The sequence below is a fragment of the Iningainema tapete BLCC-T55 genome, from assembly GCF_014698965.1.
Taxonomy (GTDB): Bacteria; Cyanobacteriota; Cyanobacteriia; order Cyanobacteriales; family Nostocaceae; genus Iningainema; species Iningainema tapete.
On sequence record NZ_JACXAE010000074.1, the window covers coordinates 56943 to 105084 of the forward strand.

General features: G+C 42.7%; 43 protein-coding genes (1 of these 43 running past the window's edge). 29 read left to right on the forward strand and 14 right to left on the reverse strand.

Annotation, left to right across the window (positions count from 1 at the left end; translation table 11 throughout):
* Nucleotides 1-438: the 3' portion of a hypothetical protein gene (locus tag ICL16_RS23935; RefSeq protein ID WP_190832878.1), read on the forward strand. It extends 450 nt beyond the left edge of the window; 438 of the gene's 888 nt are visible here — the last part of the coding sequence; its start codon lies beyond the left edge, outside the window; its stop codon occupies nucleotides 436-438.
* Between the two features lie 240 nt (nucleotides 439-678).
* Nucleotides 679-1272: a Uma2 family endonuclease gene (locus ICL16_RS23940; protein ID WP_190832880.1), complete on the forward strand. Its 594-nt coding sequence runs from the start codon at nucleotides 679-681 to the stop codon at nucleotides 1270-1272.
* 52 nt (nucleotides 1273-1324) lie between these two features.
* Here ICL16_RS23940 and ICL16_RS23945 read toward each other — a convergent pair whose 3' ends face one another.
* The gene (locus ICL16_RS23945) at nucleotides 1325-1975 is read right to left on the reverse strand and encodes a hypothetical protein (RefSeq protein WP_337907110.1); all 651 of its coding nucleotides are present in this window, start codon (nucleotides 1973-1975) and stop codon (nucleotides 1325-1327) included.
* Nucleotides 1976-2340: 365 nt separating this feature from the next.
* Here ICL16_RS23945 and ICL16_RS23950 point away from each other — a divergent pair, with 365 nt between their 5' ends.
* Nucleotides 2341-2892, forward strand: a complete 552-nt coding sequence (locus ICL16_RS23950) for a Uma2 family endonuclease (protein ID WP_190832885.1) — start codon at nucleotides 2341-2343, stop codon at nucleotides 2890-2892.
* Between the two features lie 18 nt (nucleotides 2893-2910).
* Here ICL16_RS23950 and ICL16_RS23955 read toward each other — a convergent pair whose 3' ends face one another.
* Both ICL16_RS23955 and ICL16_RS23960 read right to left on the reverse strand, forming a co-directional pair.
* A complete protein-coding gene (locus ICL16_RS23955; RefSeq protein WP_190832887.1) occupies nucleotides 2911-3762 on the reverse strand; it encodes a 3'(2'),5'-bisphosphate nucleotidase CysQ family protein in 852 nt (283 codons plus the stop codon).
* On the reverse strand, nucleotides 3763-4710 hold the full coding sequence (locus tag ICL16_RS23960) for a sugar kinase (RefSeq protein WP_190832889.1): 948 nt from the start codon (nucleotides 4708-4710) through the stop codon (nucleotides 3763-3765).
* 74 nt (nucleotides 4711-4784) lie between these two features.
* Here ICL16_RS23960 and rsmI point away from each other — a divergent pair, with 74 nt between their 5' ends.
* Together rsmI and rpsU are read left to right on the forward strand one after the other, a co-directional pair.
* Nucleotides 4785-5660 carry a 16S rRNA (cytidine(1402)-2'-O)-methyltransferase gene (gene rsmI / locus ICL16_RS23965; RefSeq protein ID WP_190832891.1) on the forward strand — a complete coding sequence of 292 codons (876 nt, stop codon included), beginning with the start codon at nucleotides 4785-4787 and terminating at the stop codon, nucleotides 5658-5660.
* A 58-nt stretch (nucleotides 5661-5718) separates the two neighbouring features.
* On the forward strand, nucleotides 5719-5898 hold the full coding sequence (gene rpsU, locus ICL16_RS23970) for a 30S ribosomal protein S21 (protein ID WP_190832894.1): 180 nt from the start codon (nucleotides 5719-5721) through the stop codon (nucleotides 5896-5898).
* Nucleotides 5899-6027: 129 nt separating this feature from the next.
* Here rpsU and pth read toward each other — a convergent pair whose 3' ends face one another.
* From pth to psbH, 3 genes are all read right to left on the reverse strand, one after another.
* Nucleotides 6028-6660, reverse strand: coding sequence for an aminoacyl-tRNA hydrolase (gene pth / locus ICL16_RS23975; protein ID WP_190832896.1), 633 nt, complete (start codon nucleotides 6658-6660; stop codon nucleotides 6028-6030).
* 4 nt (nucleotides 6661-6664) lie between these two features.
* The gene (locus tag ICL16_RS23980; protein ID WP_190832898.1) at nucleotides 6665-6928 is read right to left on the reverse strand and encodes a TatA/E family twin arginine-targeting protein translocase; all 264 of its coding nucleotides are present in this window, start codon (nucleotides 6926-6928) and stop codon (nucleotides 6665-6667) included.
* A gap of 115 nt (nucleotides 6929-7043) precedes the next feature.
* The gene (gene psbH / locus ICL16_RS23985) at nucleotides 7044-7247 is read right to left on the reverse strand and encodes a photosystem II reaction center phosphoprotein PsbH (RefSeq protein WP_190832900.1); all 204 of its coding nucleotides are present in this window, start codon (nucleotides 7245-7247) and stop codon (nucleotides 7044-7046) included.
* Between the two features lie 83 nt (nucleotides 7248-7330).
* On the opposite strand from psbH, the gene psbN reads away from it, so the two are divergent.
* Nucleotides 7331-7462 (forward strand): photosystem II reaction center protein PsbN, encoded by a 132-nt coding sequence (gene psbN, locus ICL16_RS23990; RefSeq protein ID WP_190832902.1) that lies wholly within the window; start codon nucleotides 7331-7333, stop codon nucleotides 7460-7462.
* 60 nt (nucleotides 7463-7522) lie between these two features.
* On the opposite strand, the gene ICL16_RS23995 is transcribed toward psbN, so the two are convergent.
* Both ICL16_RS23995 and ICL16_RS24000 read right to left on the reverse strand, forming a co-directional pair.
* The gene (locus tag ICL16_RS23995) at nucleotides 7523-8188 is read right to left on the reverse strand and encodes a PEP-CTERM sorting domain-containing protein (protein WP_190832904.1); all 666 of its coding nucleotides are present in this window, start codon (nucleotides 8186-8188) and stop codon (nucleotides 7523-7525) included.
* 304 nt (nucleotides 8189-8492) lie between these two features.
* The gene (locus ICL16_RS24000) at nucleotides 8493-11762 is read right to left on the reverse strand and encodes an alpha-mannosidase (protein ID WP_190832907.1); all 3270 of its coding nucleotides are present in this window, start codon (nucleotides 11760-11762) and stop codon (nucleotides 8493-8495) included.
* A gap of 30 nt (nucleotides 11763-11792) precedes the next feature.
* On the opposite strand from ICL16_RS24000, the gene ICL16_RS24005 reads away from it, so the two are divergent.
* Nucleotides 11793-12890 carry a hypothetical protein gene (locus tag ICL16_RS24005; protein WP_190832909.1) on the forward strand — a complete coding sequence of 366 codons (1098 nt, stop codon included), beginning with the start codon at nucleotides 11793-11795 and terminating at the stop codon, nucleotides 12888-12890.
* Nucleotides 12891-12903: 13 nt separating this feature from the next.
* On the opposite strand, the gene ICL16_RS24010 is transcribed toward ICL16_RS24005, so the two are convergent.
* The 6 genes from ICL16_RS24010 to ICL16_RS24035 form a co-directional block, all read right to left on the reverse strand.
* A complete protein-coding gene (locus ICL16_RS24010) occupies nucleotides 12904-13269 on the reverse strand; it encodes an aspartyl protease (RefSeq protein ID WP_190832911.1) in 366 nt (121 codons plus the stop codon).
* A 9-nt stretch (nucleotides 13270-13278) separates the two neighbouring features.
* Nucleotides 13279-13785 (reverse strand): FitA-like ribbon-helix-helix domain-containing protein, encoded by a 507-nt coding sequence (locus ICL16_RS45910; protein ID WP_238360928.1) that lies wholly within the window; start codon nucleotides 13783-13785, stop codon nucleotides 13279-13281.
* A gap of 49 nt (nucleotides 13786-13834) precedes the next feature.
* Nucleotides 13835-16312, reverse strand: coding sequence for a DUF3769 domain-containing protein (locus ICL16_RS24020; RefSeq protein ID WP_190832914.1), 2478 nt, complete (start codon nucleotides 16310-16312; stop codon nucleotides 13835-13837).
* 158 nt (nucleotides 16313-16470) lie between these two features.
* Nucleotides 16471-16587, reverse strand: coding sequence for a photosystem II reaction center protein I (locus tag ICL16_RS24025; protein ID WP_190832975.1), 117 nt, complete (start codon nucleotides 16585-16587; stop codon nucleotides 16471-16473).
* Nucleotides 16588-17000: 413 nt separating this feature from the next.
* Nucleotides 17001-17837 (reverse strand): response regulator transcription factor, encoded by an 837-nt coding sequence (locus tag ICL16_RS24030; protein ID WP_190832977.1) that lies wholly within the window; start codon nucleotides 17835-17837, stop codon nucleotides 17001-17003.
* Nucleotides 17838-17915: 78 nt separating this feature from the next.
* Nucleotides 17916-19925: a scytonemin biosynthesis sensor histidine kinase gene (locus tag ICL16_RS24035; RefSeq protein ID WP_238360929.1), complete on the reverse strand. Its 2010-nt coding sequence runs from the start codon at nucleotides 19923-19925 to the stop codon at nucleotides 17916-17918.
* 1079 nt (nucleotides 19926-21004) lie between these two features.
* Here ICL16_RS24035 and scyA point away from each other — a divergent pair.
* From scyA to ICL16_RS24145, 22 genes are all read left to right on the forward strand, one after another.
* A complete protein-coding gene (gene scyA, locus ICL16_RS24040) occupies nucleotides 21005-22879 on the forward strand; it encodes a scytonemin biosynthesis protein ScyA (RefSeq protein ID WP_190832921.1) in 1875 nt (624 codons plus the stop codon).
* A gap of 104 nt (nucleotides 22880-22983) precedes the next feature.
* Entirely contained in the window at nucleotides 22984-24042 is a 1059-nt protein-coding gene (gene scyB / locus ICL16_RS24045) for a tryptophan dehydrogenase ScyB (protein ID WP_190832927.1), read from the forward strand.
* A gap of 11 nt (nucleotides 24043-24053) precedes the next feature.
* Complete coding sequence (gene scyC / locus ICL16_RS24050) at nucleotides 24054-25013, forward strand: scytonemin biosynthesis cyclase/decarboxylase ScyC (protein WP_190832930.1); 960 nt, start codon at nucleotides 24054-24056, stop codon at nucleotides 25011-25013.
* Between the two features lie 76 nt (nucleotides 25014-25089).
* Nucleotides 25090-26223, forward strand: a complete 1134-nt coding sequence (locus tag ICL16_RS24055) for a ScyD/ScyE family protein (protein ID WP_190832932.1) — start codon at nucleotides 25090-25092, stop codon at nucleotides 26221-26223.
* Nucleotides 26224-26452: 229 nt separating this feature from the next.
* On the forward strand, nucleotides 26453-27832 hold the full coding sequence (locus ICL16_RS24060; RefSeq protein ID WP_190832934.1) for a ScyD/ScyE family protein: 1380 nt from the start codon (nucleotides 26453-26455) through the stop codon (nucleotides 27830-27832).
* A 22-nt stretch (nucleotides 27833-27854) separates the two neighbouring features.
* Nucleotides 27855-29147 (forward strand): scytonemin biosynthesis PEP-CTERM protein ScyF, encoded by a 1293-nt coding sequence (gene scyF / locus ICL16_RS24065; protein ID WP_337907111.1) that lies wholly within the window; start codon nucleotides 27855-27857, stop codon nucleotides 29145-29147.
* 181 nt (nucleotides 29148-29328) lie between these two features.
* Nucleotides 29329-30222 (forward strand): EboA family metabolite traffic protein, encoded by an 894-nt coding sequence (locus ICL16_RS24070; protein WP_190832937.1) that lies wholly within the window; start codon nucleotides 29329-29331, stop codon nucleotides 30220-30222.
* 61 nt (nucleotides 30223-30283) lie between these two features.
* The gene (locus ICL16_RS24075; RefSeq protein ID WP_238360930.1) at nucleotides 30284-31207 is read left to right on the forward strand and encodes a TatD family hydrolase; all 924 of its coding nucleotides are present in this window, start codon (nucleotides 30284-30286) and stop codon (nucleotides 31205-31207) included.
* A gap of 10 nt (nucleotides 31208-31217) precedes the next feature.
* Nucleotides 31218-32132, forward strand: a complete 915-nt coding sequence (gene eboC / locus ICL16_RS24080; RefSeq protein ID WP_190832939.1) for a UbiA-like protein EboC — start codon at nucleotides 31218-31220, stop codon at nucleotides 32130-32132.
* A 122-nt stretch (nucleotides 32133-32254) separates the two neighbouring features.
* Nucleotides 32255-33541 (forward strand): glycosyltransferase family 4 protein, encoded by a 1287-nt coding sequence (locus ICL16_RS24085; protein WP_190832942.1) that lies wholly within the window; start codon nucleotides 32255-32257, stop codon nucleotides 33539-33541.
* On the forward strand, nucleotides 33538-34452 hold the full coding sequence (gene tyrA, locus ICL16_RS24090; protein ID WP_190832944.1) for a bifunctional chorismate mutase/prephenate dehydrogenase: 915 nt from the start codon (nucleotides 33538-33540) through the stop codon (nucleotides 34450-34452). Before ICL16_RS24085 ends, tyrA begins: the two co-directional genes overlap by 4 nt.
* Entirely contained in the window at nucleotides 34400-35047 is a 648-nt protein-coding gene (locus ICL16_RS24095) for a DsbA family oxidoreductase (protein ID WP_190832947.1), read from the forward strand. The genes tyrA and ICL16_RS24095 overlap by 53 nt, the downstream gene beginning before the upstream one ends.
* Nucleotides 35041-36240 (forward strand): 3-dehydroquinate synthase, encoded by a 1200-nt coding sequence (locus ICL16_RS24100; protein ID WP_190832949.1) that lies wholly within the window; start codon nucleotides 35041-35043, stop codon nucleotides 36238-36240. Before ICL16_RS24095 ends, ICL16_RS24100 begins: the two co-directional genes overlap by 7 nt.
* A 128-nt stretch (nucleotides 36241-36368) precedes the next feature.
* Complete coding sequence (eboE, locus tag ICL16_RS24105; RefSeq protein WP_190832951.1) at nucleotides 36369-37610, forward strand: metabolite traffic protein EboE; 1242 nt, start codon at nucleotides 36369-36371, stop codon at nucleotides 37608-37610.
* 39 nt (nucleotides 37611-37649) lie between these two features.
* Nucleotides 37650-39023, forward strand: a complete 1374-nt coding sequence (locus ICL16_RS24110) for an alkaline phosphatase family protein (protein ID WP_190832953.1) — start codon at nucleotides 37650-37652, stop codon at nucleotides 39021-39023.
* A gap of 498 nt (nucleotides 39024-39521) precedes the next feature.
* The gene (locus ICL16_RS24115) at nucleotides 39522-41720 is read left to right on the forward strand and encodes an anthranilate synthase (protein ID WP_190832956.1); all 2199 of its coding nucleotides are present in this window, start codon (nucleotides 39522-39524) and stop codon (nucleotides 41718-41720) included.
* A 4-nt stretch (nucleotides 41721-41724) separates the two neighbouring features.
* Nucleotides 41725-42564: an indole-3-glycerol phosphate synthase TrpC gene (trpC, locus tag ICL16_RS24120; protein ID WP_190832958.1), complete on the forward strand. Its 840-nt coding sequence runs from the start codon at nucleotides 41725-41727 to the stop codon at nucleotides 42562-42564.
* 106 nt (nucleotides 42565-42670) lie between these two features.
* Entirely contained in the window at nucleotides 42671-43483 is an 813-nt protein-coding gene (gene trpA, locus ICL16_RS24125; RefSeq protein WP_190832960.1) for a tryptophan synthase subunit alpha, read from the forward strand.
* A 121-nt stretch (nucleotides 43484-43604) separates the two neighbouring features.
* Nucleotides 43605-44849, forward strand: a complete 1245-nt coding sequence (gene trpB, locus ICL16_RS24130) for a tryptophan synthase subunit beta (protein ID WP_190832962.1) — start codon at nucleotides 43605-43607, stop codon at nucleotides 44847-44849.
* Nucleotides 44850-45004: 155 nt separating this feature from the next.
* Entirely contained in the window at nucleotides 45005-46108 is a 1104-nt protein-coding gene (gene trpD / locus ICL16_RS24135; RefSeq protein WP_190832964.1) for an anthranilate phosphoribosyltransferase, read from the forward strand.
* A 90-nt stretch (nucleotides 46109-46198) separates the two neighbouring features.
* Entirely contained in the window at nucleotides 46199-47266 is a 1068-nt protein-coding gene (gene aroF / locus ICL16_RS24140; protein ID WP_190832967.1) for a 3-deoxy-7-phosphoheptulonate synthase, read from the forward strand.
* A gap of 460 nt (nucleotides 47267-47726) precedes the next feature.
* Nucleotides 47727-48142: hypothetical protein (locus ICL16_RS24145; protein WP_190832970.1), on the forward strand; the 416-nt coding region annotated here is incomplete at its 3' end.

A 48142-nucleotide genomic window follows, 5' to 3' on the forward strand; every position in this document is an offset into this window, starting at 1 on the left:
GCCTCTTTAGGTGAGTATAGCGGTGAGTCATTCATCCGCATGGCTGCTTTAGTTTGCTTTGATGGTTTGATACCGCTAGGTCCAGATTTTATCAGCAAAGCTTTATCTACAATTAATCAAACCAGCCCACAGGAGTTAGATCAAAACTCAACTTTCCAAAACATTAAAGACGCAATTCCTGGGCAAAATTCTAGTAGCAAACTCAACTTTATTGGTGAAAGCTTTGACTCAGTTAAAGGTTGGATGAGTGGGTTAGTTACTTCCAGAGGTTTAACGCCAGAAAAAGTCGCCGCCAACTTGCAAAGTTTTATTGACTTTAGCGGTGACAAGTTGGATTATCTTGCCGCTTTCCTTGATGTGTCAACAAATTACTACGAACACACAGGTACGCAAACCTTAGCGCGTCGCTTGATTGAACGAGCTTCTGCCGAAATTTAGATTGAGCGGTAATGGGTAATTAGTACTATTACCCATTACTGAATATTTTATAATTCTATATCAAAAAGTAGATATATTTAATTAGTAAATCAACCTGATGGGTGGTTTTACCCAATGGATAAATTACGTATATTAAGAGTGGTGATGTGCTTTTTCTCGTTCCGTAAAGGTGCGGCAACGCCGTACCCTTACCTTAACTAATTGTATACTGGAGATATTCAGATCGTAAATAGAAGCATCATGGTTGCTAGTCAAAACCAAATTTACATTTCTCCAGAGGAATATCTGCAACAAGAAGAGCAAAGTCCGGTTAAGCACGAGTACATTGATGGGCAGGTTTATGCAATGGCAGGCGCATCTGATCCTCATGTGACTATTGCCGGAAATTTATTCGCTTTACTCAGAAACCATCTGCGCGGAAAAGGTTGTCGGGTTTATATATCCGACATGAAAGCTCGTATAGAGTCTTTAAATAGATACTACTATCCTGATGTGATTGTAACTTGTGATGAGCGAGATAGAGAAACACCTACTTTTAAACGCTATCCCAGCTTAATTGTAGAAGTTTTGTCTAAGTCTACAGAAGCGTTTGACAGAGGAGATAAGTTTGCCGATTACCAAGAACTAGAAACCCTTCAGGAATATGTTTTGTTAAATACAAAGCGTCAAAGGGTTGACTGCTTTCGGCGCAACCCTGAAGGACTTTGGGTACTACACTCTTTTACTCAAGGGAGCAAAGTCTATTTAGCTAGTGTTGACTTTCACACTAGCATTGATGAACTTTATGAAGATGTGATATTAACAGGTGATGATGTAGAAAATGAGGACGGTTGAATGTATAAACGCGCGGCGTTCTACAAGGGTTTGAATTAAGGCATAATTATGTCTATTGGGGTAACTTTAAACCAGCCACAATCGTAGACAAATGCGGTTCAAAACGCTGAAAATTTTCTAGTGTATCAAACTTCCCGGTGACAGAAGATGGGTCAAATGCAGTAGTAATTACGTAAAGTGCTGTACCATCGAAAGCGACATAACCTAGATTTTGCTCTTGTACAGCGCCACCTTTTTGGTTAACACCTGCAAATCCATAGCGCATTCCCTGCAGTTTACCAAAGAATACCTTTTCTGGGGGCTGTGGTGAGAAAGAAATGCGATCGCCGTAACTCAGCAAACGATCTTTTGATACATCAGCGTAGTGTTGCGCAATCCAAGTTTTTAGTGCTGTTGATATCTGAGTTTGGTACTTAGGACTTTGGTAATCAACTTTTGCACCAGGCGTAATCCCAACTGCCTTCAGCATTTTTTGGAAATCGTATTGTTGTCCTAGCGGATAAAATCCCAATTCCACTGTACCTAAAATTTGTCCTTTAGTAGAAACACACAGTAAACTTCCTGTCTTTTCACAAGGGGTAACTCGCCACTCAGGGGGAGCAGTAGTTTTGCCCAAAATACTTTTCCAGATATTTCCTGAGTTAGGATTGGGCGCAACGGCTGTTTTAGGTGGAGGAGTATTTACGGCAGCTGGTTGTATCACTTGTTTTGAATCTGATTTGCTCGTTGAATCAAAGTGAGAGCGAGCCAATTGTACTCCTATGGGTGCTAAAGCCAACAAGATTAAACCGAGCAAAACATGATAAAGTCTCAACATTATGTTTAAAAATACAGGGTGAGAGATAGCAGAGTATATTTATTCTTTTTGATTTTAATCTTAGTTTCACCGTTTGCCCCTACTCACAACCTGGTGTTGCTGAATTCTAGTATGAATTATTTTTTCGCCTGAGATTTTTCTACTGTCACACCGCAAGACTACCTAACCTTCATTTTACCTGTCACTTAGGAATCGAATGGCACTATGAGTTTGTTAAAATCAACTCAGGAAAGTTTAAAGGAGTCATCACCGTGGTATTCACTATTACAGATGTAGAGCAAGTTCAGCGAGAACACCCCGATTGGCAAGTAGAGTTACAGGATGGGAAAATTGTAATTATGGGACCGTGTGATGATATATCTAGCGAGATTGGAGTTGAGTTTAGTCGGTTGCTTGCTAACTGGGTTAGACCCAAACGCTTAGGACGAGTGTATGATTCTAGTGGCGGGTTTATTTTACCCAATTCAGATTTAAGAGCACCTGATGTATCCTTTGTTAAAGCACAACGATTGCCGCGTAGTCGGCGCAATTTTGTCAACTTAGTGCCAGATTTAGCAGTTGAGATTAAATCAAAAACCGATCGCCTCAAACCACTAAAGGAAAAAATCAATCTATATTTAGAACTGGGAACACAGGTTGGGATCTTAATTGACCCAGATAAAGAAATGCTAACCGTCTACCGCACCGAGCAAGATCCAATTATATTACAAAATAATGATGTCTTGACATTGCCCGATCTTTTTCCCGGCTGGGAGTTGCCTATTGCTGAACTTTGGCCTCCAGTATTTGATGATGAAGAATAGAATTTAAGGAATGTGCATCTATTTTATTTTCTCATCCACCTCTGCTAAAATCCTTTCTGCTTCCTGACAAAGCATTTCATGAAACTGACCGTTGCTAGCAAGTATTCCACCCCACTGATTTACATCACCTGTGTTATACTGCAATGGCGTACCATCAAAGTGAGTGAACTTACCTCCTGCTTCTGTGAGAATTAGCTCTGGTGCTGCGATATCCCAATCTTTTGGGGCTGATTTGCCAGACAAAGAAATATACACATCTGCCTGCTTTTCTACAATTGTGGCAATTTTGCAGCCTACACTCCCCACAGCTTTCTGATTTTGACAAGGTAAGTGTTGCAGCAGATAATCTAATCTTTGATTGCGGTGGGAACGACTCACGACTAAGGTTAAATCTTCAACTGGTTTATGAGAAGATACCTGTAAAGAATTTATATTGCGATCGCGTGTTTCGACAAACGTACCACCGCCTTTGGTGGCGTAATACAACTTCTGTGCTTCAGGTACTGCTACTACTGCTAGCACTGGGCGTTTTTCTTTAACTAAAGCGATATGAATTGCATACTCCCCAGTTTTTTCGATAAAATCTCGCGTGCCATCTAAAGGATCAATTATCCACACCCATGTAGGTGCTGGATTTTGTGATGATGTGTAAGTTTCTTCGCTAATATAGCCAAAATCTTCATCTCCCAAAGCTGCTTGTAGCTTTTGCAAAATGAATTGACTTACAGCTAAATCTGCTGCGGTGACAGGATCGTTTTGTTTATACTGTATTTCTAGGTTTTGGTTACTATGGTGGTAGTAAGATTTTAGTAAATCTGCTGCTTCCCAACCGATGCTACGAGTTATTTCGAGTATTTCTGGTAATTGCATTTACTTAATTTTTATCTCCTTATTATCCATCCAGCGGCGTGTGCCAAAATATTGACAGGATAAACTTGCAATCTGCGCTGACAACGAGAGTGCAGTGGTAAAATTTTCCTGGAGAATATAGTGACAAAAAGCACCGTGAAATACATCTCCAGCCCCTAGTGTATCAACAGCTTGGACATTTGGCACATCTAAATAGCCATAGGTACTGCCTGTCAGGTATTGAATGGGTTTGTCTCCATGGGTAATTGCAATATGAGGGATATGTATATCTTTTAGATATGCAAGAACTTCTGATTCACTTTGACAGCCGGGAGGAGAAAAATTGGCAGAACAAATGGCATAATCGACAAAAGGTAAGATTTGCTCAAATCCAGGTTTCCAACTACCGCCATCAATGACAACTGGTATATTCTTCGCTTTAGCCATTTGGGCAATTACACTCCCAACACTCATCTGATGCCCATCAATTAATACTATATCTATATTTTCTAAAATCTCTGGTGTAATAGCTTCTCTACTTGCTTGTGTTTTGACAGCGTTAATGGAAATAACAGCTCGTTCACCTGTGGTTTGCGTCACAATAATAGATGATACAGGAGGTGGTTGAGTTGTGCTGTCGTTTAAGTCAGCGATCACCACTCCATATTTTATCAAATCTCCTTTGATTAATTGCGTCATGGGATGAGAACCCACCACACCCATCACGGTAGAGACAAGGGTTATCGCGTCTCTACGATTTAAATAGCTGAAAGTAACAGCAGCGTTTGTTGCTGGACCACCAGCCGCTACAGTATAGTCAGAAGCAACAATTTTTTGATTATTGCTGGGGGGATTATCGGCAAGGTAAATCAAATCCAAGGTTACTAAACCGACAAACAAACCGTGATATTTTGGATTTTGCCTCGTTCCCTGGCTCCTGCCTGGGAATGCGGATTTTGGATTTGTCATTTTTCGGCACAATCTTCCTCATCTTTTGTACAGACGCTCCGCTGGAGCGTCTCTACCCTAACATCCGAACGCATATGCAAACCGATCCCAAACCAGGAACACTTTACATCGTTGGTACACCAATTGGCAACTTGGAAGATATGACATTCCGGGCGGTGCGCATTTTGCAAACGGTGGATGTGATTGCTGCCGAAGACACTCGTCATACAGGTAAACTGCTACAACATTTTCAAATCAAGACAAACCAAACGAGTTATCATGAGCATAATCGTAGCAGTCGTATTCCGGAGTTATTACAACAGCTAGGTAATGGTAAAAGCATTGCTCTAGTTACTGATGCTGGGATGCCGGGAATTTCCGATCCCGGATATGAACTAATTAAAGTTTGTATAGCCGAGGGAATACCAGTAGTACCAATTCCTGGTGCAACTGCGGCAATTACAGCTTTGGTAGCAGCGGGATTACCAACAGATAAGTTTGTGTTTGAAGGTTTTCTCCCAGCGAAAACTAAAGCTAAGCGAGAACACTTAGAAACTCTCTCCTCTGAATCGCGCACATTAATTTTCTATGAATCTCCCCACCGCTTAATCGAAACTTTACAAAGTTTAGCAGAAGCTTTTACTCCAGAGCGGCAAATTGTGCTGGCACGAGAGTTAACTAAATTGTATGAGGAATTTTGGCGGGGAACGATCGCACAGGCAATAGCACATTATCGCGACAAAGAACCTCTTGGAGAATACACAATTATAGTCGCCGGAAGTCCACCCAATGCTGCCCAACTAAGCGAAGCAGAAATTGTGCGTGAATTAGAAACGATGATTAATCAGGGAATATCGCGATCGCAAGCTAGTCGGCAATTAGCCCAAGAAACAGCCCTGTCTCGCCGCCACATCTATAAATTAGCTCTTTTGATTAAAACACAAGATGAGGATGTAGAAGACGTGACTTAGGGTGCTTTCTTGTCGGCTTATTCTAGAATTATGGGGAATAACGAAGTGAGGAATAATAATGACCCAAGTGCTTCTAGGAGAAAATGAAGGAATAGATTCGGCTCTACGTCGGTTCAAACGCCAAGTTTCCAAAGCAGGGATTTTAGCCGATGTTAAGTATCATCGGCACTTTGAAACACCTTTGGAAAAGCGCAAACGCAAAGCAGTTGCAGCAAGACGCAAGCGGCGATTTAACTAAACATCTGTAATAATGGCATTACATAGCGTAGCTACGCTAATATATCATCGCAGTTAGGCTGTGATTGTTACAAAAATTCATTAAAATGATTAAGCACACCCCATTAAGGGGTGTGAATTGTTTTTAAGGCTAAGACTGAGGACTGTCAATAGTGCGGCTGTTGCAAACATTCATTGCTTTTTCGACTCCGCCTTGAAGAGAAAGTTCCACGCATTCAACAACAAACTGGAGTACAACAGACATTAATTGATTTTCCGCCGCAGAAAATTTTCCCAGTACATGAGACACAGTACTTGATCCAGTATTCTCATTTTTTGGTCTACCAATACCTATACGCAATCGGGGAAAATTTTGAGTACCAAGGTGTGCGATCGCACTTTTAATTCCATTATGTCCCCCTGCCGAACCAGATAAGCGCAGCCTAGTTTTTCCCATGGGCAGATCCATTTCATCATAAATCACCAGCACTGACTCTGGCGATAACTTATACCAACTAGTTACCGCTTGGATAGCTTGCCCAGAGAGATTCATATAAGTAAGTGGCTTCAGCAACCGGATTTTTTCACCACTAGGTGCTATTCCTTCGCCATACTCCCCCTGAAACTTACGATTTTCAGCCATTGGTATTTTCCAGGAACGTGCACAAGCATCTACTGCCGCAAAACCAATATTGTGGCGTGTTTGTTCGTACTTAGGTTCCGGATTCCCCAACCCGACAATTAGCTGGGGAATTACCAAATTCTTACTAACAACCTCTGTCACTCTATTATGTAGAACTGGTATTGTTATTTTGCATGGGAGCTGCTTCTAATTGCTTGGGTTCAATTTCGGCAGTAGTCTTCATCGCTTCTTCTATTTGCTCTGCTTCTTTTTGAAACTCATTTTGAAATTCCTTAGAAGCGTCTTGAAAACCGCGAATCGCTTTACCCATACTCCTACCAACCTCAGGTAGCTTTTTGGGGCCAAAGATTAACAGCGCCACTACCATAATTAAAGCCATTTCTGGCAAACCGATACCAAATATATTCATTTTTTTTTCGTTCTATACATCTGACTATCTCTTTCAAGTATAAAGCTCATGAAAATACCCGGACTAGTCCGGGTATGGGATTGTAACTTGTGCAAGATCGAGTGGGCTATACCTGTTATCTGCCCAAAGTCCGCCAATCAACAGTCACATCTTGAATCAAGAGCGATTTGTTATACAGTTGCAGAATAATCAGCAGAAAAACTAAAAATAACGCCATAAAAACACCCATGAGGGGGGTAGTACCCCATCCTGGCGCTACTTTACCATATTCCGAGTTCAAAGGTTTGAGGATGTCTCCCAACCGCGTCCTTTGTGCCATAGTTCACCTAATCTGAGTTGCCAAAGCTTTTTTTAATCTTCTGTAATATTCTATAAGAATACTACTCATAAACATAACTTGTTATGGAACCCGCAACAGTTCTTAGCATTTCCGTCGGTGCAGTTGTAATTATCATCACAGCTGTATCTATTTACACTGCTTTTGGTCCTCCTGGAAAACAGCTTTCTGATCCCTTTGAGGATCATGAAGACTAAAAAATTAAAGACGCGCTATAATAGCGCGTCTTTTTGTAGAGACGTTCCGGCGGAACGTCTCTACGCAATACCCTGTAGGCGGCGACGTAATACTAAACCACCACCAATTACACCTAACCCAATGAGGGAAGCATTTGTGCCTGGTTCTGGAACTGCACGAGGGACGCGCAGAGAGTATGATAATACAGCCTCACCTTGAGATGGCGCTCCAGGGGGAGCAAGTCTGTCCTCTTGGGTGAACGTGATTGTGCCTGTAGCACCTTGAAAAATACCAGTTCCATCAAAGATAGTTATCGTGCCACCACCCTTGATTGTGCCTGTCTCAAAGTTAATTTCAGCGCTGTCGTTAGCTTTACCAAATAACTCATTAGCACCGCCGTAATACCTGTCAAAAAATACTGGTTCACCAGTCAAGCCAAACGTTCCAGGATCTGAATTAAAGTTGTATTTGGCGATCGCTGGATTGGTAACAGGCTGAAGCAAACCGTAAGTATTGCTAGTAAAGAAATTCAACCCGTAAGGCGCATCACTATTCTCACCTGTAATGGTTGCCCTGACCATACCTTCCTGATTGAAAGGATTAATTTCGACTGCTGTTTTGTAGCTAGTCTTAAATTCAAAAGTCTCAAAGGCAGTCTGCGCGTTTGCTTTCGCAGTACCCCATCCAAGACTTACCACCACAGCAGCCAATGAAACTAGCCCTACCTTGTACAAGTGCAGAATCATATTCACTACCTTATGTTACAAAATGTGTATAATTTTCTAAGTGCTTAAATATTAGCAGAATACCTGTATAAATACGTAATAAATTGCCAACTCCCAAAAATTTGTCAAAGTAGTTATGTAAAGTTGCACTTTTTTTAGTTATGTTGTGTAAAAGTCAAAACCGCCACGCCTGCTAATTATAAGTAATATTTTATACTAAATGATACAAGTAGTAAGGTAAGCCAGAAGTCATCTAAACTCCTGACTCCTGAACGGCAGATGCTTCAATGGGAACCAGAGCAACGCACTGCTTCCTTCTGACTCCTTAACTCAAAACCTTAAAGCTAGTGATTTTCCACGGTTTAACAGTTAATATTTGTTGCGAGTATGAAAATTCTGGCGTAGCAGAAGAACGTTCCAACAAATCCACAGACTCTGTTAGCGTCAATCCCAAATCACTTTGAAAACGCAACTCTGCTGATGCTCCATGACACTCATAACAGCGAAGAATCCACTCTTGTTGATTATCTTCAGCTTGCTTAAACGCCATCAAAATTAAATTTTCCGCCCCTAAATCAAAGAAACTACCAACAGGCGACAAAAACTTATGATCCTGTTCTTGTTGTTGAGTAACCAACAGAACTTGTAGAGGAATATTTAACTCATAACCACGTCTAACCGTATGAGCAGATTCCCAACCACCAACATGAGAGTATAATGCATAAGTAAACTCATGAATGCCTCGATCTGCTTGTGGATCGGGCCAATTAGGACTGCGTAGTAAAGTCAAGCGTAATTGGTTAGGTTGACTATCATAACCATACTTACAATCATTAAGCAAACTAACACCGTACTGATGACCAGTCAAATCTGCCCAACGCAAAGCAGGAACTTCCCATTTTGCCTTTTCTCTGGGAGTTTGCGGTTGAGTAGGGCGACGAATAACACCACAAGGAATTTCATAGCTAGCAAACTCTGCCTCCACATTGAGAGGAAAAGCAGCTTTCACTAAAACCTGACGTTCTTGCCAATCAACTTTAGTGGCAATTTTCAGCAATTGCGATCGCGCTTGTAAAATGTAGTCTTGGCGAAACTCAGAATTACCTAATTGACGTACCACACGCACCCGACTTTGTACAAAACCTCTTTCCAACCACTCAATAGATTTAAGCCGAGTCGGCGGCAAAGGATGCTGAGCATAATTAGGATCAATATTCCAAGCATCCCAATATTGACCACAATCTTGCCAAGCTTGCAATTGATTACCAGCACCATTCAAAACTTCTCGTTGCTCCATCCGATCAAAAACACTTGACAAATCGCCTGTTTCCGCATCAACAACAACGCGCAGAAATTCATTCTCCATCACCCAATCATCGGTATACTGCTGGGGCGTCTCTACAGTCATCGTCTGTACCAACCAAAAAACACGGTAGCCAACAGCAGGAATATCGCTTGCCAAAAACAGCAAAATCGAATCATCAGCCAACACAGAAGGAACCTGCCCAGAGCCATCATAAACCTGCCAGTTGCGATCAGTTGAAGGTAAACTAACAGAAACCACCTCAGAACGCTGCCAATTAAGAGAATTAAACACCACAATTGGTAAACCATCAGTTGGTGGCGACTCTAGTAAATTTATTCTTGCTGCCAAAGCACTCAAAGAATGCTGCAAAATCTCATTACCAACCCTTTCCACCTCCTGCCAACTCAAAAGCGCATCCGTATAAACCTGAGTAATCGAAGAACCTGGTAAAATATCGTGAAACTGATTAAATAAAACCTTCTTCCAAGCAACTTCCAATTCAACCTTGGGATAATCCCTCCCACAGCTAATACTTGCCAAAGCCGCAAACAATTCCGCTTGATACAACAAACCTTCACAAAAACGATTCCAAAGTTTTTGCTCCGCGTGAGTAGTATAACAACCGCGATGAAATTCCAAATATAATTCATCCTCCCATGTAGGGAATTGGGTTAACTCCTGAACGCCAGGTTGCTCAACGGAGGAAACCTCCGCACGCAACTGGCTCCTCCTGACTCCTGACTCCTGACTCCTGAACGCCAGGTTGCTCAACGGAGGAAACCTCCGCACGCAACTGGCTCCTCCTGACTCCTGACTCCTGACTCCTGACAAATACTTCTGTGCAGTAGAAAATTCTAGCTGAGGAAAAAAAGGAGAATTTTGCCAACGCCGTGCCAACTCCAACATATCACGAGTAGGACCACCACCATGATCGCCAACACCAGGAAGCCAAAGCGCTGCTGAAATACCTGTTTGATTAAACCACTCACAAGAATAAGATGCCATTTTAACCGGATCAATACCCTCACCAATCAACGCAGACATCAAGCTAAAAACCTCACTACCATCAGCAGAACGCCACCAAAAAGCGCCATAATCAAACTGAGTAGTATCATTCCAACGCAACTTTTGCGTCACAAAAAACTCAATCCCAGCATCAACCAAAAACTGTGGCAAACTAGCACAAAAACCAAAACTATCCGGTACCCAAACCACACTACAAAACTTGCCAAACTTCTCCAACACATAGCGCTGCCCATACAAAAGCTGACGCACAATCGACTCACCAGCAATCAAAACTAAATCCGGCTCAACCCAAAAACCACCCACAACCTCCCAACGCCCCGCATCCACCGCCCGCCTAATCGCAGCAAACAAATCCGGACGATGTGAGTCAACCCAAGCATAAAGCGCCGGAGTAGAATGACAAAAAATCAACTCCTCAAACTCCTCCTGAAGCCCAAGCACCGACTCAAAAGTACTCTGCGCCACCTTCCACGTATCACCCACAGGCCATAACCATGCCAAATCCAAATGCGCATGACCCAAAAGATAGATTTTAGATTTTAAACCGCCCAGAGAAGAAAGCTCGTAACGCACGGCAAACAGAGACTTCTCAAACTCTTCCTTCGCGTTCTTCGCGTCTTCTCTTCGAGACGCTTCGCGAACGCGGTTCAATCCATCCCAATCAATCTCACCCACAGCCGCCGCCAAAACATCCAACTTCTCACTCTCCCCCTCCAAAAAACGCAACAACACAGCCAACTCATCAGCAACAAAACCCGGATCTAACCCCTCCCTAGACTCATAAACCAGCAGCGATTTTACCAAAGCACCATCGCAATGTCCCGGACTTACTAACCGCAAAGCAACATCAAACTCTTCCCCAGGCTGAACCTCTGCACTAATTAGCACACGTGGCGAACAATCAAACAAATCACCAGCCGCCACCAACTTACCATTCACAAAAACCTGAGCCGAATCTGCCCACCAATGAAGCGCCAATTTTAAAGATAAACCTTGTAAAGCGTAACCGTGTAAATCATGGGGAATTACCAATTTTTGCCCCAGCCACAGTACTTTTCGCCCCGCCTCCCAAGTAATCTGCACTTTGGCATTAACACAGGCAACTTCCCAACTTGATAAGGATGCCGTAACATCAGCTATGGACAAGTCACCAATATACAAAAGCCAAGAAGACTGAATATTAACCTGACATAAAGAGCGCAACCGCTCAATTGCTGCCACAATAGAATTAGTATGATTAGATTGGGTTACAGGAAAATTCATACGCCACGCTCGCAATTACAAGTTACTATCATGCATTCTGCCTCGAATGGTCGTTATCAAAGCAAACTGTTTAACTTTGTCCACAAACAGACTCGGCGCTTAAGCGAGCAGTTTGAGCGTACTATTAGACATGTGCAAGTTGCTACAACTTGGTCTTTAGAATCACTTTTATACCCGCTACATCTACTATTACAAAAAGCTAAAGAGTCAGCAGGTAAACAACTGCGCTCAGGTAAGCAACAACCAGCTCCACCCCCATCTCACGAAAATACTTTACCCGAAATTGACCGCTTGTTAGCAAAGTTGACTGGCGATGTGACAAATAATACGCCTACGTTTACTCAGGAAACAAATTTAGAAGCGGAAGATCTTTCTTTTCGTCCTTCCCCAGCACTGGTATTTATAGACTCAGCCGTTGCCAAGTTAGAATCGACGGCGGCAATTCCGGCTTTGATTTGGGCGGCGCTGAATTTCTTTTTTGGCGATGGCATCAACCCAAAATTGACGCAAAATACATCGGAAAATATTAAAGCCGAACGCCAGATAATTTCTGGGCAGACTTCAGACAAAAAACTGTCACAACGTCTTCCTATTGCTGTACTGGGTAGTTATACATGGCACGATAATTTAGCAGATCCTTGGTTAACTTACAGTGATTTGTTTGGTGATGAAGAGGAAGTAAGTGTAGAGCATCAAAATGTTACTTCCCCTACAAGCCCTGCTCTCACCAGCGCACCATCAGCCGATTATTCTCCTGACAATCGAGTTAACAATTTGTTCAAGTTTTTGCAACAACCAAAATCTGGTTCTGGGTTAGTGCAACACAAAAAATCAGTCCGTGACTTAACTACTACTCAGAAAAAATCTCAAGGAATTACCACTGCACAGCAAACTGCATCTGACATTACCAATTTTACCAGTGACAGTACAGACTTATCTCCACAGCAACGTCGCCATAGTAATGTTGAAGCAAAACCAGATTATATCGAAACAAAAGCTCATACTATTGGTTATCAAAAGCATCCTTTAGAACTAATTCTAGAATGGCTTGACCGCGCTATGCTCTGGCTAGAGGAGATATTGGTCAAAGTTTTTTACAGATTACAGCAACTTTGGCAAGGAAAGTAATTTATGTAATACATTAGCCTAGAGTCAAAAAATTTTCTGGAAAATCAACAACAAGCTTTCGCGTAAACAGCCAAGGTAAACCTAAAAGTACTTCAGTAATAGCATCTCCTCCAATAACAGGTATGTTGAACATCTGTCCATCTAAATTTACAGTCCCAGCGTAAATACTAAACTGTCCTTCACCAAGTGCTGTTAGCCTTGTTTCATCATTATTAACCAATTGCCATCCCAAACTTATAGCATCTTGTTTGTTAATCGCTAGCCAGTCAGTAAAACCAGTATCTAGCAGCGCATCAACTGTAATGATTAATCCATCTGACGCTACAAAGTCGATCTCAAAAAATAGTTCTCCTCTACTACTAAATTTTCCTTCTATCAACTCTTATAACTATCCTCCGTGTGTAGTTAATTGGAATGTACAAATTAGTTTTTTTGGATGTTTTTGACGCGCTTGTTGTTGGGCTAAAGCTTTATTGGTATTAAGGAAATAATCGCCGCTATCAGGTTCAATAGCAACATACCAACCAGTATAATCTAAGTCTATTTCTGAGCAAAGCTGCTCGTATATTTGGCGAGAACGCGCAATATATCCTGGATTAGCTAACTGGGGTGAGAATTTATCTGTGTATTGCCTAATGCCAACCCAAGAAGCTGATTCTCGTCGGAGTTCAGCACTGTCAGTATGGATACCACCAGCTAACTGTTGGCGTATTCGAGCAGCCGCAGCTCTTGCATACGCCATATCACCATTTGTACGATAATATAGTTTATTTTCAGCTACTTGCTGTAGGATATCTTTTAATTCCTCTTGCAAAGTTCGACCATGCTGTTGAGCAAGAATTTCTAGTTTTTCTAAGATAATAGGGTCTAAATTTTCAATTAATACAGCACTCATAATTGACTCCGAAATAGTTTGAAGGAGCTGTTGACATTATAGCCATATTTTAATAATCCTGTCGCACGCCACCTTCAACTGGCTTGACTTCGGAAGGATCGGAAATTGGATTGGTTCCGCCAGTCCAATTAAAGTCACTAATTCGGAAGCTGATTCCACCTAATGCTAAATCCGGGTTGTAACGCAAGGAGATTCCGTAAGTGCGACGGCTATATTCCAGAATGTAATCAGTGCTTAAGCTTTCTCCTTTATCTAAGTTGATCGATGTTTGAAAGCTCAGGCGGAAGGGACCGTATAATTGCTGTGTAATACCTGCACTCAGAATTTTGTTATCTACATAGCGATCAAACAAAAACGGAGATAAGCCGCTATTTATACCTTGAGAATAACTAATATTGAAGGCAGTGTAGTCTAGGAAGGGTCGAGAAAAGTTACCTAATTGCCCTTCTAAACCGATTGTACCAATCAAGGAGGATTGATTATCACCATTGCTGTAGTAACTGGTGGTACCGGTGACTCCGGCGATCGCTCGCAAGTAAGGAACCACTGGATTTGGTGTATATCGCAATCCTTCGGTAGCAGTGGGTGGTAGTGGTTTACCTTGCCACAACGTAACCCCACCGTCAATAGTTGCACTACCTTGAATCCGACTTAAAGAGATCCGACCATTATCGCTGCCTGCATCTAGTAGCAAATCGTTGCGATCTGTGTTAGCATTAATGAACTGCGCACCACCCTGATATCTCAGATTGAAACCTGTTGTTCCTAAAGGAATATTTGGAGAGGTCACCACACCACCCAAACTACTCTGCACTGTTTGATAACCAAGAGTACCATTGTAAAGGCGATCGCGATAACTATACTCTAATGTCGCAATATGGGGATTGACACCGCCTAAACTTTGGCGCAATCGCAAAGAAGCTCTTAAATTGTCTTCTATATCACCCAAGTCGAAACTAGTTAATAATCCAGAACCTTCTACTACAGTTTGTGGACTTAAAACTGCATTCAGTCTCGTTTTTAAACCAAATAGTGAGGGAAAATCATCAAAGTTGTCTACTGCTCTTTGGACAAAAAATTGGGGCGCGATACTCCAGCTGACATTTTCATTATTTAATATTTTAAAGCCGCGCTCAATATATAATCCTCCCCTTTGATCGCTATCATAACCGATGGAGGCGATTGGTGGACTGACTTCTCGCTCACGACGATCAATTGTCTGCTCATCTTTAGGTATTGGTACAGAAGTACTTTGGTCAAATACTAAACGCTGTCCTTCTGTTTTAATTCTGTCAACTAAAGGTGATTCTCTGGTTAAAGTTACTTTATTTGCACGTAACTCCAGTTCTGGAGGTGAAAAGGGATCATTAGTGATGCGTACATCTTGAGCTTGCCAACCACGTGGATAAAAATCAACTCTTGCCGCTTGAAAACGTAGCCGCCTCACTTGTCCTCCCGGTTGGGGATTGGGAACATTTCTCGCGTCTACTCTACCACCGATGAGAATGTTAACTCCTCCCGGACTGGTTGCTTGCCGGGGTTGATTGTTACGAACGCGATCGCTCAACGGACGTGCTTGTACTCCTCTGGTAGTGGCAGCATCTGTTGATTGTTGAAAAGACAAATCTCGCCCTGCGGTGGGGATGAATACATCACCACTACCGCTGAGTAGGTTACCATTATCTTGAAGAAAGTTGTAGGTAAAGCGTTGTCCGCGTAGAACTTGATCGCCTCTTGTTAAGGCGACATTTCCCTCGCCCACAGCAATTAAGTTATCTAAATTTACTTGTAAGCGATCGGCATCCACTACCGAGCCATCAAATCGCACTACCACATTCCCGGATGCTGTTACAGTCCGGCGCTGTTCGTCATATTCTTGCCGATCTGCAACTACTTCTATTACTCTTCTTGTTTCTTGGGGGTTATTTGCTGGTTGATTTTGTGGCTGTGTTGTGTTTTCTGGGGTTGCTGGTTGATTTTGTGGCTGTATGGTGTTATCTGGCGTTACTGGTTGACTTTGTTGCTCTGTTGTGGTATTGCTTGGTACTGGTTGATCTTGAGTGCGAGATTTAAATTCGATTGTAGAAGGTACTGGCTGTTGTGTCTGTTGTTGAGCGTCGAAGTCTATTTTAATTGGTTGTTGCGTGAGTTCAAATGTAGCTGATTTTTCTGTTTCAGTATCACTTGGCTGTAGAGGTGCATCAAATAAACTTTGTGCTTTTTGTTGAGATAACTCTTTGCCCCGAGCGATCGCATCGTTAAGCGCTTTTTTTTGTTCAATATTTTGAGATAAAACAACTCTTTGCTGTACGGGATAACCTATCGCCAGATTTTCTCCTAAAGACGCTGCACTTCTAGTCACCGAAACAGGCGAAAATTCAGCAGGAAAAGTTTCCGGTGTAGCGGTTTGAGATAACGCCTTAACGATGACTAACTCCTGATCCTTAGTTTCCACTACTGAATGGGATTTGGTTTCAGTAGCAGTTGGGAGCAGATGAGGTGCGGGCGGCAGATCGGGATGAAGCATAGGAGAACACAAAGAACGCTAACAAACAGCTATTAAATAGTCGGAAGGAATTTTCTTCCGACTTTTGCTTTCTGCCCAGCCTACTCTAAAATAAGCTGCTGACAAGTACGCTCATACGGTAACTAATATCCGCCACAACAAGCGTTGCAGACCAGGTCTTATTCTAAATCTTTACGACCTGGGTTACGAGCTGGATCGTTGGATAGAAATCCAAAGAAAAATAGACCAACAAACAAAGCAACAACTATATAAACGACGATTTTTAAAGTCAGCATGGGGATAACTCCATTGGATATGAGTTGGCTTTCGTATCTGCGATGCAGAAAAGATAGCCTTTTTATCTTACCCAAATCTCGACCCCTTTTAAGAAAACACAGTGTAGAATCAACTGTGAACATTCTGACTAGTAGACGGGCGTTGAGCAGAATTTGTCGATTTGTTAGTGTAATTGACGTTTACTCCAGGCAGAGGTTTCCCAACTGCAACTATTTTCCTCTGCCCAAAGAACAAGATCCCCGACTTCTTCTGCAAAGTCGGGGGTCTGGAAGATAATAATATGACATGATGTAGGACGCAAAATAAATCTGATAATTGTCAAAAAATTGACCCACTGTATATCTATGTGGCTCGTGATGGTACTGCGCCTACCCTGATGCTAAAAGGCAAAACTGACATTACACGCTTAATACTATCTCATTACTTCTACCCGGCAGTGCCTAAGCTGCTGATTTTCTTTTCTCCAAGTTTGGGGAGGTACTCCGTGGTGTTGACGGAACTGGCGGGAAAAATGACACGCATTTTGATATCCTAGTGCAGTGGCAATTTGTTCAATTGTTTGGTCTGTATCTTGGAGTAAAGAACGAGCTGCTGACATCCGGCGCTTAACAATCCAGCCGTTAACAGTTTCTCCCGTTTGTTTTGCTACTCTATTTGTTAAGTAAGCTGCTGAGTAACCTACTGCATCAGCGACATTACACAGAGTGATCCCTTGATCGTAATTAGCTTCGATATAGTCGAAAACTTCTTTAAGGTGGGGAAGAGATGGAAAAATTGATTGAGGTTCTTCTGGAACTGACGTGGATGGCGGCTGTGGTTGAGATAAGTTTTGGCAACAAGTCATGTACCAGTGGCGCATGAACATAGCTTGTTTTTCTAGACGCATTTTGATTGCTCTGAGCAATTGTGCTACTGTAGAAGGCTTAGTCAAAAAGTCGTCTGCACCCAACTCCATACCTTTACGCATAGCAGCTTGAGAACCGCTACCGGTGAGAAATATAAAAGGAATAATTGCTGTAACAGGATCTTGACGTAGTTGAGATAAAACTTCGTAACCATCGATATCAGGCATCATGATATCGCAAATCACTAAGTCGGGTATATGTTCTTGTGCTTGCTGGATGCCAGTATAACCATTTTCAGCACCTATGGTGAAAAAACCTTCTGCTTCTAGACCATCTAGGAACATATTGCGGCTAGTGGAGTCATCTTCGATGACTAGGATCTTTTTTGAAGTTTCGTGCACCATCATAATTAATTACCAATGTTTGTGTGAGTGAATAAATAACTGAACTTTATGTAGACTATTCAAGCAAGTAAAAAATATCTATCGAGGACTTGTAAATTTGATTGATGGTAATTTCACAGTGAATGTAGTACCTGTACCAACTTCACTGGTGACGGTAACTTTACCACCATGTAGTTCTACAAGGGTTTTCACAATTGATAACCCAAGCCCTGTACCTGGTATGTCATCAACATTACTACCTCGATAAAAAGGCTCGAATATTTGTTGTTGATCGACTACTGGAATACCTATACCTACATCTTTAATTTGAAAAACTACGTTTTCATTTTGACAAGATAATTCAAACAAAACTGTACCTCCACTAGGAGAATACTTGACAGCATTTGAGAGCAGATTTGTCAAGACATGCTGTAGTATTTTTGGGTCTAAATAAGCGGATGTACAATTACCTTTACTGACAAAATTGATTGTTCTTTGGTTACCTACAGCTAACTGCAACTGTACAACAAGATCACGGCAAAACTGATTGAGGTCAATTAGTCTGGGATCAAATTTTAATTTTGCTTCCTCTGCTTGTCCAAATAAGAGAATTTCATCTAGTAACTCACTGATTTGTTTAACAGCAGCTTGAATCAAATCAAGATACGAACGGTTTTTTTCTTCTGTCCATTGATGAAGATGCCGCCTGAGTAAATCAGCAGAAAATGCCACAACATTTAACGGAGTACGGAATTGATGGCAGAGCATGGAAACAAAACGTTCTCTCAACTCGCTCAGCCGTTTTGCTTGCTCTAGGGCTAAGCGCAGTTCTGATTCTGCTTGTTTATAGTCAGTAATATCAATAGCTGTTACTAATTCAACATTTTGACTAAAATCAAGTACTTGATCAAGTACTTCTACTGTACAAGCTAGCCAGCGCTCCTTGCCATTCTTTGTCACAATCTGCATTTCTTGATATTCACAAAAAGCTGCTCCATCTTGTTTGTGTACTTGTCGAAGTTTTTGACTTTTGATCAGATTATCGATACTAAAGCTAAAGTTATTCAGTAATTCTTTTTTTGAATAGCCTGTAAGTATTTCTGCTGCTCTATTTACATAGCAAATATTCCTATTTTGGATGAGAAAGATGCTTGCATCTGTTGTTTCTGCCAAAGTCCGGAATCTAGCTTCGTTGATCTTTAAGGCTTCCTCTGTTCTCTTGGACTCGGTAATGTCCCAAATGCTCCAAACTCTACCAATAGTTTTATCACCTAATTTGTGTGGTTCAGAGTAATGAGCAAAAATTCTTCCATCTTTTAATTCCACTAAGTCGTAACTTTCTGTTTCTGACTCGATGGGCAGATCCCACACAACTCTACGAAAAAGTTCTGGATCTTTGACTTTGCTTTCAAAGAAGGCTTTTGCCTTGGGACATTTTTTGGACATGCCTACTGAACTAGGTAGTTGCCACATATCCATGAATTTTTGGTTGTAGCAAAGAACTTCTCCCTCAAAATTCACTGCAAGTATACCATTCGCAGTTGAATCAAGGGTGGAACGCAGTATCCACAGAGATGTTGCTAATTGGGATTCTGTTTTCTGATACTCTACTACTTCTTGCTCTATGTTTAAATGTCCGTTTTTGTTCTGTAACTGTAATAAATCGCCCCTTTCCCTGACAAAAGCACAAATCAATTCTTGACCTTGCTCTTCTACGTAAGATACTTTGATTTCTACTGGAAATATCCTTCCTCCTTTTGTTCTATAACGTGATGTGCATTTTAGTGAACCTTGTTGCTTGAGCGCTCGCCATTGCTTTGACCAATCTTGTAGTGAGAAATCTACATCTAAGTCTAGCAGTGTCATTGACAATAATTCCTGGCGAGAATACTCACTCATGCCGCAGGTTGCATTGTTGACATAGAGAAATTGTGCATTTTTTCCTAGACAGAACGCAGCTTCTTCACATTGATTAATTAGAAACATTCCATATGTCAACCCTTGCTCTTTCTGTGATGCCAATTGCATATTAGTTTCAATAAGTCTATATTCGCCAAAGTTCATGGCTTTTTCCCATGCATCTGATTCACTCTGCTCTTCAGCCCTCATACATACTTAGACCTTTTGATTTTTCACGGTTGCTTTTCAGCCCCCTCAACTACAATAGATTACCAAATATTTAAAAAAATTAATATAACTTTACAAAAGCTTTAATATAAGGAAACACGCTTGGTTTCAAGTCAAAGATTAAATTCAGCCTAGCTTTAGCTTCCTTGTGTTGACAATAATTTATTTAAAGTGGAATTTGTAGAGGTACGCCACACGAGTTCTAGTCGTAAAGGTTCTACTTCCAACTAAAGAGTCTACAATTTACTACTAATCAAATTAGGTCTTCATTTTGACAAGTTCTCTCCCGAAGTAAACTTCTCTTAAGAGATGTAGATGGCTAAAAATGGACAATTTGAGCATATTTATGGATGACCAATTCTACCGTGGTTACTACTATTTGCTTGTACAAATATTTGCTGCTTCACTTTTGACCTCTAAATTTGTCATTAACAAAATTTAACTACTAAATTATTTTTTTTTCATCTGTCAAAAGAAACACGTTAATTTTTGTTAACCACGTATTTTTTTTTAGTCATCCATCTAAAGAAGTAAAGTTTTGAAAATTAAGTAGGTAGCGATCGCGACAAATATTTTGATGGTGATCTAATTGCTGGTTTTTTGTTTCCATACATAAATCATTGTTTGATTTACTCTTAACTTATTTGGGTAGTTACTTAATGATTTATTAGTATAAATAAAGACTATTAAATAAGTTGTAAACTATCTAAAGACAGAATTTATTTTCAAAAGTAGAATAGGCGTTACTTTTAACACAGTTAAGTGCAAAAAAATAGATAGACCGATCAAAAGATTCTTCATTGCCGCAGCCTGCAAAGCTTTTGTAGTCTGTATTTCATAAGCACAGCCCTAATGGTTTATCTATTACTTAGCAGTTTTTTTACTAAGGAAAAAGCTATTCATTACCAATTCCAAGCTGTTAACCAAGCGAGTAAAAGATTGCCAAAACTAAGTGCAAGTGCAGCTTGAGTAATTTTAACAGCGAACCAGTGCTGTAAGAGGTTACCTCTGTCCGGCAACTGGCGATACCTCTCCAAGATTCAGGGAGTATGTAGAACCAAATGATCCAAAATTATACTCAAACAACATCTCAAATCGGCGCTAGACCATACCAAGTGTATGAACCCAATGGTCATGTTAAATCAGAACCAGCAAATGGCGCACACCCATCCAATGCCACTCCAGTTCTAGACGAAGTAGATCATCGACTTACAGTTGCTGATGCAGTAGTTCAGATGCTGGAAAATCTGGGAGTGTGCTGTGCGTTTGGTGTAAACGGAGGCGCAATGGCAACCTTTTGGGGTTCGCTATCCAATAGCCTTGTGCAAGTTGTTAACTGTCGCCATGAAGCAGGAGCTGCTTTTGCGGCAACAGAAGCCTACTTTGCTAATGGTCGCCCTACCGTAGTTTTCACCACTGCAGGACCAGGAATCACCAACGCTCTAACAGGATTATACGCTGCAAGGGATGAAGGAGCAAAGGTAATTTTCATTTCAGCTTGCACCTCCGCATCACAACGTGGAAGATGGGCAATTCAAGAAACTAGCAGCCAAACATTACCCACCGAGGGAATTTTTACACCAGGACCAGTGTTTAACTACGCTGCTAAAATCGAATCTGGTACACAACTGCCACAGATATTCCGTAAACTTGCTCTTGGTTTAAGCAGTCCCGGAGGATTTGTCGCTCACTTGAGCATCCCTACAGCAGTACAATCAAGTTTGGTAAGCGAGATTCCCACACTACAAAGCGTTTGTAGTCCTTTGCTCACACCCGACGCTGAAGTAATTGAAAGAGTTGTACAACTATTATCAGAAGGACCTTTTGCGATTTGGTTAGGCTTTGGTGCCCGTGGTGCAGCAGAGGAAATTCGCCAACTCGCTGAGAAAACAGGGGCAGCAGTGATGTGTTCTCCTCGTGGCAAAGGAATCTTTCCGGAAAACCACCCCCAATTTGTAGGTGTCACAGGTTTAGGTGGTCACAGTTCTGTTTTCACCTACATGCACAAGCAACCTCCAATACGTACTCTTGTACTAGGAACTCGCCTGGGTGAACCAACTTCCTTCTGGAGTCAAGCAATGGTTCCACCTGAAGGCTTTATCCATGTAGATATTGACCCTGCAGTACCAGGAGTAGCTTTCGCTAACGCTCCAACTGTTGCCATCCAATCTGACATCAAAGCATTTGTTCATGCTCTGTTGCAACACGAAAATCTTCAAGTCACACCTGCTCCTTTGCTACCCAGTCCTGAAGATTTGGAAGCAGGAGTTGCAACAGAATCTCTCGTCCGACCAGAGATATTGTTTGAAGCAATCCAAAAGGTATTTGTTGAAGGCAGCGACGCTGTAATACTGGCAGATTCTGGTAACTCGTTCATTTGGGCAACAAATGCACTGCGGTTTACACAACCACGCTACCGGATTAGCACGGGAGTAGGGTCCATGGGTCATGCTACCACAGGAGTTGTGGGCGCTGCTGTTGCTCGTAATGGTAAAGCAGTGTCGATCGCCGGAGATGGAGCAATGCTGATGAATAACGAAATCAGCACCGCAGTCAAGTACCAAATTCCGGCAGTTTGGATTGTACTTAACGATGCTCGTTACAACATGAGCTATCAAGGAATGGCAATGTTGGGACTCAAAGGAGCAGATGCTACCTTCTCACAAGCAGATTTTGCCATGATTGCTCGTGGTATGGGAGCAGAAGCTATCCGCGTTTCTCAAGAATCTGATATTGTTTCGGCGCTACAGCAGGCGTTGGCAGCTACAGGTCCTATAGTGATCGACGTATTGATCGATCCTGATCGACGCGCACCTTCTAAAGGACGCAACCAAGCTCTAGCATCACAAGGAGTAAAAACAACTCCCGCTAAAGCTACCACCACACCAGCCACAGAGCAAGTTTCTTTCCCACTAGTATCATTCCCCAATGCTTAATCGGGAATAGCTAATAGCTAATTGTTAATTGTTCATTGCAATTAACAATTAGCCATAAACAATCAGCAATTAACAGTAATTTAAAATTGGTTGAGGAGACAAAAGTGAACCTTTTTGAAACAGTACAAGAAATGGGTCACGAGCAAGTCCTCTTCTGTCATGGTCAAGACCCAGAGATTAAAGCAATTATTGCTATCCATGACACAAGTTTGGGACCTGCAATGGGAGCAACACGACTGTGGCCATATGTCAACGAAGAAGCGGCTTTAAGAGATGCTCTTCGTCTCAGTCGAGGTATGACTTATAAAGCAGCCTGTGCTAACATTCCTGTTGGTGGCGGAAAAGCAGTTATTATTGCTAACCCTGAAAACAAAACCCCTGAATTATTCAGAGCTTACGGACGTTTTATTGAAACAATCAATGGACGTTTTATCACAGGGCAAGATGTTAATCTTACCCCTCAGGATGTTAGAGAAATTAGTAAAGAAACTAGCTATGTAGTTGGGGTAGAGGAAAGGTCTGGCGGACCTGCTCCAGTAACAGCTAAGGGAGTGTTTCTCGGCATTAAAGCTGCTGTCAAGTTTCGTTTGCAAAGCACACACCTAGAAGGGCTACAGGTAGCAGTTCAAGGTCTAGGAAATGTAGGTAGTAATGTTTGCCACCTTTTACATGAAAGTGGTGCAAAACTTTTTGTTACTGACATTAGTAAAGAGAAAACAGCAGAAATCAAGCGTCAGTTTGGTGCGACTGTTGTTGAGCCAGAAGAAATTTTCTCTCTAGAAGTAGATGTCATTGCGCCTTGTGCATTAGGGGCAATTCTCAACAGTGCCACAATTCCTCTTATTCAAGCCCCTGTGATTGCAGGTGCAGCAAACAACCAGCTAGAAAATGAGAAATTGCACGGTCAAATGCTGGTGGATAAAGGCATTCTTTATGCTCCAGATTATGTGATTAATGCTGGAGGGCTAATCAACGTTTACAACGAAATGATTGGCTATGACGAAGAAAAAGTTTTCCAACAAGTAGATAACATTTACGACACGTTGCTGGAAATTTTTGACAGAAGCTCAAAGCAGTCTCTCACTACCAATGAAGCTGCCAAGCAGTTGGCAGAAGACAGGATTATGAGAGCCAGAAAAGTTAAAACTTTGGCACTGGTGTAAAGGAGCAGTATATGGTAACGGAAAGAAATACATTTGCAACGTCGGCGTATATTGCGACTACCCCAGAAACTGCTTATGAGTATCTGTGTAGTCTCAAAAATTTGGACGAGTGGACGCTCTATAGCCGGATGCGAGAGCAAATTGACGAAGATACTTGGGTTGGCACTGCTTCTGGCTATCAAACTCCGCTTTACTATCACGTCAAAAGATTGGATCATCCTCAATTCTACGGGATTGAGTGGCACTGCGGTTTAGAATATCAGAAGTATTATCAAGTTTACCCTGTCCTACTTTTCCCCGCCAACTACATTGAGCCGGGAACTGATGAAAAGGGTGTGTACTTACACTGGATCAGTTTTGTCGATCCCAAGCGGCGATCGCCATTGATCATGGAGGGAATCCACACAGTACATACTTCTGAGTGTCGTTCTCTCAAAGGTAATTTGGAACGCAAAGCAGGTCTTAAGGCTGCCGCTCAAGGGCGTTACTATGTTGATAGTAGCACCATGTATGTTAACGCACCAGTAGAATTAGCGGTCGAGTTTTTGTCAGATTTGCGCAACATGGACGATTGGGCGCACTTGCTCCACGCCGATGGCGAAATCGCTGGCTCTACGTCGGGTGAGTTTCGTGATGAATATGACCAAAAAGTCAAAGTTACTTTGCGCATACAACAAGTGAACAAGTGGTACTTGGTGGAACACGAGTTCTTCTACCCTGATTACGGATTTTATCAGCGCTGTCCATTGTTGCTCATGCCAACTGCTCATGTGTTCCAAGATCCACAAGCTCCTGGTTTTATTCTCCACCAAATCGCTTTTTGGAAAGTTGGTGAGCAACTACCTCACGGCAAACTTCAAATTGAAGACTTTGGCTCTGAGCAATTGAATATCAAACGTTTATTAGAAGGTAAAGCTGGCAACCTTAGTACTTTAGCCCAAGGTTTAAGTTACATGCCCGACGCTAAGTAGTCAAAATCGTAGAGACGCGATACCCAAGCGTCTCTACACCCAAATTTCTAATTTCTAAATTTTCTCACTATGTCCTATGACTGTAGTACTCGCCGACAATCTTGATAATCCTAAAGGTCTGAGCTTTGGTCCAGACGGGAATCTTTATATAGCAGAAGCGGGAACGGGGGGTGAAGGCGCTTCTATTCCATCACCTAGTGGTCAAGGTAATTTATTTTACGGTACAACTGGGGCGATTACAAAAGTAGAAAATGGTGTAGCTAAACGTGTACTGACTGGATTACCTTCGGTAGCGTTCCCTGATGGTACTGGAGCTGCAGGTCCTCATGATATTAAGTTTGACAAATCGGGTCAGCCGTTTGTTTTGATTGGGTTGGCAGCAAAAGCAGTTGATCGCGATCGCACATTGGCTGATACTGATTTAGGCAAAATCATTACTGTTGATTTCAGTACAAACTCTTATACTAGTGTTGCCGATATAGCCAATTATGAAGTTACTACAAAGTTTACGTATAAAGAAGATGAAGTAGTCAGTAACCCCTTGGCTTTTTTAATAGATGATGAGATAATTGTATTAGTTGATGCTGGTGCTAACAAACTCATCAGTAGCAGTACTGATGGTAGTAGTTTGAAGGCACTCGCAAATATTCCAGACCAAGTATTAACTAACCCAATATTTCCAACACCAAAATCGGAAAACTTTGATCGGGGACACGTTCCACCTCCAAGTTCTTATCGTGATGCACGCCCATCAAAGTTAAGAATTCAATCAGTACCAACAGGAGTTGTCAAGGGACCAGATGGTGCTTATTACATCAGTGAATTTACTGGTTTTCCCTTTCCTGAAGGAGGGGCGAAAATCTATCGCGTAGATGTTAGCGGTCAACTAACAGTATACGCAGAAGGATTTACGCAACTAATAGACTTAGCTTTCGATGCTGTAGGTAATTTGTACGTTCTACAGCATATGAACCAGTCAGGCTGGAAAGGAAACCCAGACGGTTCGCTAATCAAGATATCACCAAATGGCGATCGCACAACGTTGCTGAGTGGTAATGGACTAGAGTCACCTTCAGCTATGGCGATCGGTCCCGATGATGCCTTTTACATCATCAACCGGGGTGGTCGTCCAGGAAAAGGACAAGTCCTCAGGATTGAAAGTAAGCAGTTAATACCCCAATTATCTGAGGGTGTATTAACAAACGTCTGATTCGCCCATCATCCCTTGCATAAGGGCAAGCGAAAGCCTTTCAACAATGGAGAAAAACATCAAAAATAGACTCCATTCACTTAGGTAAAGAGTTTCAAGCCAAATAAAAAAGCCTCTCTATGAGGGGCTGCTAAATAAATAGCTTGATTACCATCTCCCGATTACTGGGAATTGCTCTCATTAAATCCATAACACATTACACAAACTACCAAAGTCAATTTCAACAGGTATGAAACTCAAGTCATTTGCCCTTACATTTCTTACTCTTTGCGTTGCCGCTTTTGCGGCTGAAGCTAAATCAGCTCAAGCTGTATCTTTATCCGTACTTGCCGACGGTCTTGATAACCCACGTAACTTGGACTGGGATAAGGACGGCAATCTTTATGTAACCTACAGTGGTCGTGGAGGAGATGGAGACGGCGGACAAAGATGTATCCCATCGCCTAGCGCTCAATATATTCCGTTGTGTGCTGGTCCTACTGGTGGCGTGATCAAAATTGCTCCCGACGGAACAAAAACAAATTTCTTAAACAATCTCACTTCCATCGCATTAGTTCCCTCTGGCGAACAAGCTGCAGGTCCTGCTGACTGGAAATTTGACTCTCAAGGCAACGCTTATTTCTTGACAGGTGTTGCTGGCGATCCAAACGCCCGTGATGCTATATTAAAATCTCCCGATCTAGGAAAACTCTACAAAGTAGATGTAAGCACTGGTGCTTTAACAACTCTGGCTGACTTTGCAGCTTACGAAAGCGCAAATAATGTCGATGGCAGTGACTTAATTTCCAACCCTTACGCTTTCACAATTAAAGGTAATACTGCTTACGTTGTGGATGGCGGTGCTAACGTAGTTTATTCTGTAGGACTTGATGGCAGCGGTATCAAGAACGCAAAGGCGTTACCTCCGCAACTAATACCAACAAGTCAACTTGAATTCCCACAACTTCCTGAAGGTGTAGTAGATCCAACCGGAGGCGCACCACCTCCTCCTGGTTTTGCAATTGCTGAGAATGGTCTTCCTGTATCACAACAATCAATTCCTACAGCAATTACCGTTGCTCCCGATGGAACTTTAACATTAGCTGAATACACTTACTTTCCTTATCCAGAAGGTAAAGCACGGGTCTATTCCATTAATCCTGATACTTTGGAAGCAACAGTGATTGACAATGGGTATACCCAGTTGACTGGCGTTACATACGACGGTGACGGCAATCGGTATCTGTTGCAACACATCAATCAGTCAGAATGGAAGGGCATTCAACAGGGCGGTATTATCACTGGTGATATCAGCGGTTCGATCATCAAAGTTGCCTTGGATGGTACCAAGGAAACTATCTGGAGTGGTAATGGACTAGAAGCTGCTTCTGGTTTATTCTTTGGTCCTGATGGTTATTTGTACACTGCAAACCGTGCCAGACTTGCAGAAACAGGACAAGTTTTGAGAATCGATCCTAGAACAGGCGGTTCCTCAGCGTCAGTACCCGAACCCGCTTCCCTACTCGGCTTGTTTACGCTCGGTACCATAGGTGCTGCTACTAAACTGCGCAAGCGCAAGCGCCAAGAAGAATTGGGCGAAGAAGTGCTGGCTAAGGTAGAAACTATCTAATTTCTCCCTTTGAAGCATCTTTATGCGCAAAAAAACGAGCTGTTGCTATGAGCAGCAGCTCGAAGTCAAAACTTCCCCCGGCAAAGACCGGGAAGAATACCTAAATAACAAGTATAAACTGTACAACCAATTCTTCATTATGGCATTTGTAAAGAATCTATCAATTGCGATCGCCACTGCTGGGCTTGCTATACTAGCAGCAGTAGCTGAAGCCAAAGCTGTAACATTGTCTTACAACAGCACCATTAGTAGTCCCGGTTTTGCTCCCGGACAACTGTTTGTTCCTCAAGGTATAGGCGTTCAGGACTCTACTAACCTTGTTTTTGTCAGCAACGGTCGTGGTCAGAACCCAGACGGCAGTTTTAACCCAAACCTTGGTAACCGGGTCGATGTATTTGACCAAAGTGGTAATTATCTTAGATCAATTGGCAGTGGTAGACAAGGAAAAGGAGACGGTTTCGACGAGCCTGCTGACTTAAAATTCCAACCCTCCACTGGTGAACTGCACGTAGGCGACGTTTTCAACAGTGAAATTGATGTCTACAATCCTAACACTGGTGAATACATCAGATCCTATGGCTCTTTTGGTGGTCCTGTACCGGGTAGATTCTTCTTTGGACCAGGAGGGATGCAATTTGATGCCAATAGCGATTTATACATTACAGATTTTAGCGCTGACGTAATCAAGAAATATGATGGTAGAACTGGAGAACTGCTCCAGACCATCGGTGGACCTGGCACTGGACTTGGTCAGTTTAGTGGACCTGCTGGTTTAAACATATCTCAAAATACTGGCAGAATTTATGTCACCGACCAGTTCAACAACCGTATTCAAGTACTTGATCCAAACGGAACTCCTCTATTTACCTTTGGTGAGCGTGGCACAGCACCTGGGCAGTTAAGCGAGGCGATCGGTATCGAACTCGACGAGTACGATAATGTCTACGTAGCTGATTCTATCAACAGCCGCGTTCAGGTATTCGATAAAGACGGTAACTTCCTGACTACATTTGGTCAACCTGCTCGTAATGCTGCGGGCGAAATTGTACCACCTCCTGCCTTAGGTAGCCCTCCTTTCGGCGATCCCCTCGTACTCGAACCAGGCGTATTTAACTGGACTGCAGGCGCACACTACGATAGAGGTAAGCTCTATGTAGGTGACTTCTTCCAAGGTCGAGTTCAGGTATTAAATGTGAACAACGCACCCGCAACTTCAGTACCCGAACCAGCTTCACTATTAGGTTTAGCTGCAGTGGGAGTTGGCGCTACTGTTTCTGTTGGACTGCGTAAGAAGCAGCAAAAAGCAGTTGTTTAATCTCATAACCTCGTTTTAATATTCACAACCTTGTTACCAGGCTCAGCCTGGTAACGCATTCCGGGAGGGCTGCTGCCTCCCTTAAGCGCGTATCTGGGTGAGCCAGAGCCTCAAGGTAGACATTCCCAGCCGGAGGCGCTTAACGAGAGAGAGGAGAAACTAATATATAGATATAACAGTTATGGCATCTGCAGTTTATTTAGAGAAAACAAGTATTAATATTACAGACTTATTGCGTAACTGGCTAGTACCCCATGTTACAGAAAAAAGTCTCACTTGGCTAGATGAAAAGAGAGAGCAAATTGCTAGTAGTGCTAACACAGGAGTTTTTTTCACAGCTTTTAGTGCTGTCCCCCGCTATACAGGTAAAAGCGATTTAAATTTAACATCAGAAGATCGAGATGCAGCAACAACCGTTCGGGAAGGTTGGAATCCCAGTCACTGGAGTGTAGATCAAATCGCTCGCGCTATACTAGTACTAACACTACCTCAAGACAATCCAGAAAAATATTACCAGACGCTGGAACAAGTTTTCAACGCTGCCGACGTAGGAGAGTTAGTAGCGCTATATCAGACTTTACCCCTTCTACCTTTTCCAAAACAGTTTCGTGCCCGCGCTGCTGAGGGTGTTCGCAGCAACATGACGGCAGTATTCAATGCTGTGGCTTTACGAAATCCTTATCCAGCAGAGTACCTGGACAACATAGCATGGAATCAAATCGTGCTCAAAGCTCTGTTCGTAGGCAGTCCTCTCCATTTAATTCACGGACTTGATCAACGTGCCAATCCAGAGTTAGCCAGAATGCTTGTTGATTACGCTCACGAACGTTGGGCAGCAAAACGTACAGTATCTCCAGAATTGTGGCGACCAGTAGGTAAATTTGCCAACGTAGCAATTTTAGCAGATTTAGAGCGAGTCATAACAGACCCAGACCCCATCCAACAAGCTGCTGCTGCCCTAGCTTGCAGTGAATGTCCTTTACCAGATGCTCACACAGTCCTTGCTCGTCGTCAAGATCTGCAAGCTGATATTGACGCAGGACTTTTAAACTGGAACACTTTGATTAGTTCGTAGTAAGCGCTTAAGCGCTTTTTAACAAGATATAAGCACGCTCAGTGCTTACTAGCAAATAAATATGAGTATTAATACTATGATGTACATCGACCCCCACATTCACATGAGTTCCCGCACAACCGATGATTACCAGAAGATGCGGGATTCTGGTATTGTAGCTGTAATTGAGCCTGCCTTCTGGTTTGGTCAACCTCGTACTAGCGTAGGTTCATTCCAAGATTACTTTAGCAGTTTAGTCGGGTGGGAGCGTTTTCGTGCCGCTCAATTTGGTATAAAGCATTACTGTACAATTGGTTTGAACTCGAAAGAGGCTAATAATGAACCATTGGCAGAACAAGTGATGGAATTGTTACCATTATATGCCTGTAAAGAAGGTGTAGTTGCCATCGGTGAAATTGGCTACGACGACATGACACCAGCAGAAGACAAATACTTCCGCCTCCAGTTAGATCTGGCAAGAGAATTAGATATGCTGGTGCTAATTCATACACCACACCGCGACAAAAAAGCAGGCACAAGTCGCAGTATGGATGTTTGTTTGGAACACGGGTTAGATCCAGCACGGGTAATTATGGATCATAACAATGAAGAAACGGTGCAGGAAGTTTTGGATCGGGGCTTCTGGGCAGCGTTTACCATCTACCCAAATACTAAAATGGGCAACGCCCGCATGGTAGAAGTTGTGCGCCATTACGGATGCGATCGCATCATCGTAGATAGCAGTGCAGATTGGGGTGTAAGCGATCCTCTCGCCGTACCAAAAACTGCCATGTTAATGCGAGAACGAGGAATTCCCGAAGCGCAAATTAAAGCAGTTTGCTATGAAAATGCAATCCTAGCTTACAGCCAAAGCGGTCAAATGAACGAGTCAGACTGGCTCAACCCGAACCCCATCGATCAGCGACAGCTATTCAATGGTAACTCCGTACTACGCGGACAAAAACCTGTAATAGAACCTGCTCGCGACTACGCATTAATTGAATAACAGGAAACTTATGAACACTACAACACTCACCACTAACCGCATTTGGGCATATTTACAAATCATGCGCCCTGCCAACATCGTCACTGCTTGGGCGGATATTCTTGCAGGTTTCGCGGCTTCGGGGAGTGTTGTGTTCTCCTCACCATCTCCCTCTCATCTCATATCACTGGGGTGGTTGTTGCTAGCAACTACGGGTTTATACGGGGGGGGTGTGGTTTTTAATGATGTATTTGATGCCGAATTAGATGCTTTAGAACGCCCGGAAAGACCAATACCTAGTGGTAGAGCATCTCGAAATGGCGCAATTTTTTTAGGAATCATCCTTTTGGTAGGTGGCATACTTGCATCTGCTCAAGTATCCTTGCTGAGTGCAACTATATCTTTTGGTACAGCTACCGCAGCTCTTATATATGATGCCTATGGCAAGCATCACAGCTTTTTTGGTCCATTAAATATGGGCATTTGTCGTGGTAGCAACTTAATGTTGGGCGTGAGTGTAGCGTCGCCAATGTTAACAGAGTACTGGTTTTTAGCCTTACTCCCAATTGTTTATATTGCGGCTATTACCACTTTAAGTCGAGGAGAAGTACATGGTGGTAAAAGTGGTACAGGCATTATAGCTCTACTGCTAATAGGCTCGGTTATAGCTGGATTTCTGGCTTTGGGTTTATTAAATAGTTACCACTTGCTGACCGCATTACCATTTGTAATTTTACTAGCTGTAAGGGTCTGCATACCTTTTATCAAGTCTGTTACTCAACCAAGTCCAGAGAATATTCGTATAGCAGTTCGCGCCGGAGTTTTATCCCTGATTATTTTAAATGCTACGCTAGCTGCTGGTTTTGCTGGTTTATCATCCGGATTACTGGTCTTATGCTTGTTACCTATTTCAATGGTACTAGCGCAAAAGTTTGCAGTAACTTAAAAAAGCAACTGGAAAAATATGACAGAATCTTAATAGTAACAAGTGTGTTCTTACGTACCATACATTTATAGAGACGCTCCGGCGGAGCGTTTGTACTCCTCCACCAAATTAACTGACGAATAATGCGTATTCTGATTTATTCATACAACTATCATCCAGAGCCAATTGGAATTGCTCCTTTAATGACAGAACTGGCGGAAGGACTGGTGGAGCGAGGTCATGAAGTGCGGGTAATTACGGGTATGCCTAATTACCCACAACGCCAGATTTATCCTGCATATCGCGGCAAGTGGTACGTTACAGAAGAGAGAAATGGCGTTACCATTCAACGTAGTTACCTGCGGATAAAGTCCAAACCAAACCTGATAGATCGGCTACTGTTGGAATTAAGCTTTGTTGGGACAAGCTTACCTTGTGCGCTCAATGGTTGGCGACCAGATGTAATTCTGCTCACAGTTCCACCATTATTGGTATCTTTACCAGCTGCTATATTAGGTTTAATTTACAATTGCCCAGTAGTTCTCAACTTACAAGATATATTACCAGAAGCAGCAGTGCGCGTAGGATTAATTAAAAATAAATTAATAATTCGCGCTTTTGAAACCATAGAGAAATTTGCCTACAAATCAGCACATACCATTAGTGTCATCGCCGATGGGTTTGTAGAGAATTTAGTAAGTAAGGGAGTATCCCCACAAAAACTGGTTTGTATTCCCAACTGGGTAAACACAAACTTCATTAGCCCAAAACCGAAAGAAGGTAACCCTTGGCGTAAGGAACATCAACTTGATGACAAATTTGTGGTGTTGTACTCAGGCAACATTGCACTCACACAAGGTTTAGAAACAGTAGTAGAAGCAGCAGCCAAGCTACGTAATAATCCGTCCATAGTATTTGTGATTGCAGGTGAATCACAAGCTTTGGAAAGCTTGCAAAAACACTGCATTAATTGTGGAGCCTCTAACGTTTTACTGTTGCCATTGCAACCGCGAGAAAAATTACCAGAAATGCTAGCCGGGGCTGATGTCGGGTTAGTGGTGCAGAAACGCAATGTAATTTCCTTCAACATGCCCTCAAAGATACCACTACTACTAGCAAGTGGTCGTCCGATTGTGGCTTCGGTTCCCAATCGTGGTACAGCAGCTCGTGCAGTGCGCAAAAGTGGTGGTGGCGTAGTGGTTGCACCAGAATCACCAGATGCTTTGGCAAAAGCGGTGCTTGATTTACATAACAATCCAGCGAAAGCATCTGGGCTGGGTACTCAAGGCAGAAAGTATGCCGTAGAACGCTATTCATTTGAGCAAGCGATCGCCGCTTACGAAGCGTTATTCACCTCTGTAGTTACTAATACATCCAAATTAGAAGTAATACCAAAATTTAACAAGAGCGAATCAGTGGTAGATATATGATTCCAACAGTAACAAATTTAACCAGTGTAACACCCCAAAAAATCACCATAATTGGTGGTAGTGGCAAAATGGGACAATTTTTCCAAGCGCAACTAGAAGCAGCAGGACACCATGTTAGTAGTCTTGATCGTAGCGATTGGGAGCATGAAGATAGACTAGAGCAACTTTTAGGTCTTGCTGACATAGTTTTAGTTAGCGTTCCCATAGAAAGAACTGTCGATGTCATTGAGCGTGCAGCCAAATACTTAGGCAAAACAACAGCTCTTGCCGACATCACCAGTTTAAAAACAGAGCCACTATTCGCGATGCTCAAACACCACAATGGTCCAGTAATGGGATTACACCCCATGTTTGGACCGAGTGTCAAATCTTTCTCAGGACAAAAAGTAGTAGTATGTCCAGGACGAAATGATAGTATATTTCAGTGGCTACTAGACTTAATGGAAAGTCAGGGTGCGCAGTTAATTACCTGCACACCCGAAGAACACGATCGCCTGATGGTAATTATCCAAGCCACCAGACACTTTGCTCGATTTAGCCTTGGTGTATTCTTAACCGAAGAAGAAGTCAACATAGATCGTAGCTTGTCAATGGCAAGTCCACCCTACCGTCAAGAGATTGACATCGTTAAACGATTGTTTGCCCAAAGTTCACACTTATGTGTAGACATTATGCTAGCAACAGAAGAACGATGTCAGGCAATAGCCAGATTAGCCGATACCTACAACCGCTTAGCGAAGTTGGTATTAGAAAAAGACAGAGAAGCATTAATTCAAGAATTTGAAACAACGCAAAGCTTATTTAGCGATATCAGTTCTCATAAAAGCGATTCTGTTACTCAGATGAGTTATGAAAACCATGCTGATCGACATATTTCACGACACCGTATGTCCGTGGTGTCGAATCGGTAAAAAGCATCTTTTTGATGCCTTAGCTCAATGGCATCAAAAAACAGTCCAAATCCGTTGGCATCCCTACCTATTAGACAATACCATTCCTGCTTGTGGTTACGAGTTTCGTAGCTTCATGCAACTTAGAAAGGGTATCCAACCAGCGCAACTCCAGCAATTATTTGACTACACACAACGTGTTGGTGAAATAGCTGGAGTCAAGCTTAATTTTGACAAAATCAGTTTGGCTGTCAACACAACTCTTTCCCACCGACTGATTGCCTTAGCACCAGATGACATCAAAAGCAATGTTGTAGAAGCAATTTACAAAGCTTACTTCGAGGAAGGTTTGAATATAGCAGATGTAGATGTTCTGGTTGCTATAGGAAAAGCAGCGGGAATGAATTATACTAAACTACAAAATCAACTAAATAGTGATGCTGGGTTAGATGCAGTTGTAGCTGAATCAACATTTGCTCGGTTAAACGGAATCACAAGCGTACCATTTTTTGTGCTCGATAACAAAATCAGAGTAGATGGTTCTCATTCCGTAGAAGTATTCCTTCAAGCATTTAATCGTGCTTCACTATTAGAATTATCGCAAAAAATATGGTAGTAGATATAAAGAAAAAAAGCACTTTTAACCTGCAACCGATTCACCAAACCGTATCGGTTACATTTAACTATAATGTGTACTTCACCAGTTGTTTGTTTGATGTAAAAAATCCCCTGCTAGCCCAAGTAATTGCAGCAGACGGCGAAGAAGGACCAAAAAAAATCGCAGCAGTAGTAGATGGCGGATTATTACAATTCCGACGCGAATTACTAAGGCAAATATCGGCATATAGCGAGTATTATCCCGACACACTCACACTTGCCGCAGAACCAATGTTAGTTCCGGCAGGAGAATCAGCAAAAAACAATCCTCAATTGCTAGAGCAAATCCACCAACTAGTTGACAAAGCGAAGTTGTGCCGACACTCTTACTTATTAGCTGTTGGCGGTGGAGCCGTACTAGATTTAGTAGGCTACGCAGCAGCAACAGCACATCGAGGAATTCGCCTCATTCGTGTTCCCACCACAGTACTAGCACAAAATGATTCAGGAGTAGGTGTAAAAAACGGCATCAACGCCTTTGGGAAAAAGAACTTCCTCGGCACATTTGCCCCACCATATGCAGTATTAAACGACTCCACCTTCTTAACCACTTTAAATGAACGCGATTGGCGTGCGGGAATTGCAGAAGCAGTTAAAGTAGCCCTCATTAAAGACACTGAATTCTTCGACTACATTCACCAAAACACTAAAGCACTTGTCCAACGTGACATGAATACCATGCAACAGGTAATTTACCGTTGCGCCCAGCTACACATGCAACACATCGCCAACGCAGGCGATCCCTTTGAAATGGGTTCATCCCGCCCCCTAGACTTCGGACATTGGGCAGCACATAAATTAGAGCAGTTAACAAACTACAGCCTGCGTCATGGCGAAGCAGTAGCCATAGGGATTGCCTTAGATAGCACCTATTCCTACCTACTAGGAATGATTTCTCGCCTAGAGTGGCGCAAAATCATCAAAACCCTATCAGCACTTGGCTTTACACTGTACATACCAGAACTAGCCGAACACATATCACAACCAGAGCATCCCCGCAACTTATTCAGAGGACTTTCCGAATTTCGCGAACACTTAGGAGGAGAACTAACCATAACATTGTTGCAAAGCGTCGGCAAAGGCATAGAAGTTCACGAAGTCAATCTACCTTTGTACAGAGAAGCAATCAAAGTACTAAGTACCGAGTGCTGAGAGTTAGTATAGTTTGTAATAAGCGCTTAAGCGCTGACTACGAACCTATTAAAGCAAGATTGACAAATTACTAGTCCTCTTTAGAGGACTTTTGCTCTTAGCGTGCGATTTAAATCGCAGGAAATAATATGAAAATCGATCGCAACATACACCTAACCTATTGCACCAACATACACCCAGGTGAAGAATGGAGCCAAGTCTTTGCCAACTTAAAGCAATACATTCCCCCGCTCAAAGCAAAACTAGCTCCAGAAAAACCCTTCGGCATTGGATTACGCTTAGCAGACGTAGCAGCCAGAGAACTCCTGCAAGGAGACACCCTAACGGACTTTAAATCTTGGCTTAGCGAACAAGAACTATACGTATTTACACTGAATGGATTTCCCTACGGAGGATTTCACCGACAAATAGTCAAAGACCAAGTTTATGCCCCAGACTGGTCCTTACAAGAACGTCTAGACTACACAAAAAGACTAATTCAAATCCTAGCAGAACTACTACCTCCTTCCATGGAAGGAAGCATTTCCACACTACCATTATCATACAAACCCTGGTTCAAAGGAAATCAACTCTTCCAAACATCAATTATTAATAGTGCCACTTTACACATAGCACAAGCAGTAGCGGAAATGGTTCGCATCCGTGACAAGACAGGTAAAATACTACACATAAATCTTGAACCAGAACCAGACGGACTAATAGAAAACGCCGCCGAAGTAGTTGATTACTTCCAAACACATTTACTACCAACTGGAGGAGCATACCTAGCCAAACAACTAGGAATATCCCCAGAGACAGCCGAAACTCATATACTAAACCACGTACAAATTTGTTACGACACCTGCCACTTCGCCGTAGAATACGAAAACCCCGCATCAGTGCTCCAACAATTCCAAACAGCAGGAATTAAAATCGGCAAAATTCAAATTAGCGCTGCATTGCAGGTAGACATACCAACAGACATCCAACAGCGCCATCAACTAACAGAAAGATTACGCCCCTTCGCAGAATCTACATACCTACACCAAGTAATTGCTTGCGAACCCAACAGAAGATTACGTCATTATCCAGACTTAGAAGCAGCCCTACCACACCTAGAAAACACCACAGCTTCTCAGTGGCGCATTCACTTCCACGTTCCCATCTTCATCAGCGATTACCAACTATTCCAATCCACCCAAACAGACATAATTCACACACTAAACCTACTCAAAACCAACAACTTCTGTAACCACCTAGAAATAGAAACCTACACCTGGGAAGTATTACCCCAACAAATGAAACTAGAATTACCCGCATCAATTGAGCGAGAATATGAATGGGTATTATCTTTGTTTACCCACAGGCTAGAGCCTGCCTTCGCAGGCTAATATTACTTGGCGTTCTTGGCGTCTTGGCGGTTTATAATCATGAACAAAACAGTTGTACTCAACGTAGTCGGACTCACACCCAAACTCTTAGGCAAGCACACACCATCACTATCCCAGTGGGCAGCAAGTGGAAAAACAGCCGCCATCACACCCGTACTACCAGCAGTCACCTGTACAGCACAAGCAACATACCTCACAGGCAAACTACCATCCGAACATGGCATCGTCGCCAACGGCTGGTACTTCCGAGACGAGTGCGAAGTGAAATTTTGGCGACAGTCCAACAAACTCGTTCAAGCCCCCAAAATCTGGGACAAACTACGTACCATAGACCCATCCTTCACCTGCGCCAACATATTCTGGTGGTACAATATGTACTCATCAGTAGACTATGCTATCACCCCCCGACCCATGTATCCAGCCGATGGTCGGAAACTGCCTGATATATATACTCAACCACAAGAATGGCGATCGCCACTCCAAACAGAACTAGGACAATTTCCCCTCTTCAAATTTTGGGGTCCTAACACATCCATAGACTCCACAAAGTGGATTGCCGCATCAGCAAAGTGGGTAGAAGAACATCATAACCCAACTTTGACACTAATTTATCTACCCCATCTAGATTATTGTTTACAAAAACTTGGTCCCGATCCAGATTTAGTAGCACAAGATTTACAAGAAATTGATAGCGTTTGTGGTGATTTAATCGAATACTACCAAAAGCGCGGGGCTTCAGTCATCGTTTTGTCAGAATACGGCATTACAAAAGTATCCAAACCCATTCACATCAATCAAATGCTCCGGGAACACGGCTTGATTACCGTGCGCGAAGAACTAGGAAGAGAACTGTTAGATGCAGGCGCTAGTATTGCATTTGCTGTAGCCGATCATCAAATTGCTCACGTATACGTTAACGATCCATCTTACATTACCAAAGTGCGATCGCTACTCGAAGCCACCGATGGAATTGCCTACGTCTTAGACGAAACTTCTCAGCCAAAACACCATTTAAATCATCCTAGATCAGGAGAATTAGTAGCCGTAGCCGAGCCAGATGCTTGGTTCACTTACTATTATTGGCTAGATGACAACAAAGCTCCCGATTTTGCCAGAACAGTTGATATCCATCGTAAACCTGGGTACGATCCTGTAGAGTTATTCGTTGATCCCCAACTCAAAAATCCCAAACTAAAAATAGGAATCAAACTACTAAAAAAACAACTTGGTTTCCGCTACTTAATGGATGTCATTCCTCTAGATGCTTCCCTAGTAAAAGGTTCTCACGGTTGTGTAACTACCAATAGTGCCGATCAACCTCTATTTATTACTCAACAAACTCACTTGCTAAATTCCTCATCAGTAGAAGCAACTGACGTTTATCAGTTAATTCTCGGACATATTTATAAATAATAGTCAAAATTATAACCAGTATTGTCGTTCCCTGGCAGAGCCAGGGAATGTCTTTTATGAGGCTCCACCTCCCGAATCTAACCCCAGGAGGAAGCCAATTCAAGCTATTTACCCCTTTGTGAGAAAAGTATTAATTAAAGTTGAAAAAGCAAAAAAACTGATACTTCTAACGAAAAATTGTTCATGTATCAGTTAGTAACAATTTAGTACTCTGAACTCATGCTTAGAAAAGTTCAAATCTGAAATACATCCACTAGCCCCCTGAGTGTTAACCATTAACCTTAACTCTCATAGGTAAGCTTCTGGATGAGGTTGAACGCAACTATGCTTTGCATAATTATAAGAAATTAGGCGTCGTATATTACGTGGGATGAAAATCTCACGCAAAAACGCACCAGATGCTAAGGAGTTATTTGTACCTTTGCGCCTTTGCGTGAGAATGAAAAAACCGCACTCATCTTCTCATCCCTTAACTAAAACCGTAATCTAGAGAAACCCATGATTGTTGAAGACTATTCCTACACAACCCTTGGTGGTGTGCAAATCTCACGCTCCATCACAGAGGTGAAGATAGACACCGCCATTGAAGAGATTTTGTTTCACCTGGATTCTCAACGTGGAGGACTACTAAAAAGCAGCTATGAATATCCAGGACGTTACAAAAGATGGGCGATAGGATTTGTCAATCCCCCTTTGGAGTTAACAACAAAGGAGAAAGCATTCACAATTACAGCCCTGAATGCTAGGGGTAAAATGCTATTGGCAGTGCTAGCAAAGCGTTTGTCCAACCATTCTCAACTGCAACAAGTTACAATCGGTGACGAATACATTACCGGGTTGGTGAAGTCGGGAACGCAACTATTTGCAGAAGAAGAGCGTAGCAAGCAGCCTTCAGCTTTCACAGTTATTCGGGAAATTTTACACACATTCTCTAGTGATGAAGATGAGCATCTTGGACTTTATGGTGCATTTGGTTACGACTTAGTGCTTCAGTTTGAACCAATAGCCAAACGTTTGTCCCGTGCTGCAGATCAAAGAGACTTAGTACTATATCTACCTGATGAACTGGTAGTTGTTGACTACTACTTGCAACGCGCCTATCGTATTCAATACGATTTTGTTTTAGCCCATGGCACAACAAAAAATCTCCCGAGAACAGGCGAATCAATTGATTATAGAGGAGAGCGTCTTGTTCCAGAACAAGCAAGCGATCATCAAAGAGGAGAGTATGCAAGCCAAGTTGAACTAGCTTTAGATTACTTCCGCCGGGGTGATTTATTTGAAGTTGTGCCGTCTCAAAGCTTCTTTGAAGCATGTTCCGAGCCACCAACCAAGCTATTCCAAACCCTACAGCAAATCAATCCTAGTCCCTACGGTTTCATATTCAATCTTGGTGGAGAGTATTTGATTGGCGCATCACCAGAAATGTTTGTGCGCGTCGAAGGTAGGCGTGTAGAAACTTGCCCAATCAGTGGCACGATTAGTAGGGGACAAGATGCTCTAGATGATGCTGAGCAAATTCGGCAGTTACTTAACTCAGGTAAAGAAGAAGCTGAGTTGACAATGTGTACTGACGTGGATCGCAATGATAAATCGCGGATTTGTGAGCCTGGATCAGTACGAGTAATTGGTCGTCGGCAAATAGAATTATACAGTCATCTGATTCATACAGTAGATCACGTTGAAGGTTTACTAAGACCTGAGTTTGATGCCCTAGACGCTTTTCTTACCCATACCTGGGCAGTGACAGTTACAGGTGCACCCAAGCGATCGGCAATACAATTCCTGGAAAACCACGAGCGTAGTGCAAGACGCTGGTATGGTGGAGCAGTTGGCTATCTAAACTTTAACGGTGACTTCAACACAGGATTAATATTACGAACTATTCGTCTCAAAGATTCCATCGCTGAGGTAAGAGTAGGTGCTACAGTCCTCTATGACTCCACACCAGCAGCAGAAGAACAAGAAACAATGACAAAAGGGGCTGCTTTATTTGAGACAATTCATCGTGCTAAACATACTCTTGTCACAGACCAGAATAATACGAAACAATTAAGTGTAACTACCCCAAACATTTCGCTAAACAAGCGTATCTTGCTTATCGATCACGAAGATTCTTTCGTTCACACACTAGCTAACTACATTCGTCAAACTGGTGCAAGTGTGACAACACTACGTCACGGCTTTTCTGAATCACTTTTTGATCTAGAACGTCCTGACTTGGTTGTTCTCTCTCCAGGTCCTGGTAGACCAAGTGAATTTAGAGTTCCAGAAGTAGTGTTACAATGTGTACGTCGTCAAATCCCAATTTTTGGCGTTTGTCTGGGATTGCAAGGTATTGTAGAAGCTTTTGGCGGAGAATTAGGAGTTCTCCACTACCCTCAGCACGGTAAATCTTCACGGATTTTTGTCACTGAACCAAATTCAGTTACGTTCAATGGTTTAGAGCAATCTTTCTCCGTAGGCAGATATCATTCTTTGTTTGCTTTACCACAAAGATTGCCGACAGAATTAAAGGTAACAGCGATTTCTGATGATGACGTAATTATGGCGATCGAGCATGAAACACTGCCAATTGCCGCAGTACAGTTTCACCCAGAATCCATCATGACCTTAAATGGAGGAGTAGGTCTTTCCATTATTCAAAATGTGGTGCGTACATACACCGCAATTCAACAGCCGTTAGTTGTTAGTTAGGTATATGAAACAACCAGTTGCTACTACCACTGAAGCCCGTGCCCGCCATATTCTTGATGAAATTGTATGGCACAAGAAACAAGAAGTTGCACAAATGCAACAAGATATACCTTTAGTTGCATTGCAAAAACAACTGAATGCTGCATCGGCGGTGAGAGATTTTCTCCAAGCACTGCAACAAAGTCCTAGTAATCCCAGCTTAATCGCTGAGGTGAAAAAAGCATCACCGAGTCGTGGTATAATCAGGGCTGATTTTGATCCAGTGGCGATCGCTCAAGCTTACGAACGTGGTGGTGCTGCTTGTCTATCTGTCCTCACTGATGAAAAGTTCTTTCAAGGTGGGTTTGAAAATCTACGTGCAGTCAGAAAACACGTAGATTTACCATTGCTATGTAAAGAGTTCATTATTGACTCATATCAAATATATCTAGCACGTACTGCAGGTGCAGATGCTGTACTGCTGATTGCTGCCATTCTCACCGATGAGCAACTTCAGGACTTCTTGCGCCTCATTCATGATTTGGGTATGAACGCTCTGATCGAAGTTCATACTCTTGAAGAACTGGATCGAGTACTGAAACTTGAAGATGCACGTTTAGTGGGAGTTAACAACCGTAACTTACAAAATTTTACAGTAGATGTAGGTATCACTCAAGAGCTACTAACACAAAGGCAAGAGCAGTTACGCGGCATTACGGCGGTAAGTGAATCTGGTTTGTATACACCAGCAGATTTAGCCATAGTAGCTTTATCTGGTGCGCGTGCGGTTCTAGTCGGAGAATCTTTAGTCAAGCAACCAGATGTTGAGCAAGCTACGCGGATTCTGCTGAACAACCCCGCGTAAAAAAGACGCGGCTTTACACGATAAAATTGCTGTACCAATGTGGAGACGTTCCGGTGGAATGTCTCTACAGCAATCCAAAATCAACGCATCCAAAATCCAAAATTCTATGACTTCTATTTCCCAGCACTTTCAATCTTTAAGAGCTAGTAAACAGTGTGCATTGATTCCATTTGTAACAGCTGGAGATCCTGATTTAGAAACAACAAAAGAAGCTTTACGTATTTTAGACCGCAATGGTGCTAACTTTCTTGAATTAGGTGTTCCTTACTCGGATCCATTAGCTGATGGCCCTGTAATTCAAGCTGCTGCAACTCGTGCTTTACAAAATGGAACTAAGTTAGAGCATGTACTGGAAATGCTTGAAGCTGTTAGTCCAGAATTAAAAGCACCCGTAATTTTATTTACTTACTATAATCCTATTTTGAACCTGGGCGTTAAGTCATTTTTAGCACGCATTGCTAATGCTGGGGCAAAAGGCTTGGTAGTGCCAGACTTACCACTAGAAGAAGCAGAAGAATTAATTAACAATGCGGCGGAATTTGGCATTGAGGTAATCTTATTGGTAGCTCCTACTAGTTCTAAAGAAAGAATTGAAGCAATTGCTAAATATTCTCAAGGCTTCATCTACTTGGTAAGTGTAACTGGCGTTACAGGAATGCGTACACAAATCCAAGATCGTGTGAAGAATTTGCTCACAGATATGCGCAGCGTAACCGATAAACCTATTGGCATAGGCTTTGGTATCTCTGGAGCCGATCAAGCTCATCAGGTAATGGATTGGGGCGCAGATGCAGTAATTGTTGGTAGTGCCTTTGTCAAACGGTTAGCAACTGGTAGTCGTGAAGAAGGATTGCAAGCTATTGAACAATTTTGTCAAGAATTAAAAGCGGCAATTACTCCAGCAGTAGCTACTGTCTAAGTTTTTCTGCGTAAAAGCACATTTACAAGGATTGGAAGTTGATACTTAACAGTCAACGACATTCCCTCAATAAACGAGCAAAAAGTAACAAACACATTTGAAGGCGAGAGGATTTTAACCAGTGGTTAGCACTCCAGATATTAGTGAGAAAATAGCTTCCGCACAAAGTGCGCCCGACTCTTTGGGTAGATTTGGCAAGTTCGGGGGTAAATACGTTCCTGAAACCTTAATGCCAGCTTTGAGTGAATTAGAAGCAGCATTTAAGCAGTACTGTGGTGAACCTGATTTTGAAGCAGAACTTCAAGGTTTACTACGTGACTATGTGGGTCGTCCTAGTCCATTGTATTTTGCTGAGCGTCTGACAGCACACTACGCTAGACCTGATGGCACTGGAGCACAAATTTACTTAAAAAGGGAAGATTTAAATCATACCGGTGCGCACAAAATTAATAATGCTTTAGCACAGGTATTGCTGGCAAAGCGTATGGGCAAACAGCGCATCATTGCTGAAACCGGAGCAGGTCAGCACGGTGTAGCAACTGCTACAGTGTGCGCCCGGTTTGGTTTGCAGTGCGTGATTTACATGGGTATTCACGATATGCAACGTCAAGCCCTAAATGTGTTTCGGATGCGGTTGATGGGCGCAGAAGTGCGTCCAGTAGAAGCAGGAACTGGAACACTTAAAGATGCTACTTCTGAAGCAATTCGGGATTGGGTAACAAACGTAGAAACAACCCACTATATATTAGGTTCTGTGGCAGGTCCTCATCCTTACCCAATGATTGTACGTGATTTCCATCGAGTAATTGGTAAGGAAACTCGTGTACAATGTCAAGAAAAATGGTCTGGGCTACCAGATATTCTCTTGGCTTGTGTTGGTGGTGGTTCTAATGCGATCGGATTGTTCTACGATTTTGTTCAAGATGAATCGGTGCGTATTATTGGTGTAGAAGCAGCAGGCGAAGGTGTTAACACCGATAAGCACGCAGCAACTCTAACTAAAGGAAGAGTCGGAGTTTTGCATGGTGCGATGAGTTATGTACTGCAAGATGATGATGGTCAAGTAACCGAAGCACATTCGATTAGTGCTGGTTTAGATTATCCTGGTGTAGGTCCTGAACATAGCTTTTTGAAGGATCTGGGTCGTGCTGAGTACTATAGTGTGACAGATGCGGAAGCTCTAGAGGCGTTGCAGCGTCTATCAAAATTGGAAGGGATTATTCCGGCTTTGGAAACTGCTCACGCGATCGCCTATCTAGAAAAGCTTTGTCCTCAACTACAAGGTAGTCCCCGAATTGTGATCAACTGTTCAGGCAGAGGTGACAAAGATGTGCAAACTGTTGCCAAAGCCCTGAATCAGGATTAAGGCACTTTCGTTTGTAGTCAGGGCTTTAGCCCTACTTACTCTGAGTGCTAAAGCACCTACTACAAACATAAGCGTGTTTTTTATGTCTAATTTTACTTACTTACTAGGTTACGAAGTTAATCCCAAACCACAAATCTAAAATCCACGCATTGGTAATGGTAACAGCAACTCAAGTGATTGGCAACACTCCCCAAATTTCCGCGCCTGGATACTGGTCATCATTATTACAACAATTACTCGATCATCAATCATTAACAACTAACCAAGCAGCTGATTTAATGCAAGGTTGGCTAACAGATGTGATTCCGCCAGTAATTACAGGGGCAATTTTGGTGGCAATTCAAGCCAAAGGAGTTTCCCCAGCAGAATTAGTAGGTATGGTAGGTGTTCTGCAATCTCTCTGTATAGGAGGACACGAACAACTTTCTATTCCCCACACCCTACCTGCCACACCCCTAATTGATACTTGCGGTACAGGCGGGGACGGAGCTTCTACCTTTAATATTTCTACAGCAGTAGCTTTTGTTGCCGCAGCAGCTGGAGTGAAAGTAGCTAAGCACGGTAATCGTTCGGCATCTAGCAAAACTGGTTCCGCTGATGTACTGGAAGCTGTAGGTATAAATCTTAATGCTGCTCCCGAAAAAGTTAGAGCGGCAGTTGACGAAGTTGGGATTACTTTTTTGTTTGCTCCTGGTTGGCATCCGGCGCTAAAGTCGGTAGCTGCTATGAGAAAAACTTTAAAAGTACGTACTATATTTAACTTGCTTGGTCCTTTGGTAAATCCCATGCAACCAACAGGACAAATTATCGGTGTGTACAATCCAGCTTTAATTGAGACAGTGGCTAGTGCATTATCGCAACTAGGTACTCGTCGAGCGATCGCACTATATGGAAGAGAAAAATTAGACGAAGCTGGATTGGCAGATGCCACAGACTTAGCTGTGCTGTATAATCAGCAAGTGAGTCAAGTAGTAATTAAACCAGAAGAAGTAGGTTTAACTCCTGCACCAACATCAGCATTGCAAGGTGGAGATGTTGACGAAAATGCAGAAATATTGAAGCGAGTTCTTCAAGGTAAAGGTACACAAGCACAACAAGATGTGGTTGCTTTAAATGCGTCACTAGCTCTTTGGGCTGGTGAAGTGGGAGCAAGCAACATCAAAGAGGCTTGCGTGAAGAATATTAGTCTCGCTAAACAAGTTTTACGAAGCGGCGAAGCGTGGAAAAAGCTAGAGCAACTAGCTGAATTTTTGCGGTAATAGCTAATAGCTAACGGCTAATGGCTAATAGCAATTAACCATTAGCAATCAACAATTAACAATTCTAATTAACTTGAGGGAGAAAAACAGATGATTGTCGTAATTAAAAGCGGTACACCTGCTGAGGAAATTACCCGCATCAGCCAAGATCTGCAAGAAAATTGGGGAGTAATTGTAGAAAAGAGCGTTGGACAGCAGAAAGTTATCTTGGGAATGATTGGCGATACTGCTACTATGGACCCTATGCAAATCCAAGAAGCAAGCCCTTGGATTGAGCAAGTATTGCGAGTAGAGCGTCCCTTTAAGCGCGTTAGTCGGGAATACCGTTATGGAGAACCCAGTGAAGTTGTAGTTCCTACTCCCAATGGCGATGTCTATATCGGTGAAAATCATCCGATTGTGATCACTGCAGGACCTTGCTCTGTGGAAAATGAAACAATGATCATAGAAACAGCAAAGCGGGTTAAAGCTGCTGGCGCTAAGTTTCTCCGTGGAGGGGCATACAAACCTCGTTCTTCACCTTATGCTTTCCAAGGACATGGAGAGAGTGCTTTAGAGTTGTTAGCAGCAGCGCGTGAAGCTACTGGTTTAGGTATTATCACAGAACTGATGGATGCTGCCGATCTACCAGCACTATATAGAGTGGCTGATGTGATCCAAATCGGCGCGAGAAACATGCAAAACTTCTCCCTGCTGAAAAAAGTAGGCGCTCAAGATAAGCCTGTGCTGCTCAAGCGCGGTATGTCGGCAACAATGGATGAGTGGTTAATGGCTGCAGAATATATCCTGGCTGCTGGTAACCCAAATGTAATTCTTTGCGAACGGGGAATTAGAACTTTTGATTCCAAATATGTTCGTAACACTCTAGATTTGTCAGTGATTCCTGTATTGCGGACACTTACTCACTTACCAATCATGGTTGACCCAAGTCATGGTACTGGTAAATCTGAGTATGTTGCGCCTATGGCGTTCGCGGCGATCGCTGCTGGTACAGATTCTTTGATGATTGAAGTTCACCCCAATCCTGCTAAAGCTCTATCTGATGGACCCCAATCCCTCACACCAGATAAGTTTGACCGCTTAGTTCAAGAAATGTCAGTGATTGGCAAAGTAGTTGGTCGTTGGGAATCTGAGCCTGCATTAGTAGCTTCTATGTAGAACAGACAGGAGTCAGGAACTATCTTGATTCTGTCTCCTATCTCGTACTTCATAGTACCTCTCCTCGTTCCCAGCCTCTGGCTGGGAATGCATTGTTTGATGCTCAGCCTCAAACAACACACCTAAGTTTTTATTTTTACTTATTTTTAAAGTACTTTCACGCAGCCAATAATCTAAAAAATCTAAAATATCGGCAGATTGATCGAAAAATATTTTATTGCAATTACGAGCTTAAACTAATTTAATAGTAGGTGTTGGTAATATTGTTTACTCTTTACGCGATATAGTCAACTTAAACAGTTCAAAATGCCAACTTAATAAGCTTTTTAACCACGTAGCAGGTAACTTTTTCAACCAGTTTAAAGAAGTAATTCGCTTTAATATGCAGACTTATCATCGTCTGCGTGAAGTTTTTGTTTTCTCACCTTAATTTTCCCAGTAGAAAGAGGATTATCTGATAATGGCAGGATTTAGCGGTTTCAGTGGCTCTAGTGGCTCCGGTGGCTCTAGTGGCGGCGGCGGACAAGGCGGCTTCGGCGGTTCCGGCGGCTTCGGCGGTGGTTCAGGCGGCTTCGGCGGTGGCTCAGGTGGCTTCGGCGGTGGCTCAGGTGGCTTCGGCGGTGGTTCAGGCGGCTTCGGTGGCGGCTCAGGTGGCTTCGGCGGTGGTTCAGGCGGCTTCGGTGGCGGATCAGGTGGCTTCGGCGGTGGACAAGCTGGTGGACAAGGCGGCTTTGGCGGCGGTTCCGGCGGCTTTGGCGGCGGACAAACTGGTGGCGGCTCAGGTGGCTTCGGTGGCGGCTCAGGTGGCTTCGGCGGTGGACAAGCTGGTGGACAAGGCGGCTTTGGCGGCGGTTCCGGCGGCTTTGGCGGCGGACA

What these genes read in the sequence shown, in the direction of transcription:
- ICL16_RS23995 (WP_190832904.1), bottom strand. Translation starts at nt 8,188, where the DNA reads ATGATTCTGCACTTGTACAAGGTAGGGCTAGTTTCATTGGCTGCTGTG.
- ICL16_RS24055 (WP_190832932.1), top strand. Translation starts at nt 25,090, where the DNA reads ATGACTGTAGTACTCGCCGACAATCTTGATAATCCTAAAGGTCTGAGC.
- rsmI (WP_190832891.1), top strand. Translation starts at nt 4,785, where the DNA reads ATGCAAACCGATCCCAAACCAGGAACACTTTACATCGTTGGTACACCA.
- ICL16_RS24115 (WP_190832956.1), top strand. Translation starts at nt 39,522, where the DNA reads ATGATTGTTGAAGACTATTCCTACACAACCCTTGGTGGTGTGCAAATC.
- ICL16_RS45910 (WP_238360928.1), bottom strand. Translation starts at nt 13,785, where the DNA reads ATGAGTGCTGTATTAATTGAAAATTTAGACCCTATTATCTTAGAAAAA.
- aroF (WP_190832967.1), top strand. Translation starts at nt 46,199, where the DNA reads ATGATTGTCGTAATTAAAAGCGGTACACCTGCTGAGGAAATTACCCGC.
- ICL16_RS24075 (WP_238360930.1), top strand. Translation starts at nt 30,284, where the DNA reads ATGAGTATTAATACTATGATGTACATCGACCCCCACATTCACATGAGT.
- scyA (WP_190832921.1), top strand. Translation starts at nt 21,005, where the DNA reads ATGATCCAAAATTATACTCAAACAACATCTCAAATCGGCGCTAGACCA.
- psbN (WP_190832902.1), top strand. Translation starts at nt 7,331, where the DNA reads ATGGAACCCGCAACAGTTCTTAGCATTTCCGTCGGTGCAGTTGTAATT.
- ICL16_RS23940 (WP_190832880.1), top strand. Translation starts at nt 679, where the DNA reads ATGGTTGCTAGTCAAAACCAAATTTACATTTCTCCAGAGGAATATCTG.
- psbH (WP_190832900.1), bottom strand. Translation starts at nt 7,247, where the DNA reads ATGGCACAAAGGACGCGGTTGGGAGACATCCTCAAACCTTTGAACTCG.
- ICL16_RS24110 (WP_190832953.1), top strand. Translation starts at nt 37,650, where the DNA reads ATGAACAAAACAGTTGTACTCAACGTAGTCGGACTCACACCCAAACTC.
- ICL16_RS24025 (WP_190832975.1), bottom strand. Translation starts at nt 16,587, where the DNA reads ATGCTGACTTTAAAAATCGTCGTTTATATAGTTGTTGCTTTGTTTGTT.
- ICL16_RS24085 (WP_190832942.1), top strand. Translation starts at nt 32,255, where the DNA reads ATGCGTATTCTGATTTATTCATACAACTATCATCCAGAGCCAATTGGA.
- trpA (WP_190832960.1), top strand. Translation starts at nt 42,671, where the DNA reads ATGACTTCTATTTCCCAGCACTTTCAATCTTTAAGAGCTAGTAAACAG.
- ICL16_RS24030 (WP_190832977.1), bottom strand. Translation starts at nt 17,837, where the DNA reads ATGGTGCACGAAACTTCAAAAAAGATCCTAGTCATCGAAGATGACTCC.
- ICL16_RS24020 (WP_190832914.1), bottom strand. Translation starts at nt 16,312, where the DNA reads ATGCTTCATCCCGATCTGCCGCCCGCACCTCATCTGCTCCCAACTGCT.
- ICL16_RS23960 (WP_190832889.1), bottom strand. Translation starts at nt 4,710, where the DNA reads ATGACAAATCCAAAATCCGCATTCCCAGGCAGGAGCCAGGGAACGAGG.
- trpD (WP_190832964.1), top strand. Translation starts at nt 45,005, where the DNA reads ATGGTAACAGCAACTCAAGTGATTGGCAACACTCCCCAAATTTCCGCG.
- ICL16_RS23980 (WP_190832898.1), bottom strand. Translation starts at nt 6,928, where the DNA reads ATGAATATATTTGGTATCGGTTTGCCAGAAATGGCTTTAATTATGGTA.
- ICL16_RS24095 (WP_190832947.1), top strand. Translation starts at nt 34,400, where the DNA reads ATGCTGATCGACATATTTCACGACACCGTATGTCCGTGGTGTCGAATC.
- tyrA (WP_190832944.1), top strand. Translation starts at nt 33,538, where the DNA reads ATGATTCCAACAGTAACAAATTTAACCAGTGTAACACCCCAAAAAATC.
- rpsU (WP_190832894.1), top strand. Translation starts at nt 5,719, where the DNA reads ATGACCCAAGTGCTTCTAGGAGAAAATGAAGGAATAGATTCGGCTCTA.
- trpC (WP_190832958.1), top strand. Translation starts at nt 41,725, where the DNA reads ATGAAACAACCAGTTGCTACTACCACTGAAGCCCGTGCCCGCCATATT.
- ICL16_RS24035 (WP_238360929.1), bottom strand. Translation starts at nt 19,925, where the DNA reads ATGAGGGCTGAAGAGCAGAGTGAATCAGATGCATGGGAAAAAGCCATG.
- eboC (WP_190832939.1), top strand. Translation starts at nt 31,218, where the DNA reads ATGAACACTACAACACTCACCACTAACCGCATTTGGGCATATTTACAA.
- ICL16_RS24060 (WP_190832934.1), top strand. Translation starts at nt 26,453, where the DNA reads ATGAAACTCAAGTCATTTGCCCTTACATTTCTTACTCTTTGCGTTGCC.
- ICL16_RS24100 (WP_190832949.1), top strand. Translation starts at nt 35,041, where the DNA reads ATGGTAGTAGATATAAAGAAAAAAAGCACTTTTAACCTGCAACCGATT.
- ICL16_RS23955 (WP_190832887.1), bottom strand. Translation starts at nt 3,762, where the DNA reads ATGCAATTACCAGAAATACTCGAAATAACTCGTAGCATCGGTTGGGAA.
- ICL16_RS24000 (WP_190832907.1), bottom strand. Translation starts at nt 11,762, where the DNA reads ATGAATTTTCCTGTAACCCAATCTAATCATACTAATTCTATTGTGGCA.
- eboE (WP_190832951.1), top strand. Translation starts at nt 36,369, where the DNA reads ATGAAAATCGATCGCAACATACACCTAACCTATTGCACCAACATACAC.
- scyC (WP_190832930.1), top strand. Translation starts at nt 24,054, where the DNA reads ATGGTAACGGAAAGAAATACATTTGCAACGTCGGCGTATATTGCGACT.
- scyF (WP_337907111.1), top strand. Translation starts at nt 27,855, where the DNA reads ATGCGCAAAAAAACGAGCTGTTGCTATGAGCAGCAGCTCGAAGTCAAA.
- ICL16_RS24005 (WP_190832909.1), top strand. Translation starts at nt 11,793, where the DNA reads ATGCATTCTGCCTCGAATGGTCGTTATCAAAGCAAACTGTTTAACTTT.
- ICL16_RS24070 (WP_190832937.1), top strand. Translation starts at nt 29,329, where the DNA reads ATGGCATCTGCAGTTTATTTAGAGAAAACAAGTATTAATATTACAGAC.